This window comes from Nocardioides sp., assembly GCF_014360585.1.
Taxonomy (GTDB): domain Bacteria; phylum Actinomycetota; class Actinomycetes; order Propionibacteriales; family Nocardioidaceae; genus Nocardioides.
Genome location: NZ_JACIXG010000007.1, coordinates 55,623 through 112,165 on the forward strand (window position 1 = coordinate 55,623; position 56,543 = coordinate 112,165).

Below are 56,543 nucleotides of genomic sequence, written 5' to 3' on the forward strand. Positions count from 1 at the left end.
AAGGTCCTCTGACCGGACCGCTGAACTGCTGGACCGGTGAGACGGCCGGGACGGGCTCACGCCTGTCCCGGCCGTCTGCTCACGGACGGTCGAACGGGTCCTCGGGCACCTCGAGCTCGAGCTGCTCCTCGTAGACCTGCTCCTCTGCCCGCCGGTCGGCGAGCCACGCCGTCAGCGCCACCACGACGAGCTGCGAGCGGGACTCCGCGGCCATCTCGTGGACCATGGCATCGAGCACGTCGACGTTGGTCGCCAGCAGGCGCAGGGGCATCGTGACGTACGGGTCCTCGAGCCGTTTCGGCTTCGGGACGTTGCGCATGAAGGTGCCGTCCGAGACGGGTCTGGTCTTCTCGCGCAGCGCGGCCTGGTGGGCGCGCAGGAGGACCGGGAGCCGGGGGCGGGTCGCGGCGACGGCGTCGAGCATCACGTCGACGAGCGAGCGCGGGACCTCCTGGCTGTAGGTCTTCCACTGCGCCGCCAGGGAGGCCGGCACGGAGAGGCTGATCGCCTGCACCGGCATGCCCTGGCGCCGCCCGGCACCCTCGCGCCGAGACTTGGTGCGGTGAGCAGGGGTGCCCTTGCGGGAGATCGGGTCGAGTTTGACGGGCGAGTCCACGGACGCCTCGCTGGCAGCTGTCGCCGGAGCGGTGGTCTCGTCGGTGGCGGATGGGGAAGATGAATCCGACACGGTGAGCTCCTGGGTTGGGGGTGTTCCTTCGGTCACAGATGATTCTGTCGGAGACCACCGACAGTTTCAGTGACGGATGGGACCTGAGTGGCTTCTGGGACCGTTCTGGCCGGATGTCGGTTGGATCTAGGAGCGCGCGTTATCGCACATCGGGGTTGCCGAATCGGCTCATGCACAGGGGCGCCGCCTATGGCGACGCCCTTGCTTGAACCCCTACTGATCAGGCCAGGAAGCTCGGCCAGGAGGAGCTGGCGAGGTAGCGGTCGACGATCGCGTCGATGTCCTGGTCGATGTCGATCGTCGTGCCCGGCTCGTCGGGGGCGAGCGGCTCGAGAGTCGTGAACTGCGATCGCAGCAGAGACGCCGGCATGAAATGGTCCGCGCGAGCGGCGAGACGCGCCTCGACGACTTCTGGGGTGCCGCTGAGGTGGAGGAGCCGGAGGCCGTCGGCGCGGCTGTGGAGCAGGTCGCGGTAGCTGCGCTTGAGCGCTGAGCAGCTCAGTACGGCGCCGGTGGGCTCGTGCTCGGCCAGCCAGTCGCCGAGCGTCTCCAGCCAGGGGCGGCGGTCGTCATCGTCGAGCGGGCGGCCGGAGGCCATCTTCGCGATGTTCGCCGGCGGGTGGAAGTCGTCGGCGTCGGCGAAGGCGACCTGGAGGCGCTGGGCGATGGCAGCGCCGACGGTGGACTTGCCGCAGCCGGAGACGCCCATGACGACGAGGAGGGGGTGCTGTGTCACGCGTCACAGCGTGCACGAAAAGGCATCCGTTTGGCAAGAGCGGTCGTCGAAAGGACCCTGATTGTGGCAATCCAGGGGTGTGGGACGATGCCGACGTGACGACTTCCAGCGGGGGCGCCGTACGTCGGCTGCATCAGAGCGTCCGGGACGCACTCGGACGCGACATCGTCTCTGGAGAGCTCCCGACGGGGGCGGTCCTCACCCTGGAGGGGATCCAGGCGACGTACGACGTCTCGCGCCCGATCGCCCGGGAGGCCGTGCGCGTGCTCCAGGCCATGGGCATGGTCACGACCCGGCGACGTGTCGGCATCACGGTCCTGCCGCGACAGGAGTGGAACGTCTTCGACCCGCTCGTCATCCGGTGGCGCCTCGACGGCGAGGGCCGGCGTGAGCAGCTGCTCTCGCTCTCCGAGCTGCGCCGGGGGTTCGAGCCGATCGCCGCCCGCCTCGCCGCGGAGCGCGCGGAGCCGGAGCATCACGGCGCCCTCGCCCAGGCGGTGGCGGACATGGTCGTGCACGCCGCCGCCGGCGACCTGGAGGCCTACCTGGACGCCGACACCACCTTCCACCGGGTGCTCCTCAACGCCTGCGGCAACGAGATGCTCGCCGCGTTCGGCGACCTCGTCGCCGAGCTCCTCGCCGGCCGTACGCACCACCACCTGATGCCGGCCAAGCCGAACCCGACCGCCATCGAGCTGCACGAGAAGGTGGCGATCTGCATCCGCAACGGCGACCCCGCAGGGGCCGAGGAAGCCATGCGCGCCATCATCGACGAGGCCGCCGCCGCCCTCGCCTCCGCGGACGACCCGCCGTAGGGGTACCGATTGGAGGCCGCCCGGCGCCGTGCGGTAATGTTCGGAGCGCTTCGAACGGAGAGATCCGCTCGCAGTTTCGGGCTGTGGCGCAGCTTGGTAGCGCACTTGACTGGGGGTCAAGGGGCCGCAGGTTCAAATCCTGTCAGCCCGACAGATTCGCCCCTGACCTGCATCGCAGGTCAGGGGCTTTTTTGTGCCTGTCCGCGAGGTTCACCACGTTGCCCGTCGGCGTCGCCGTGGGCCCATTTTGGGCCCACCAGATCGAAAATGCGTCTCCAGCGGCGGTCAAAGCTTGGTGGTCAGGGTGCAGGTAGCGCTGAGTCACTGCCGGATCTGTGTGTGACCCGAAACACGCTGCAACATGTGGAGCGGAACGACTCTGTCGGCCGTCCAGGTCAGGGCGGTGTGGCGTAGGGCGTGCGGGTCTAGGCCAGCGAGGCCGAGCTTGTAGGACCACTGAAGCGCCCCAGGTTCTCTGCCGCTTCTATACGGGTTGCGGCTCTCGGTTGAGGGCCGCGTAGTGGGCGGTTTCGAACTCTACTGGGGTCATCATGCCAAGTGAGCCGTGCAGTCGTCGCTGGTTGTACCAGTCGACCCAGGCGCTGGTGGCGTACTCGACGTCGGCGATGGTCTTGTAGGGGCCGTCGTGGAAGACGGTCGTGCGGATGCACTCGGACTTGTACAGGCCGTTGATCGTCTCCATCAGCGCGTTGTCGTAGGCGTCCCCAACCGACCCGATCGAGGGTCTGATGTCTTCCAGTGCGAGGTGCTCGGTCAGCCGCAGGCTGGTGTATTGCGAGCCCGCATCGGAGTGGTGGATCAGGTCGGGGCCGACCACGGGGTGGCCCTCGTGGTCACGGACCCAGATCGCCATCCGCAGCGGCCGCATGACCAGCTCGACATCCTTCGATGTTGCGGCGTGCCAGGCGATGATCCGCTGGGCGTAGACGTCGAGGATGAAGGCGACATAGACCCAGCCGGCCCACGTTCGGACGTAGGTGAAGTCGGTGACCCAAACACGGTTCGGGGCCGACGCGGTGAAGTCGCGATCGAGCAGGTCACCGGCGCGTTTGCCGTCCTTGGCCGGGATCGTGGTCCGGACCTTCATGTCGCGGCGGATCCCAGACAAGCCCAGCAGCCGCATCGCCCGGTCCACGCTTCCCGCGCTGGCATCGGGCAGCCGCGTGCGCCGGACCAGGGCGGTCATCTTCCGACGCCCGTAGAGCCCTTCTGGGGCCAGTTTCCGGGCACCAGTTGGGGCGCTGGTGCGTGGGTCTTGGGTCCAGGCCAGATCCCGGACCACATCGACCACCAGCGCGTCAGTCATGGTGCGGGCCGCGACCGGACGGGAGGCCTGTTTCCAGGCCCGGTAGGTGCGCGCGGCGACCTGCAGGCCCTGCTCGCGCAGGACCCGACAGACCGACTCGACCGCGTGCCCCTGGGCGCGTTGCTCGTCGATGAAGGCGACGATCACCGGTTGCGGGAGTCGAGTTCCCCCACGAAGAAAGTCGTGGCCGCCTTCAAGATCGCCACGTCCTCACGCAGCCGACGGTTCTCAGCCCGCAGCCGCTTGATCTCCTCGTTCTCCTCGCTGGTGGTCCCCGGCCGATCCCCAGCGTCGACCTCGGCCTGGGCCACCCAGCGCCGCAGCGACTCCTTGCCCACCCCGACCTGCTTCGCGACAGCGACCAGCGCAGCAGACAGGGTCGGGTACTCCCCACGGTGCTCCATCACCAAGCGCACCGCCCGAGCCCTCAGCTCGGGATCGATCTTCTTCGGCATGAACTGCATCCTTCCAACTCAGAAAGATGCGGCATCAAACCTGGGGCGCTTCACCACGGCATCCCAGTTGGTTGCCCGGCGCGATGATGCTGCGGTGATGACCCCGCCACGCGGTCACAATATGAGTCGGGCCCAGGAGCGCGGCCGTCGGCCAGTCGCGTAAAGGCATCCACGGTTATGCTGACAGCCCCCTCGGCGCCATTGGCCACTCGCTGCCATCCACCGCCCAACTGCCGCGGGAGGGTTACAGTCGCGCGAGAATCTCCGCCTTCTTTGCGGCGAACTCGTCGTCGGTCACAACGCCAGCATCTCGCAGCTTGCCGAGCCGCTGCAGTTGCTCTATCGGATCTGCGTCTGTAGTGGGTCTTTCTGATTCAGGTGCGGCCGCCGGTTGAAGGGGGTAGCCAGCGCCCTGGTACCGCATGGTGTTCTGTTCCTGCTGAAGGCGCAGGCGCTCGTGATGTGCGGCCTCGTTGATCACGCGCTGAGCCTCGCGGCCTTCGCGGATGTCCTCCATGGGCACGTGCTCCATCACATGGCCTCGGTTCACGTGAACGAAGACACTGAACACCCCTCGGGCCTTTTGCGTCATCGTCTGTTTTACGTCCACGTCCATGACCTGGTGCAGCGGCACTTGCTGTGCGTCAGTCCGTAGGACGCCGCGTTCGAAGTAGAGGTGTCGAGCGTCCATCCAGTACCGGCCGGCGCCGATCCCGGTGATCGGCATGCCGACGGCAGACCACACGGTGTCGTGCGGGAACTCCGCGCCAGATGTATTGAACCGGCCCGCGGCCCGCGACGCGGCCTCCTTCATCGCGCCCGGCTTCGCAGGCTCGGGTTGGCGGAACGCAGTCCACTTGTCGCCGTCCCAGTATCCAGTCCGGCCGTCTCCCGTCGGATACCAGCCCGGCTGGGCGTTATTACCAATCATGCTGCGCACTGTAGTGCTGGAAATCGGCCTCGTTTGCAGGAAATCGAGCCCTGGCCGTCATTGCGCGTGGAAGGCGTTCGGCGACTACTCCAAATTAGGTAGGTCCTGCAAACCGTGCGCTGTGGCGGGCGACTCATCAGAGGCCCTTGCGCCTTAGCAGCGGCAGCGTAGCGTCGGCCTGATCGCGCGTAGGTGACCGGCAACCAACAGCGGACCTCGCGTCGATACCTCGTGCCTGGATCTCGCGGGATTGAGAGCGTCCTGGCCAACGCTGAGGCTCGATCTGGTTGGCGAACAGATGATTGATGACTCCACGTTCCCAACTCCTCATCGCGGCGCGCACGTGCATCCGAAGGTGACGTCGGCGAGGCGCTCAACGTTGACCTTCGTGCACCGCTGGCATCGGACATGATGAGGGTCGTCAGGCAGGGAAGGCGCGGTGAGGGGGCCGAGGTAGTCGTAGCCGTGCTTTTCAGCGAGTCGTTGTGCCTCGTCGTAGGGCACAGGTTCGCGCCTGGCGTAGGGGCCCTGCGTCGCGCGAACCTGGACTGCCCATGTGCGCCAGTAGCAGGCTCGGCAGGTTTGTTCGTCCAGGGGATTCTTCTCCAGGGTGTAGTTGAATCGGTAGTGGGCCTGGACTGCGCAGTTTTGGCACTCTGTCATTTGGTAGTCGTTGGGGTGTGTGAACGACTCGAGGGCCAGCAGACCACCAGCACGCTGGATCTCGGCGATGTGCTCGGTGCACCAGGTTGGCTTGGTACGGGTCTTGAATGCTGCGGGCTGATTGCAGCCCGTGGTCGAGCACAGTTGGTCTGTCGGTGCTGGAGTCCGCCGTAGCGGTCGCGGTGGCTTCGGAGACGCTGGGAGTTCAGGTGCAGGCCGGAGGCTGAGCGGCATAGTCCGCTGATTCGAACCCGCTGCAGCTGCCCCTGTCGCAGGTTTGGTGGCCGCCGCCAGAGTGTCCGCAAGGAGGATCTCGGCGCCCTTGAGGCGGTTGCCGGTCAGGCAGTTCAGAAAGTCGTCCTCGGTCATCACCTCGATCTCCTGACCCTTGTCCTGGAGTTGGAACGCTTTCCGCGCCTTGCCTGTGAGGATAGAGCCCGGTCTGAGAACCGCGGGATTGATGTCACCGACGACGAGGACGTTGGTGCGTTTGGTGCTGGTCAGTTCGGCAATCGCGCCGACCTTGGAGCATTCGTCCCAGGCGACTTGGCGCGTCATCGACATGAGCTTGCCCGTGAAGACGATCACGCGGCCATACAGATAGCCGTCGGGATCAGCATCCGGATTGAGCTCGGCCTTGCAAAGTTTCCCACTGCTGCCGGTAGTGACAACGCTGCCAATGTAGATGCCAGCGCTCATATGCCCGATCTGGACGCCGATGGAGTCGGCGAGAGCCTCCAGGTTCTCTGCATCACGCGACGCGGCCAGGCCGTCGATGACGCCGACGACAGCTTTGGCGTCGGCGAGGGCATCGTGATGGTTGTGGAGTGGCGCCCCAAAGTGCTGCGCGACGTACGGGAGTCGGTACGACGGGAGCGGGATCGCACGACGGCTGAGCACGAGAGTGTCGAGGAACCGGAGTTCGGGCCAAGCGATGTTGTCAACGGCGCATGCGTAGCGGATGACGCCAATGTCGAAGCCGGCATTGTGAGCGACGACCACGTCGTTGCCAATGAAGTCCATCATCCCCGGCAGGAGGTCCTGCCAACGCGGGGCGTCCTGAACCATGTCGGGTGTGATGCCGTGAATGGTGACGTTCCAGGAGTCGAACCAGTCAGCCTTAGCCGGCGGCCGCATGAGCCAGTGCCGCTGATCGACTATGTGGCCGTCGCGAACGCGGACGAGTCCCACTGAGCATGGCGAACCGCGAAAGGAGTTGGCAGTCTCAAAGTCGATGGCGGTGTAGTCGAACACCGTTACACCATCGGTTGCTCGGCTAGGCCGGCGGCGAAGCGCTCGGGAAAGACCGGCGAGGTTTGATCGCTCATGTCTTCAGGCATGATCCACGGGGACTTTCCGGTTCTAGGTTGAACCGTGCGGCGACGGCGCTCGAGATCGGTCTGAAGCCAGTTCGACCAGGCGGCGGCGGCATAGGACGCCAGCGCGAATGCTCGTCCTGGGGGCGTGTTGTTGGCGGCCTCCAGATCAGCGAGGACAGGCCTCGGAGAGAACTCTGGGTCGACCAAGGTGCGGGATCTTGTCTTCTTGCGGTGGGCTGCCAGCGCGCTACGAATACGGTCCTGCCACTCGTCTACGTCATCGAGCATCCGGTCGATGTCTCCAACCGTCAGTGCTCCCGTGATCGGCAAGCCTTCCAGCGTAGAGCCGTCGGTGGTCAACACGACGCAGCAGCGAGTTAGCGACCGGACCTTCTCGACTGTATCTGGATCGTTTACAGCATCGATGACGACAGCGTTGCTGTGGTGAACGCGCCCCGAATTGTTCGTGACCCACACCGCGATCTGGTTGGATCCCGGTTGACGGTCGATGGTGGCGATTCCGCATAACCTGACGGTCACCACCAGGCCGCTCCAACATGACCCTGAATCTCTGCACGGAGATGTGACATAAACGCGATGCTTCAGCAGGTCGAGGGAGAGCACATCGCATCAGTTGGGCCGTCCCTCAAATTGGGGAGGTCGCAAGTGCGACGGTGAGGACGAGGCTACTTCGAGACGCTCTGTCAGCAACTACTTCGATCCCAGGTTGTACGCAACAGCTGCGACCGCTGCGACCGCTACTACCGTGGGTTCCGCAGGTGCCCACGAGCGCCCAGAGTTGAGGCAGGGTGAGCGATGTCAACAACTCTTTGATAGAGCGTTTGGCAGTAAAAGAGCAACGTGACAATCTCGCCCCACGAGCACCTCATCGGCTGGCCTCGGCCGCGTGGCGGAGCGTGGGCAGCGGCCGCTGCCAACGACGGCCTTCGCATTGCCGGCCCCTACACGCTGGGCATCGCCGGGTTCGGCTTCCTGCTCGAAATGTTCACGTCCAAGTCGCTCACCGGCGAGCGCTCGACCCTGCTCGGGGTCGCTGCCTTCGCGATCTGGGCCTTCTCCTACGCCTTCATCAGCCTCGCCATCACCGGCCGGACGATCGGGAAGGAGCTGGCCGGACTGCGCGTCGTACGGGCCGACGGCGCTGCACCGGGTGTGCGCACCATGCTCGTCAGGACGCTGGTGTTTCCGTTCAGCGTGGCCTTCTTCGGGAACGGCCTGCTCCTGATCGTGGTTCAGCGTGAACATCGTTCCGTCCACGACCTGATCGCCAAGACCTGTGTTGTCTATGACTGGGGCGACCGGAGCGATGAGATGCCGGGGCCGCTCTCGAACTTCCTCAACCGCGCCCAATCGGACTCCCCGCAGCGCTGACGACGCCCGCAGGATCAGGAGCCGTTGTCGTCGCCGAGGCGGACCTCGGACCAGTCGAGACCGTCGAGATTCACGACGATCGCCTCCTGGGTGGTGCGGGCGATGACGACGACGGCCTCGGCGTCGGGGTCGGGGTTCTCCTCGCGGTGGGGGACCCACGGGGGCACGAAGACGTAGTCGCCGGGGCCGGTCTCCACGCGGGTCTCGCGGGGCTCGTCGCCTTCGGTGTCGAGGAAGACGAAGACCGGGTTGCCGGAGACGACGTAGATCGCGGTCTCGGAGGCGCCGTGGTGGTGGTTGGCCGAGACGGTCGAGGCGGGGACATGGGTCTGGCCCATCCACAGGTTCTTCGCGCCGACGGTCTTGCCGCTGACCGCCTCGAGCCGTCGCATCCCCGAGGTCTGTCCGGTCTGGTCGACCAGACCGGAGGGAGCGACGTGGCTGAGATGGCGGTGGAAGGCGTCGATCTCGGCGGGGACGAGGACGCCGCTCGGAGTGCGGATGTAGTCCCCGTCGGAGGACCCGGCAGGTACGTGACTGGCGGACATCAGGCTCCTTTGGCCAGGGTGAGGACGGGGTAGTTGCCCGGCAGAGCGAGCCGCGGGCCTCACAGTCGAGATCGTAGCTCTAGCCTGAAGAGGCGCTTCGTCGCTCGGGTCTGGGCGACGTACAGATCGCGCAGGCCGGCGTCGCCATCGGCTCGGATGCCTGCAGGATCGACGATGATCACGGTGTCGAACTCCAGGCCGCGCGCCTCGGGTGCGGCGACGATCGTCGCGCCGGCACCGTGGACCTCGGCCTCCAGAGCCAGCGAGCGCTCGGTGGCTGCGATGACACCGATCAGCTCACCCGGGTGCTCGTGGCGGACGTCCGCGATGAGCGTGCTCAGAGTGGACGGGAGGCCCTCGGCGGTCACGTCGAGGATGCGTGGCTCTTCACCGTGCCGGATGGATCTGGAGAGCTGCTGATCCGGGGCGATCTCGGCCAGCAGCGGTTCGGTCGCAAGCAGGATCTCGGTCGTCGTGCGGTAGTTCACCGTGAGTCTGTGGTGAGCGAACCGGTCGCCGACGAACGGCTCCAAGGCCGCATCCCACGTCCGGACGGTGGTCGATGGCCCCGCCTGGGCGAGATCTCCGACGACCGTCATCGACCGGTTCGGGCAGCGGCGCATCAGCGCGCGCCATTGCATCTCGGAGAGCTGCTGGGCCTCGTCCACCACGATGTGGCCGTAGCTCGCCTCCGGGGCTCCGTCGACGAGTGCGCGGGCCTCGTCCAGCAGAGCGAGGTCTGCGTCGCTCCACCCGTCGCCATGGTCGACGCCGAGGTCGTTCAGCAGCTCGCGGACGAGATCGTCGGCGACGAGCCGAGGCCAGGCCCGGGTGATCGCTCGATCGATGGACGGGTCATCGATGAGTTCGTCGCGGACGGTGTCCCAGTCGATGTCCAGATCATCCGTGGAGGGATCGTTCCCTGTGAAGCGGTCGAGATCGATGCCCAGGTGCGCCTCCAGCTCCTCCTCGAAGTCGGACATCTCCTTCGCGGTACGCCGTTCCAGCTCGTTGACCAGCTCGTCGACGACGTACTCGGTGAAGAGCCCGCGAGCGCGGTTGTGCCCGATGTCGTCCTGCAGGGCCTGGCATCGAGCGGAGTCGACCACGGCCGGGTCGAGCCTCACCGTGTCATGCGTCGTCTTCAGCTCCAGCGGGACGCCGTGGGGCTGGTGCTGCCGCACCAACCGAGCGAGGTCGTCGGCGAGCGCCGCGCGCCCCTTGGCCCGCGCGAGGTGATCTGGCTCGGTCCGCGTCGCCTCCACGCCCACCAGATCGGACATGGTCGCCAGCCGTACGTCGTTCTCGCCGAGCGACGGCAGCACCTCGGAGATGTAGGTGAGGAACCGCCGGTTCGGCCCGAAGACGAGCACCCCCTGGTCGGCGATCGATGGGAAGGCGTACAGCACATAGGCCGCGCGATGCAGGGCGACGATGGTCTTGCCGGTGCCGGGACCGCCGTCGACCACCATGACCCCGCGATGCGAAGACCGTACGATCTCGTCCTGCTCGGCCTGAAGGGTCGCCGCGGCCTCGTGCATCCGCCCGGTCCGCGCCGTGCTCAAGGCCGAGACGAGTGGGCTGTCCCCGACGAGGTCGACGGCTGTCGGCGACGTACCGTCGAGGATCTCGTCGTTCACGTCGACGACCTCACGGCCGTCGAGGCGTAGATGCCGACGCCTGCGTACGCCCATCGGTGCGGCCATCGTCGCCGCGTAGAACGGTCGCGCGGCCTCGGCCCGCCAGTCGATCAGCAGCGGGCTCTCGTCCTCGGTGCGCAGCCCGATCCGGCCGATGTGCAGAGACTCGCCCTCATCGGAGCGGTCGATCCGCCCGAAGCACAGCGAGTGCTCCGCTGCCTGCAGCTGTCGAATGCTCTCGGTCAGCTGGGCGACCTCGAGGTCCCTGGCATAGCGCTCGCTCGGCCCATCGACAGGCGCCGAGATCGCCCGCTCCTGTGCTGCCCGTCTTGCGCTCAGGTCGTTGTGTAGAAGCGCGTACATCGCGTCGACCGACCGCTGCTCCACGCCGACCTGACGGGCCCTGTCCTGCTCGCCCACGTGCCCCCGCCTTCCGTTTTCGGAGGTCAACTATGAGCGGCAGCCGGGGTAAAGACAACGTTGATCTATCTTAGGATCCGTGGCCTTGCCCTCGGCGCTCGCACCCGCCGGAGGCCGCGCCTGCCGGGACCCCGTAGGCGAACATCGCCGTTCTCATGTGGCGAACTCGTCGACCGCGGTCAACACCCGGCGGTCAAAGACACGGCGCTGGGCGGCGAGCTCCTCTCCAGTTGGCGCTTCACCGACGATGAGGTTCCCCAGGTCGTCGACCGACTGAGGCTGGTCCTCCGCATCCGGAAGCACCGCGACGGCAGACTTCGCGAACCCGCAGTAGTAGGCGATGCCCTCGCTCAGCTGAGCCTCCAGAAGGTCGACCATGGGCGCGACGATCGGGTCCTCGGCTGTAGCACCGGCGAGCCCGAGCCACAGAACGCGCTTCCCCGCCAACCGCGGAGCGCTGCGACCGTAGGCGAACCCGTAGTTCCACACGCGGTCGATCCACCCTTTGAGGAGCGCCGGCGTGCTCTGCCAGTAGATCGGGAAGACCACGACTAGCAGGTCGGCGGCGAGGACTCGTTCCATGTGCCGCTGCACTTGCATCGAGTACGCCTTGTCCCGGTTGGTCCAGTCGGGCTCGTCCTCGACCGTCATCCTGGGGTCGAACCCCTCGGCGCGAAGGTCGAGGACATCAATCTCATGCTCCGCCGCACGGAGTCGTTCGGCGACCAGGTCGGCGACGTGCGCGGTTCGTGAGTCGGGTCGGTGATGCGAGAGGACGACGAGCGTTCGTGTGGATGTCATGAGATGAGTACAGCGCGATGTGCGTAGACGATCCATGGGTTGAAGGCTCTGATCGATAGGAGTTCGTCTACGCTTTGGACGTGGATCCACTGAGCTCGCTCCTGGCAGGCATCCGTACTGAAGGCTCCGTCGTGACCTCGGCCGTGCTGAGCACGCCGTGGTCCATCCACTTCGTGGACGAGGCAGTACTGACGATGGTCACGGTGCTGCGTGGCGGCGGGGTGCTTCACCTCCCCGACGGAGACAGCCGGAGGGTGAGGCCGGGGGAGACCGCACTCGTACGCGGTCCTGCTCCGTTCTTGCTCGCCGACCGTGCCGACGTCGTCGATGACCCCGCGACGACCTACGAGGTCGCCTGCTTCCTGTGCGAGGACGAGGACCACTACGTGGCGCCATCACCCCACGCGGACGCGACGACCCTCGTGGTCGGTGTGTATCGAACGGTGGGTCATCGATCGAACAGGGTGCTCGACACACTTCCGACAGTGCTGATCATCCAGGAGGAGCCCGGCGTCTGCGACTGGATGGAATCGGTGGCCTGTGACGCTGCGAACCTTCGACCTGGATCGCAGGCGCTCATGGACCGGATGCTCGATTGGGCCCTGGTGTGCACGCTGCGTACCTGGTTCGAACGAGTTGGCGCCGAGGCACCGGCGTGGTACCGCGGGCTGGCAGACCCCGTAGTCGGACCAGCTCTCGATGCGGTCCATCGCCGACCGACCGAGCGATGGACGGTGGCTCGGATGGCGGCCGAGGCCGGCGTGTCTCGAGCGCTGTTCGCCCGCCGATTCCGCGACGTCGTCGGCCGTCCTCCGTTGACGTACCTCACCGAGCATCGCCTCGACGAGGCGTCCGACCTTCTGATGAGTACGGACCTGGGTGTCGCGCAGATCGCCAAGGCGGTCGGGTACGCCGACTCGTTCGGGTTCAGCGCGGCATTCAAGCGGGTCCGTGGCAGCAGCCCGACCGCGTTCAGACGCTCATTGTCATCCACTTCCCGCGCCTGAACGATCGCTAGCTGTGATGCCTACTCGCGCCGCAGGACGACCCAGGTGAATGGCTGTATTACGCCCCATGGGGTCACGTGCTCGTCGGTCTCCGCATGCTCCAGCGTGAAGGCCCCCGCGAAGAGGCGGACGAGCGAGTCGGCGTCATGACGGGCGGTCGGCAGGCCCGAGCATGACTCGGGGCCTGTGGGGGCGAAGGTGCCCATCACCAGCCCGCCTCCGGTCTGGACGGCTGTCGTCGCTTGGTTCACGTAGCGAGCCTGGTCGGCTGGGTCGGTGAGGAAGTGAAAGACCGCTCGATCGTGCCAGACCGCGTAGCTGTCGACTGGCGTCCAAGTCAGCACATCGGCGACGACGTACGTCGCCTTCTGGCCCAGCCGTTGGCGGACCTGTTCGAGTGCGTTGGAGGAGACGTCCAGCACGGTCACGTCATAGCCTGCCGGCAGCAGCGCGTCCGCCAGGCCGGAGGCGCCCGCGCCGACATCGATCACCCGCCCTGAGGTCGCAGCCATCGTGATGAGTCGCCGAGAAGTCGCTGGAACCGGCTCGTACCAACTCACATCGTCGACGTCCTTGGCCGCGTAGACGGTGTTCCAGTGGGCGTCAGGCTCTGAGGCGCTCATGCCTGCGCATTCTGCCGTTGTTGGCCTGCCGGTGGCGCGGATCAGCTGGAACTCGGAGGAGGTTGCGCTGCCGCCTGGCTGATGCCATGGATCGCGGCACGGATCCGTTCGGCCGCAGTGTCGGGGTCGGGCTGTCCGCTGTCGAGCCACGCGATCACCGCGTCGGTCGTCAAGGTCGGGATCAGCTGGGCGGCCCAGTCCAGCCAGGGGCCATCGGGGATCTGCTTCGCGAGGTTGGAGCGTGCGACCGTCACCGCGGCGGCGGAGAGGCTGTCGGTCAGATCCTGGAACTCGCGCTCGCGGGTGGCGAAACGAAAGAGCAGCCGAAAGGCATCAGGGTCCTCGGCGGCAGCGCCCAAGAGCGCCGGAATCGCATCGTCCTCGAAGTCGTCGGTGCCCACTCGCTCGGCGAGGCGACTGCATGCCTGATCCAGGATCGTCCGATACAGCTCGGCCTTGGAGTCGAAGTGCCGGTAGAGCACGACACGCGTGACCCCGGCTTCCTCGGCGATCTCGTCCAGCCCGGTGTCGGCGAACCCGTGCCTGGCGAATGCGCGTGTCGCGGCCGTCAAGATCTGGGCCCGTCGTTCCGCACGGGGCAACCGGGTCCTGGCTGCAGGTTGGGGCATCCCACTTCCTCTCTTGTATACCTCGAAGTTTACATCTACGGTTGTATACATGCGAGTAAACATACGTCGAGATGCCCATCTTTACCGCACCAGCGGCACCGCGGTCCTCGCGGGTGATGACGATGCGTGAGACCGATGCGCGAATCGAGGCCCGCGGGCTGACCAAGCACTACGGAGGGATCGCGGCGGTCGACGACGTGAGCTTCACCGTCGAGCCCGGATCGGTGACCGGATTCCTCGGACCCAACGGCGCCGGCAAGACCACCACCCTGCGGATGATCCTCGGCCTGGTTCGACCAGACCGCGGCCGAGCAACCATCGGCGGGACCGCGTACGCCGATCTGGCGGCCCCTCTCGAGATCGTCGGTGCGGCCCTGGACTCCACCGGATTCCATCCCGGGCGAGCCGGTCTCGACCACCTTCGGATCTACGCCGCGGCGGCTGCTCTGCCCTCCTCGCGCGCCACCACAGTGCTGGACGCGGTCGGGCTCGGCGACGTCGGCAGTCGAAAGGTCGGCGGCTACTCGCTCGGCATGCGGCAACGCCTCGCCTTGGCCACGGCTCTCCTCGGCGATCCCTCCGTACTGGTCCTTGATGAGCCGGCGAATGGCCTCGACCCCGAAGGCATCCTCTGGTTGCGCCGGTTCCTCAAGGAGTACGCCGACACCGGACGCAGCGTGCTCGTCTCCAGCCATGTCCTGACCGAGATGCAGCAACTGGTCGACCGCGCCGTCATCCTCCATCGCGGCCGCCTGATCCGACAGGCAACACTCGTGGACCTCGCCGCCGAGCACGGTGATCTCGAGACCGCCTTCTTCAACCTCACCACCGACCAGGAGACCCGGCCATGAGGCCACTGATCACCTCCGAGATCCGCAAGCTGTTCTCCACCAAGCTCTGGCTCTGGCTGCTCCTGGCCTCGATGGCGCTGACCGCACTCTATGCGGCCCTGCTGATCGGGTTCAGCGACGATCCAGACACCCTGACCGCGCCCCTGGACAGCGCCGCCGGCCAACAGACCCTCTTCGCTGTTGCATCGGGTGGTGCCAACACCCTCGTCGCGGTCCTGGCAGCGATCGGAATCACCGGAGAGTTCCGCCATCGAACCGCGACCTCGACCTTCCTCGCGACGCCTCGCCGCTGGAAGGTGGTCGCTGCCAAGCTGGCGGTCTACACCGCGACGGGTGCCGCATACGCGGTCGTATGCCTATTGGTCGTCGCCTCGATCGCCGGCCCGTGGCTGAACCTCAAGGGCATCGACCTGACACTCCTTGGCAACGGACTGCCGGCCACGTATGCAGGTGTCGTCGCCGACGTGACGATCTTTGCGGTGCTGGGCGTCGGCCTCGGAGCCCTCGTACGCAATCAGGTCGGCGCCGTCGTCGGTCTTCTCGTCTACCGATTCGTGGCCGAACCCATCGTCACCGCAGTCCCGGCGCTGACCGACTGGACCGCCTACCTCCCCGGATCCGCATCCGCCGCGCTCACCCAGGTCTCGCTCAGCACCCAGGATTACCTCGCCCCGTGGGCTGGGGGCCTTGTGCTCGCGGGCTACGGGTTAGTTCTCGCCGTCCTCGGAGCCCGCGTCTCCATGAGCCGAGACATCACCTGACGCGGATCGCCGCATGGTCGCTTGCGTCTTCTCACCCGACTCGGGTGATCCAGCATGGTGATGGTCGGGATGAGATCGGTGGCATGCCCCGCCAGATGGTGAACGTCGACAACTTCGTCCGCGCCGAGACCGACCGCATGTTCGCTGCCCTTCAACAGCAGAACGGCGGCATCAATGTCCTGAACCATTTCCGGGAGCCGTCTCCGCTCGACCAGCAGCCCGTCATCCGGCAGAACCGGGACACCCTCTACTCCAGTGCGGTGGTGAACATCTCCGGCGTTGCTGCGCTGACGCTCCCGGACGGCCGCGGGCGTTACCTGTCGGTGATGATCGTCAACGAGGACCATCACATCAACCGCATCTTCCACGAGCCCGGCACCTACGAGCTCACCGTCGCCGAGTTCGACACCGACTACGTTCTGGTCGCGGCCCGGATCCTGGTGGATCCGTCCAGCAGCGCTGACGTGGCAGAGGCCAACGCACTTCAGGACCAGATCCAGCTCAAGGCCGGTTCCGCTGATGAGTTCGTCTTGCCCGACTACGACAAGGCGTCGCTCGACACCACCCATGAAGCCTTGTTGACGCTCTCGCGTGGCCTACCTCGCTACGACCGGGCTTTCGGCAGCAAGGATGAGGTCGATCCGGTCCGACACCTGATCGGCACCGCCTCGGGCTGGGGCGGACTGCCTGAGCACGAGGCCTTCTATCTCAACGTCGAACCCCGACTCCCGGTCGGAAGCTACGAGCTACGAGTACCCGACGTGCCGGTGGACGCGTTCTGGTCCATCTCGGTCTACAACGCAGCCGGCTATTTCGACCAGGTAGGGGACGCAGACGTGAGCCTCAACAGCGTCACGGCACATCGAGACGGCGACGGCTCCATCACTATCCGGTTCGGCGCCGAAGCAGGCCCCAACACCCTCGGCATCATGGACGGCTGGAACTACATGGTGCGTCTCTACCGGCCGCGAGCCGAGGTTCTCGACGGATCCTGGACGTTCCCGTCCCTCGGGTCGGATGGTTGATCGCGAGCGCCCCGCGCGGTGCTCTCGCGCGCTGCGGATCCTGGCCCGATTGGCTGGCGTGGACGAATCAGTCCGATTGGTCTAAAATCAGACCGTGCGTTCTGAAACGTCCGGTCCCCGCATCCCGGCGCAGCCTCGCGAGGGTTCGGGCTCTTTCATCGAGACGGCACGGCGTCGGCAGCTGATCGAGGCAGCTGTCGAGACGGTGAACGAGATCGGGTACCACCGTGCGTCCCTGGCGGAGATCGCTGGTCGGGCGCAGATCGCCAAGAGCGCGGTCGTGTACTACTTCGCCTCCAAGGACGGGCTGCTGCTCGAACTCGTGCAGACGGTGTTCGGCGCTCTCGGTGGGCGCCTCCTGGAGGCAATCGACGGGGTCGACGGACCTGCTGCGCGCCTGCGGGCCTATGCGGAGGCCTACCTCGCGTACGTCGATGCCGAGCGCCACGCGATCTCCGCGGCGGTGGAGATCGTCGTCTCGCACCGAACCTCCGACGGGACCCCGCTCTACCTCGTCGAGAACGACGAAGACACTGCCCTGTTGCGGAGCATCCTGCGCGCCGGCATGGAGGACGGCACGTTCACCTCGATGCCTCTAGACGTCGCGACCGGGCTTGCCGAGAGTGTGGTGGACCGCGCCATCACCCTCGTGCAGCGCAACCCCCATGTCGACCTCAGCGAGCTGCGCGCGCACGTGGTGCCCTTCCTGTTCCGAGGTCTGGGGGCCGAGGATGCGTGATCCGGTACGCGGTTCGGCTACGACGCCGGTGTGAATCTACGAGAAGGCGGCCGCTCACGCCGCCGCACAGCGCTATAGGAGAGCAACATGACGATCTCGCCCCCACGAGCACCTCGTCGACTGGCCTCGGCCGCGTGGCGGAGCGTGGTTGCTGCTCTGCCGCTTGGCGTGGGCCTGGCCGTTGTGTCGGTTCTGCTGCCTGCCACCCGCGGCCCTTCCGACCCGACGACGTTGGCGATCCGGATCGCCACAGGCGTCGTGATCAGCGCTCTCACACTTGCCGTGATCGCTGTACTGGTCGGCTATGTCGACCGCAAGCGGATGAGCGACGTGGGGCTCACGAGCATCCGAAAGGGATGGCGGCTCGCCGTATGGGGTGGCATCGTCTGGACCGTCCCGGCTGCGGCGATGTTCGGCGTGCTCGCCCTCCTCGGCGCCCCGCTCGCCGTCACTGTTTCGGCATCGGAAATGGTGCGTACGGTCATCCTTCTCCTCCTCGCGGTGCTGATCACTGAAGCTCTTCCCGAGGAAGCCGTCTTTCGCGGCTACATCACGAGCGCACTCGGAGCGGTGGCCAGCGGCTGGTGGGTCATCGTGATCCAAGCGCTGATGTTCACCCTGTTTGCAGGGCTCCTGCGACAGAACTGGAACCCGGCTGACCTATCCCTCTTTCTCACGATGGGGATCGTCTTCGGCTACCTGCGCATGATCACCGGCTCGGTGTGGATCTCCATCGGATTCCACACCGCCTTCCAGACCGGAGCCCAGCTCGTCCTGACTCACGACGCCATCGAATTCGCCGGTGGCACCGGTATGGCCATGCTCGCCCTCGGCATCATCCCCTTCTCCGTGGCCGCGTTCCTTGTCGGCAGCACCGGCATCCCGCGCATCATCCACCCGGTCACCGCAGCGGAGGCGGACTAGGCCTGCCGGGCGCTGCTCGTCGGCTCACGGCAGTCTCGCGCTGCACGTGCGACAGCTTCTCGGGGTTGCGTACGGAGTAGAGGCCGGTGACGAGACCTTCGTCGATCCGCACCGCCACCACCATGTCGAGGACGCCGTCGAGCCGCAGGAAGAGGCCGGGGGAGCCGTTGATCTGCGCTGGCTCGACGGACAGCTCGGCACCGACGGTGTCGAGGAGGAGAGCGAACAGGTTGGCCACCTTGTCGGCCCCGACGATGGGCCGTGGCATGGCTTGCTTGATTCCGCCCCCGTCGCTCAGGGCCACGACGCCGGGCGCGAGGATGTCGACCAGACCCTGTAGATCGCCTGTCTGGATCGCGCGCTGGAAGGCCTCGAACACCGCCAGGGTCTCGGCGCGGGCGACGGCCTCGCGCGGCCGTCGCGCGGCGACATGCGACCGCGCCCGGTGTGCGATCTGGCGGACAGCGGGCGACGTCTTGTCGACGGCCTCGGCGATCTCGTCGTAGCCGAGGTCGAACACCTCGCGGAGCACGAACACCGCCCGCTCGGTCGGACCCAACGTCTCCAGCACGAGCAGCATCGCCATCGACAGGCTGTCGGCGAGCTCGATGTCCTCGGCCACGTCCGGCGCGGTCAGCAGCGGTTCGGGCAGCCAAGGGCCCACGTAGGACTCCTTGCGGCGGCCGAGCGTACGCAGCCGGGTGAGTGCCTGGCGCGTGGTGATCTTGACGAGGTAGGCCCGCTGGTCTCGCACCGTGTCGAGATCGACGCCTGCCCACCGTAGCCAGGTCTCCTGGAGGACGTCTTCGGCGTCAGCGGCCATGCCGAGCATCTCGTAGGCAACCGTGAAGAGCAGATTGCGGTGGGTGAGGAATGCCTCGGTGGCGGGGTCCGGCTCGCCTCGATGGCTCATGGTGGCTCCTGACGTCTCGTATCTCGTGGCGACCACAAGACGCCAGGAATCGCCGCGTTGTGACATCGCGGCGGCAAGAAAGCGGACCCGAAACCATACTGCGCCGCTGGGCCATGGCGCGTGCCTCGGAAGTGAGGTGTCACAGGATCGAGGTCACCGGCATCTCTTGTTCGACCGGGTGCCCTGATGGGCCCGTCCGGTTTCGAGTACGTCATCGCTCACCGACTACAAGGAGATACTCCTCATGAACCTGGCTCTTTGGATCGTTGCCGGAGTGCTTGCCGCTGCCTACCTGTTCTCCGGCGGCGGCAAGCTGCTTCTCACCAAGGAGAAGATCATCTCCATGTCGGCGAGCGCCGGATGGGCAGAAGACTTCAGCGCGGGAAGCATCAAGACCATCGGAGCCCTCGAGGTCCTGGCTGCCGTGGGCCTGGTGCTGCCCGCCGCGCTCGACATCGCGCCGGTCCTCGTGCCGCTCGCAGCGCTTGGCCTGATGATGATCATGGCCGGCGCGGCGCTCACACGCATCCGGCGTCACGAGCTCAAGTACATGGCGGCGGACCTGGTCTATCTCGCCCTCGCCACCTTCGTGGCGTGGGGCCGGCTCATTGGCCCCGAGTCCTTCGTACGCTGACTGGCGGCGCGGTGCGTGGACGTCATCGCCCTGGCCCGTGTGGGCGGCCCGTTTCGCGACGATGCGAACCGTGAGCAGCCGTGGAGGGGGTGTCGGATCGGTGGCGAGGGTCGTCGCCAGGCGACCTCATGCCACCCGGCTCGCCGCCGGTCGGCGTGCTCGGCGCCTCGTGATGGTGCCGGTAGGTCCTGGCGAGGTCGCAGATCATGAACGCGACCAGTGCGCCGCCCCACACCGCGAGGCCGACCCAGGCGAAGACCTCGCCGATCGTGATGGCCTGTGCCTCGGCCGATGCCAGCAGTTGAGTGTGCTCGGGCCGGGACGCTTCGGTGCTGCTCGCCTCGGCGTCGGTGAGTGGTGGTGGGGACGACGCCCCGAGAACCGATCGATCCCACAGGGTCGTAGACATTTCTGCACCTCCATCGGATGGTCCGACGAAGGTCTTCCTCAGCGGGCGCTCCACGGGCCGGGCGGGAGGCCGTGATGACGACACGTGGCGATGGAGGTACTCCCCTTCAAGAACATGTTAACTCGGGCCGACTCAACTTCGACAGAGTTTCGATGCATCATTGGGTTCGCAGATGGTTACCGGCGATCCACTCGATGAAGCAGTCAGGGTGACTACTACCAGCCGCGTGGCCGGAAAGCGACACCACGATGAGTCGTCGGGTGCCGCGGCCCCGGCAACAGTCCGGGGTCGCGGTCTGGTAGCAGGCCGAGAACCGGGTTCCGCTCGGTCCCGAAGGCAGTGGGGTGGGGATCGACGGCGCCGGAGACGGCGACTGAGCACCGGTCGATCGGGCGCAAACCGACCTCACGGCGTCCGGTTCGGTGATATTTTCGAACGACCAGCGAAGTCCTACTGAAGGGCAGTCTCATGTCGGTTCAGTTCGAAGTGCGCATCGATGGAATGACCTGCAACCGCTGCGTCGAGACCGTGACGAGCGCTCTCGGTGACCTGGACGGCGTCCAGGGCGTCGAGGTCGATCTGAACCCGGGAGCCGTGTCGAGCGCCCGTGTCACCGCCGACGAACCGGTCGAACCGAGGGTGCTCAGGTCCACGCTCGCCAAGGCCGGCTTCACGATCGCCCGGTAGACCCGAGTAGCAGTCGGCCGTGCCCGACCTCGGCTCCCGCCGACTCTTCCCTGCACTCACCGCCGAACCTGAACTCTCCTACCTCGACGCTGCCTCCGGCACACCCTGCCCGGAACCGGTCATCGCTCGGCTCAGCGCCGAGCTGCGGGGGCCGGCAGCCAACCCCGGCCGGGGCGGGCACCCGTGGGCCCGGGACGCATTGCGCCGCGTCGAGGAGTCCCGCGCCGCCGTCGCCGGATTTCTCGGCGCGGCTTACCCGGACGAGGTGGCCTTCACCCGTGGCGCCACCGGCGCGATGGCGTTCATCGCGGACCGGTGGGGGCCGAGTGTGCTCGCGAACGGGGGAGAGATCCTCTACTGTCCCGGCGACCACCTCTCGACGGTCCGGCCCTGGCTCCGGCTCGCCGAACGGATGCGAGACCAGGGCGTCCGAGCGGTCCCGTACCGGCGTGACCGCCTGGGACGCATCGACCCCGACGACTTCGCTCGCGCCGCGAGCGACCGCACCGCGGTCGTCGTCGCCACCGACGTGCACAATCTCCACGGCACCTGGACCGACCTCGATGCGCTGGCGATCCCGCCGAGCGCGACGGTCTGCCTCGACTGCTCCCAAAGCGCCGGCCGGCGGCCCCTGCGCCTGGCCGATTCCAGGGCCGAGCTCGCCGTCGTCTCGGGCCACAAGATGTTCGGCCCTCCCGGCACGGGCACGGCCTACGTACGCCGGGGTCAGCATCATCGGATCGCTGTCGACCGGGCCGCCGCGCGGAGCGGACCGGCCCGGCACGTCTCCCAGCTCACCGACGCGGCCGAGGAAGGGAGCCTCGACGGGGTCGGTGCGGTGGGGCTCGCGAGCGCCGCCGCGTTCATCGACGCCATCGGCCTCGACCACCTCGGAGACCACCTCACCCGGCTGGTCACGCGGTTCGCGGACGGCGCCGCACAGCTCGTCGGCTTGACCCTGCTCGGGCCGCCCGTCGACAACGACCGAATGCACAGCGGCATCCTCGCCTTCGCGCTCGACGGTCACGTCGGCGCCGACGTCGCCTTCGTGCTCGAGCGCCGCGGTGTGTACGTACGGGCGGGCGACCACTGCCTGGAGGGACCCCGGGAGGACGCGGTCCGGGTGAGCTTCCACGTCTACAACGACGAGACCGATGTCGACCGACTCCTGCAGGGCCTCGCCGCCGCTGCCGAAAGGAACTGAAACGTGGAGAACGAAGGCATCCTGTACGACCGAGCCGCAGCCGCCCGCATCCTGGCCGAGGTCGCCGGACCCGACTTCCTGAGCGGCCCGGCTCCGGCAGTCCCAGCCGTCTCGGTCGACTATCGCGTCGAGGAGCTCCGGGCCGAGGCAGGGGGAGCGCTCACGACCGGACAGCGCCGTTACCTCGAGTCGTACATGCGGCCGTGCCGACCTGACCAGGTGGTCAGCGGAACGCACCGCGTCACCTGGCGTGACTCCCGTGGCATCGCGAACAGTGGCCACATCGGTCCCGGTCCGCTCGGACCGATCCTGCCGATCGCGGCCAGGGAGGCCGTGATCGCGGTCGCTGACACGATCGCCGCCGCCGATGCCGTCACCGCCCGCTCGAACGAGCTCGGCGACGACGACCTCGACGTGCTCGCCGACACCACCACCGACCAGGAGCCGGCCGAGATCTTCCGCGTCGGCGCCGAGGCCGCGGGCCGTGCGCTCGTCCAGCACGGCATGCTCGCCGGACAGGTCGGGATCGAGGATCCCGTCGAGTTCGCCGAGGCGATGCTGGCCTCCGGGATGTACGGCACGGTCGCCTCGACCTGGTTCTGGGAGCTCCAGGCCTCGACCTACCGCCGGGGCATGCTCCCGGCGCGTCTGGAGCGCGCCGGTGGACGCCTGCGCTACACCGCCGACACCGTGGCGCTGCTCGCCGAGATGAAGCGGCGCACGATCGCCGATGCCCACGAGGTGATGGACCGGGCGCGCGCGGAGGGGCTGGGGGTGCGTGCCGCCATCCAACGCCATCACGTCGAGCTGGACCAGATCTCGCGACAGTACGCCCTGCTGCCGGTGGGGGAGCGTCCGGTCTGCCTCGGCCAGCGGGCCCAGCAGGTCGACGGGCGGCGCGTGCAGCCGCTCGCCGCGGTCGCCGAGGCGCTCACCGGCGCCTTCGCGGCCGCGGTCGCGTCGGTACGGGTCGCGGAGGCGCCCGAGCTCGCCTCGCGTGACGTACGGTTCGCCGCGGGGGAGCAGGAGTTCGGGGTCCCGGACATGACCTGCCGGCACTGCCGGGTGACGATCACCGCCGTCTTCGACGCCCAGGCCGCCGAGCTGATCGAGGTAGACCTGCACGGAAAGGTGGTGCGGGCCAGGTTCACCGACGCCGGGCAGCGCGACCGGGTCTTCGCCGACCTGCGCGACTCCGGCTACACGGTGGCCGAGGGGTGAGCGCTCGCCATCCGCTCCCGGCGGCACGGCATCCGATCGCGGCCCGGCTGCTCGGCGACCCTGCCGCGGTCGCCGGGGTGATCGAACGGTTCGGCTCGCCGATCCACGTGGTCTTTCCGCAGGTCATGGCGGAGAACGCCGCAGCACTGACGGCCGTTCTGGACCGCCACGAGGTTCCGCACGAGATCTTCTATGCGCACAAGGTGAACGCCTCGACCCGGTTCCTCGCCCAGGCGTGCGCCGCCGGGCTCGGCGTGGACGTGGCCTCGGCGGCCGAGCTCGACCGGGCGCTGGCCGCGGGGTTCGCCCCGGACCGGATCGAGGCGACCGGGCCGAAGTCTCCGGCGCTCATCGAGCGGATCGCGGCCCTCGGGGTCACCGCCAACGCCGACGATCTCTGGGAGCTCGACCGGCTCGCGGCGGTCGCACCGCGTGGCAGCAGCGTCCCGGTCCTGCTGCGGCTCTCCGGCTTCGCCTCGCCGCTGGTGCCGCTGTCCCGGTTCGGCATCGACCTCGCCGACGTCGACGCCGCCCTCGAGACCGTACGCCGCGCCCGCGGGCTCGAGCTACGCGGTGTGGCGTTCCACCTCGACACGGCTGACCCGACCGCTCGGGTGGACGCGCTGACCGAGTCGATGACAGTCGTGGCCGCTGCGTACGGGAAAGGCCTGCGGCCCTCGGTGGTCGACATCGGCGGCGGGTTCCGCCAGCGCTTCGTCGATGACCCGGAGCCGTTCCAGAGGTACTCGCAGGCGCTGGCCACCGCGGCGCCGGAGGAGCTGGTGTGGCCCGGATACGACCTGGCGGCGCCGACCGCGCACAAGTACGGCAACCACCGCCCCGCCACCGACGTGCTCGAGCGGTTCCTGACCGCCGAGATCGAGCGACGACCGGTGGCCGAGGTGCTGCGCGAGTGCATGCTCACGCTGTGGCTCGAGCCGGGCAAGGCCCTGGTCGACCACGCCGGGATCACCCTGGCCTCGGTGCTCTACCGCAAGCGGGCGGCAGGTCGCGACCTGGTCGTGGTCGACCTGTCTCGCAACCAGGTCACCCCTGCCGACCAGGAGGTGCTGGTCGATCCTGTCCTCGTGAACGGGACGGGCGATCGACCGGGGGAGGGCGTGTTCCTGGCCGGGAGGCTGTGCCTGGAGTCGGACCTGATCAGTCGCCGGAAGGTCTTCCTCGAGTCCGAGCCGAGGAGCGGCGACGTACTCGCCTTCGTCAACACCGCCGCCTACCAGATGGACCTGTCAGCGTCCTCCGCCGGCGGGCATCCGCCACCGCCCAAGGTCGCGGCGTTCCTGGAGGGTGAACGATTCACGTTCGTCCCCGACGACATCCACGGGAGCTGAGCATGCGCTACGACAGCGTCCTCGACATGATCGGCGACACTCCGCTGCTGCGCCTCGATCCGGCCGTCCACGGCGTACCCGACGCCCAGATCCTCCTGAAGCTGGAGTCGGCAAACCCGTTCGGCTCGGTCAAGGACCGGGTCGCCTGGGCGTTGCTGCGCGACCACATCGGTGAGATCGCCGAGGAGGGGCGGGTCGTCCTGGAGGCGTCGAGCGGCAACACCGCGAAGGCGCTCCAGATCATCGCCTCGATGCACGGGGTCGGGTTCCGCGCCTTCACCAACCGGGTCCGGGTGCGTGAGGTACGCGAGATGCTGACGCTGCTGGGCACCGATGTGACCGAGATGCCCGGCCTCTCGGAGTGTCCGGACCCGACCGCGCCCAACGACGTGTTCGGGGTCATCGGCGACCTCATGGACGGTGAGCCCGGCCGCTACCACCACACCTCGCAGTACACCAACGAGGACAACCTGCGGGCCCACTACGAGCAGACCGGCCGCGAGATCTACCGCGACGTGGGCCCGGTCGACCTGCTCGTGGGCGGGCTCGGCACCACCGGCTCCACCCGAGGTGCCGCGACGTACCTGCGTGAACGCAATCCGCAGACCGCCGTGGTCGGTGTCGTCGCCGCGGAGGGCGACTTCATCCCCGGCATCCGCTCGGCGGCCGAGATGTGGGAGGTCGGTCTCTTCGAACCCGGCTTCTACGACGCGATCACCGTCGTCGACTCGGCCGACGCGATCGTGGCGAGCCTCGAGCTCGCCACCCGCCACGGTGTGCTCGCCGGCCCCACCACCGGGGCAGCGTACGCCGCGACGCGGGAACGGCTGCTGTCCGAATCCGTAGCCGGCTCGAGGCGCGATGGCCCGGTCACGGCGGTCGTCATCGCGTGCGACCGCATGGAGCCGTACCTCTCCTACTTCCGCCACCGCCGGCCCGACCTGTTCGGCGCGGCGAGCGACCCCGCGACCGCCGAGGCGGCGCCCATGGCGGCCCCCGAGGACGTCGAGGCATGGATCGCCGCAGGCGAGCATGTCGTCGTCGTGGACGTACGCACGGCGCTGGCGTTCCGGGCCGGCCACATCCCTGGGGCGATCAACCTCCGCGACGACCTGCTCGAGCAGATCCTGGAGGCGGGGATGCCGTTCTCCGAAGCGTCCCGTGTCGTGTTCGCCTGCCCGACGGGGGACCGGTCGGCGCGATTCGCCGCCCGGGCCGCCGCGACCGGTCGACAGGCCTACAACCTGGCCGGCGGCGTCCTCGGCTGGCGTGACAGCGGACGGCCGCTCGCCGGGGTGTGAGCCCTCGGCGTCCCGTGCCTGGCTCTCATGCGGGCAGGAGGAAGAGCATCGTGCCCATCCCGCCCGCCATCAGGCCGTGGCCGATGGCGGGCAGACGGTGTGTGCGCACCGCGGCGGCCTGCACCAGCCACCAGACCACCCCGGCCGCGCAGACCGCGACGAACAGCGAGTTGACGGTGATCGCCCAGCCGGGAGTGTCCGCGGCCGCTCCGATCGCCGCTGCGCTCCCATGGCCGGCATGACCCTCCAGGCCGCCGGGATGCACGTCTGCCATGAGCAGCGGCATCGCGGCGAGCATCCAGATCATCGCGGCATTCAGGGCCAGATGGCCCACCAGATCAGCGCGCCGAGCCCCGTCGCTCGCCCGCCGCAGGGCAGGCAGCAGAGCCAGGGCCAGGACCGTGAAGAGCGCGACCTGCGCCCAGACTGCGACATCCGAGACGATCACCCAGATCATCAGGATCATCGCGGCGCTCATCACGGCATGGTTGAGATGGAGAACGGTCTCGGCCCCCGACGGCGGGCACACCACGAGGATCCAGATCCCCGCGGTGCCGGTGAGCACGAAGGCCACGGTCAGCAGAAGGTCCCAGGGAGGATCGACCACACGAACAAAGGTACTACCGCGACGCCTCGGAGGAGGCCGGTCGTCGATATGGGTGCCGCGGGCTGGGAAACGCCACGCTCAGGCGTCGAGATCCTGCGCGACGAGCGCTGCGACGGCGTCGACCGCCGCCTGGTCCGCGCCGGCGACCTCGACCTTGTCGCCGTTGGCGGCACCGAGGGTCATGATCAGCAGGGAGGAGGCGGCGTCGACCGGCTCGCCGCCAGGAACGGCGAGAGTGATCTCGGCTCCGAGCTCTTCGACCTTCTCGGAGATGATCGCTGCGGGGCGGGCGTGCAGGCCAACGGCGGAGCCGACGGTGACGGTCTGGGTGGGCATGATGCTCCTTCGTTTGATGGGTTCGAGACGTACGGGTGGATCAGCCGGCCGCGCCGGCAGGAACCGGAGCGCGACCGATGGACTTGAGGGCGATCACGGCGGCGGCGCCGACGATCACGCCGGCAGCCAGCGCGATCAGGTAGCCGAGGATGTTGGTGACGGCGAAGAGGACGAAGATGCCGCCGTGAGGTGCGCGGACGCCGACCTCGAAGAGCTGGGACAGGCCGCCGGTCACCGCGCTGCCGAGCATGATCGCCGGGATGACGCGCATCGGGTCGCCCGCGGCGAACGGGATGGCTCCCTCGGTGATGAACGAGGCGCCGAGCAGCCAGCCGGCCTTGCCGTTCTCGTGCTCTGCGTTGGTGAACAGCTGCGGACGTACGACGGTGGCCAGCGCCAGCGCGATCGGCGGGACCATCCCGGCGAGCATGACCGCGGCCATGATCCGCAGCTCGGGGGAGTCGGCGGCGAGCGAGGCGGCACCGACCCCGGTGGCGGCGAAGCTGTAGGCGACCTTGTTGAGCGGGCCACCCATGTCGAAGGCCATCATCAGGCCGAGCACAGCGCCCAGTGCGACGGCGCTGGTGCCGTCGAGGGCGGCGAGGCCGTCGGTGAGCCGTTCCATCAGCCAGTTGATCGGCTTTCCGAGCACGACGATCATCACCAGACCGGCGAGGATCGAGGTCACCAGCGGGATCACCAGCACGGGCATCAGACCCCGCGCCCAGCTCGGGACCCGCCAGCGGCTGACCCAGTGGGCGATCACGCCGGCCAGCACGCCGCCGGCGATCGCCCCGAGGAAGCCGGTCGCGGGGGCCGCGACGCCGTCGGCGTTGACCACGCCGAACAGGTTGACGGCCAGCGCGCCCATGATGAAGCCCGGGGCGATGCCGGGGCGGTCGGCGATGGCGTACGCGATGTAGCCCGCCAATGCCGGGATGAACAGCATGAACGCGGTCTTGCCGATGACGAAGAGGAGCGCGCCCAGGTAGACGGCGAGGGCGCTGTCGAACAGGGCGTGCTCGAGGCCAAGAGCCTGTACGTCGGGGAGGTTGGTCACGGTGTTGTCGACCATGACCGCGCCGTAGACATCGGTGATGTCGTAGCCACCGAGCAGGAAGCTCAGCGCGATCAGCAGGCCGCCGGCGGCGACGAACGGGATCATGTAGGAGACGCCGGTCATCAGGATCCGCCGGGTGCGGCCGCCCCAGCTCTCCGAGGCGGTGTTGGCGGTCTCGGCGGAATCGCTCCGGCCGGACTCCACGCGCGCGGCGTTCGGGTCCGCGGCGGCAGCGAGCGCCTCGCCGATCATTGCGTCGGCGTCGTCGATCGGACGCTTCACCCCGGAGGAGACCAACGGCTTTCCGGCGAACCGGCTCCGGTCGCGGACGCCGACGTCGACGGCGAAGATGGCGGCGTCGGCCTCGGCGATCGTCTCGGGCGGCAGGGGTGTCGCCCCTGCCGAACCCTGGGTCTCGACCGCGATCTCGACCCCGGCCCGCGCGGCCGCGGCCTGGAGGGCCTCGGCCGCCATGTAGGTGTGCGCGATCCCGGTCGGGCAGGCGGTCACCGCGACCAGAGAGCGCTTCTCCGCCGCACCCGGTGCCGGCGCCGGGGTGGTGGCCGGCGCAGGCGCCGGCTCGTCGCTGACCGCGGCGAGGATGGTCTGGGCCGCCTGCGCGGGCGAGTCGGTCTCGCGCAGGGTCTGGCCGAACTCAGGGCGGGCAAGCGCACGGGCGAGCTTGGTCAGGATGGTCAGGTGGGTGGCGTCGCCGCCCGCGGGTGCCCCGATGAGGAAGGCCAGGTCGGCCGGGCCGTCCTTGGCGCCGAAGTCGACCGGAGGCGAGAGCCGGGCGAACGCCACCACGGGCTCGTCGACCCCGGACGTACGGCAGTGGGGGATCGCCAGGCCGCCAGGGAGCCCGGTCGCGGAGACCTCCTCACGGGCCATCGCGTCGGCGATGAGCACGTCCAGGTCGGTGGCACGGCCGGAGTCGGCCACGCGCTGCGCCAAGGCGCGGATGACATCGTGCTTGTCGGGGCCGAGGTCGGCGTCGAGGGCCGCGAGCTCGGGGGTGATGAGTGCGGACATCAGAGTCCTCCGGTGATGGGGTCGAGGTCGCGGACGGACACGAGGTCCGCTCGGACCTGGGGTGGGGTGGGGAGGGTGGTGCCGGGGAGACCGGCGGCTGCACTGCCGTACGCGACGGCGAGCCCGAGACGTTCAGGGGCGGAGAGTCCACGCAGGTCGGCGAGGAGATAGCCGAACAACGAGCTGTCCCCGGCGCCGACGGTGCTGACGACCTCGGTGGGCGGCGGGGTGGCGTGCCACGTACCTTCCGCGGAGACGAGGACGGCACCGTTTCCACCTAGCGTCGCGAGCACGGCCGCGACCCCGCGGTCGACCAGAGTCCGGGCTGCCGAGGCTGCGGCGGCCGGATCGTCGAGGGAGTCGGAACCGGTGATGGAGGCCAGCTCCTCTGCGTTGGGTTTGAGCAGGTCGGGTGCGCCGGCGGGGAGGTGGGCGGCGAGCGCCTCGAGGGGTGCCTCGCTGGTGTCGACGGCGATGCGAGCGCTGGTGGAGCGGAGCGCGCTCACGACCTCGGCGTACCAGCCGGCCGGTGTCCCTGGCGGCAGCGATCCGGCGAGGACGACCCAGCTGGCGTGCTCGGCCTCCTGGACGAGCCGGGCGGCGAGCGCGTCGAGCAGCGCCGGCGTCGCTGCGGTGCCGGGACCGTTGAGCTTGGTGGTGGTGCCGTCAGGCTCGGTCACGGTGGTGTTGATCCGTGGCCGGCCGGACGGCCCGACCGCGACCACGTCGAGACCGGTGGCGCGCAGCTCGGCGATCATCGGATCGAGGTCGGGGCAGGGGAGCACGGCGCGGGTGGGAACGCCGGCGGCGTACGCGGTTCCGGAGATGTTCACGCCCTTGCCGCCGGGCTGCGACGTGGTGGTGCGGGCCCGCAGCACCTCGCCGCGGCGCAGCGGGCTGGTGAGCATCACGGTGTGGTCGATGCTCGGGTTGGCGGTCAGGGTGACGATCATGCGATCAGCACCTCCAGGCCGCTCTCGCGGAGCTCGGTGGCGACGTCGTCGTCGATGTCGCTGTCCGTGACGAGGACATCGACCTTGCCCAGCGTGGCGAAGCGCAACGTGGTCTCGACGCCGATCTTGCTGGAGTCGGTGAGGCACACGACCCGGCGGGCGGCGTTGACCAGTGCGCGCTTGGTCGCGGCCTCCTCGTGGTCGGGGGTGGAGAGGCCGTGGGCCAGCGTCAGCCCGTTGGTGGCCACGAAGCTGACGTCGACCCGCAGGCGGCTCAGGGCGTCCACGGTCTCGGTGCCGACGGCTGCCTGGGTGGCCGACCGGACGCGACCGGGGAGCAGGTGAAGCTCGATCTGCGCGCTGCCGGCCAGCATGGCGGCGACGGGGACCGCGTGGGTCACCACGGTGAGCTGGTGGTCGCGCGGAAGGGCGTGGGCGAACCTGCTGGTCGTCGTGCCGGCGTCGATCGCGATGGTGCCGCCGGCGGTGGGGAGGAGCGTGAGGGCGGCCTGGGCGATGCGGTCCTTCTGTGCGGTGTAGGTCTGCTCGCGCTCGCCGAGCGCGGACTCGAGGACGGCCATGGTCTCCACCGGAACCGCGCCGCCGTGCACCCGGCGGACCAGTCCTCGGCGCTCCAACGTGGAGAGGTCTCGCCGCACGGTCTCGGTGGTGACCTCGAAGCGCTCGGCGATGTCGGCCACGGATATCCGCCCGCGCTCGGCGACGAGACGGGCCGTCGCGATCTGTCGCTCTTCGGCGTACATCGCGGCCTCCTTCGATCGATGTGGTTTCAAGTTGGTTTCGGGCTCCAGGGTGCCCGCATATGTTGTTCTATGCCCGAATGTGTTGACTAGTCAAGGGTTCAGGGCGGATATTTGTGGTTATGGTCACGTCTCACACTTCTGTCCTCGCTGGCACTCCGGTGGTCCCGGGGGTCGTGCTGGCACCCGTCCACGTGGTGCGGACCGAGGTCGATCCCGCCGCGCTGGAGGCCTTGGAGCGGCGCGGCTTCGACCAGCCCGAGGACGCCCTCGCGGCCTACGTGGCGGCTGCGACCGACGTCGCCGACGGGTACGCACGCCGGGCGGAGACCGCCTCCGGGGCAGCCGCCTCCGTCCTGAGCGCGAGCGCTGGTCTGGCACGGGACAAAGGGCTGAGGGTCGCCGTGGAGAAGCACCTGCGGGCGGGGGAGGGGCTGGTCGCCTCCGTCGGTGCCGCGGTGGAGCAGTTCGTCACCCTGTTCAGCGGCATGGGCGGTCTGATGGCCGAGCGCGTCACCGACCTACGCGACATCGAGCGACGAGTGCTCGCGCACCTCGCCGGGGAGCCCGAGCCCGGAGTGGACCTGCCGGAGAGCCCGTGCGTGCTGGTCGCCGCCGACCTGGCGCCCTCCGACACCGCCGCCCTCGACCCGGCCCGCGTGGTCGCGCTGGTCACCGAGCGAGGCGGACCCACCAGCCACACTGCGATCATCGCCCGCCAGCTCGGCATCCCGTGCTTGGTCGGCGTGGCCGGAGCAACCGCCATTGCCGCAGGCGCCCTCGTGCTCGTCGACGGCCAGACCGGCATCGTGGAGCTCGAGCCCGGCCCGGACGCCGCCGCGCGGGCCGATGCAGACCTCGCCCGGCGCCAGGCGGTCGCGGTCTGGACCGGCCCCGGACGCACCGCCGACGGCCACCCCATGGCGCTCCTCGCCAATGTCGCCGACGGCTCCTCGGCGCGCGATGCCGCCTCCGGCCAGGTCGAGGGCGTGGGTCTCTTCCGCACCGAGCTCTGCTTCCTCGACCAGCGCGAGGAGCCGACCGTGGACGAGCAGGCCGACGTCTACGCCGAGGTGCTCGCACCCTTCGCGGGCCGAGGTCACGTCGTCGTACGAACTCTGGACGCGGGTTCCGACAAGCCGATCGCCTTCGCGACCCACGAGGGCGAGGAGAACCCGGCCCTGGGCGTACGCGGCCTGCGGCTCGCCGCCGACAACCCCGGACTCCTGGAGCGCCAGGTGGATGCCATCGCGATCGCCGCGGAGCGCACCGGCGCGGACACCTGGGTGATGGCGCCGATGGTCGCCACCGTCCAGGAGGCCGCCGACTTCGCCGCTCTGGTCCGTGCCCGCGGCCTCAAACCGGGCGTCATGATCGAGGTGCCGGCAGCCGCCCTGATGGCCCATCGGATGCTGGAGGTCGTCGACTTCCTCTCCATCGGCACCAACGACCTGACCCAGTACGCCATGGCCGCCGACCGCCTCGCCACCGACCTGGCCCATCTCACCGATCCCTGGCAGCCGGCAGTGCTGCAGCTCATCGCGATCACCGCCGAGGCGGGGCGTACGGCCGGCAAACCCGTCGGGATCTGCGGCGAGGCCGCCGCCGACCCGCTGCTCGCGCCGGTGCTCGTGGGCCTCGGCATCACGTCGCTGTCGATGGCCTCCGCCGCCGTGGCCGCGGTCGGTGCCCGGCTTGGGTCAGCGACAGCCGGACTGTGCGGCACCGCCGCCGAGGCCGCCCTTGCCGCGAGCTCGCCGCAGCAGGGCCGTGAGGCGGTCGCGGCTCTCCTGGGGTGATGGGGCCGGGCACACTGGCCCCATGCCCTCGCACTACGTGTTTGCCGAGACCTGGGAGCTGCCGATGCCGGCGGAGGCGGTGCGGGACGTCCTGGTCGACGTGGAGCGCTATCCGCAGTGGTGGCCGCAGGTGCGGGCGGTGGCGAAGCTGGGGGAGGACGACGCGCTGCTGGTGTGCCGCTCGAGGCTGCCCTACGACCTGGAGATCGTGCTGCACGCGGTCAGCCGGGAGCTGCCGACGCTGGAGGTCGGGCTCGGCGGCGACCTGGACGGCTTCGCGCGGTGGACGCTGACACCGGCCCCGGGCGGGAGCCGGATGATGTTCGAGCAGGAGGTCGTCGTAGACGGCCTGCTCGGCGTGGCTTCGATGCTGCTGCGGCCGGTGCTGACCTGGAACCACCGGCAGATGATGCTCGGCTGCCGGCGCGGGTTGGTGGCCCGGGGGTAGACATCTGGGCCGTCTGCGTGGAGTACCCGGGCGCACAACGAACGGGCCTCGGCGCGTTTCATCTCCTGGTCGCCGTTGGGAAGCCGTACGGCGAAGTGTCCGCGGATCAGCATGACCATCGTGGTGCGCACCTCGCTGGCCGCATCGGTCCACTCTGCGCGCTCCTCGCCGGCCGTGTGCGTGCCCCACTTGATCTCGACGTCGCTTGAGTGCAGGGGGCTGGCGTCGGGCTCGATGAAGTGGCCGATCAGCCAGCCGCGCCGCTCGGCGCCGTCGTCGTACGCATTTCCTGTGGCCGTGGTCAACTGAGGAATCCCATCTCTATGTCGGTGAGCGCCACACGCTCGGGGTGTAACTCTTGCAGGCGACGGATGCCTAGGAGGAAGGCGAAGAGGCCTTCATCTGACCACGTTGGCGTCGACCCGGACAGCCGATGTCCCAGCTGGGAGACCTGGGCGACTTGGCATTGAAGTGACTGGCTATGTCAGTGAGTTCTGACCCGGATGTCGACGAGTTTCGGCACCAGCCCCTGAGCCTTGTCGCTATGTACAGGCTCAGGGGCTGTGGTAAGCGAGCGGGTGCATCTGCGCCATGACCAGCTCAAGTGGCGCATCAGGTGTAGCCGTGGTCCGCTCTGCCCTGACCGGGCTACTCGGGAACCGTCTTGACCGAGCTCGCCACCCCGATCGCAACCGCGAGAGTAGCGCCGAGGCCAGCCCCGAGTCCGGCCCCGATCCAGTTCAGGACGACATCACTTAGCATGAACCCGACCCGTCCCATCGCTGGAAAGAGCAGCTGAACCAGCTCCACCAGGAGAGGCAGCCCCACCGCGGTGCCAACAGCGACGCCTCGGCGGCCGGCGCACCACATCAGCACCGACACCGCTCCCAGGGTTGCCCCAGCTAGGACATTGAGTGAGTCGGAAGTGATCATCAAGAGGTTCCCAAGTGGCGGCAGCTGGATGTCGAGGCTGACCCCACGAGACCCGCCCGGAGTCGACCACAGGCCGACTTCGGTCGGCGTTGCGGTCACGCCCAGGTAGGCGCCGCACACCGCAATGAACAAGACCGCGGTCGCGCGCGGCACTTGCAACCACCTTGCCCACCATGGTGCTCCCAGGACGGCAAGCACCCCCGAGCCGATGATGGTCGGCAACGCGAGCGGTAGCGAGCGGAAAAATGGCTCGATGAACATCAAAGTCTCCGGCTCTGCAGTAGCGGCCGGCTCTTGGCCCGCCTCGATCCTGATTTCACGACGACGGACCCGCACGTAGTCACGCACCATCGCCTACGACACCTCGTTCGCGTCGTGCTCATGATGGAGGCGGTCGAAGATCCGCTTCGCGGTATGCCGCTGCTTGTAAGGGACGCTCAAGTCCTCACGCAGCCACCTGTCGATGACCGGTTTGTGCCGATCCAGCCTCGAGGCCCGCTCGGGCATCGGCTTGCGAGTCGAGGGCCACGCGGACCGCAACGCGGCCTGTACCGTCCGAAAGCCCCCGGTACTTCCGCTGGAGCACATGCTTCGACAGCCCCTGGCGTGCATCACAGGTGTTGTCGAAATTCATCGACATCCGGTGTCGAAAGAGACTGACGTAGCCAAAAGTGACAATGCCCGAATGGAAACACCGAGCTCCTGGCGCCGGTCCAGGTCAGAGCGCGGAGCCCTTCTGGTACTCGGCCCAGGACAGGTTCCAGTCGCCGAAGCCGTTGTCCCACTCCATCTTGCGGTCGGTGCCGACGGTGTCGACGATGTCGCCGACGCGGGCCAGGCCGTAGAGCCAGCCGGCGTTGGCCGTGGAGAGGCCGGTGCAGCCGTGGGAGACGTTGGCGCTGCCCTGGGAGCCGGTCGACCACGGCGCTGCGTGGATGAACTCGCCGGAGTTGGAGATCCGCATGGCGTACTCGACGTTGTCGAGGGAGTAGTAGTCGCTCGAGCTCTGGTCGGAGATGCCGATCGTCTCCGAGCGCATCTCCTTGACCCGGTGCTTCTCGGAGATGACCTTGATCCCCGAGCGGGTGGTGAAGCCGGGCTTGCCGGTGGTGATCGGGATCGTACGCAGCAGCTTGCCGTTGCTGAAGACCTTCATCTGGTGGGTGCGCGCGTTGACCTTGAAGACGTGCGCGTCGCCGACCTTGTAGGTGGCGGTGCGGCTGTGCTGGCCGTAGACGCCGGCTCCGGCGGAGGCGCCGTTGATGTCGAGGTCGACCTTGATGGTGGTGCCGGGCTTCCAGTAGTGCTGCGGGCGGTAGCGGGCCTCGGTGTCGGAGACCCAGTACCAGGAGCCGGCCTGGGTCGGGGTGGAGGTGACGTGCATGCGCTTCTCGAAGGAGGCGTGGTCCTTGACCGGGACGTCGAAGTAGACCGCGACCGGCATCCCGACGCCGACCTTGGTGCCGTCGACGGGGACGATGGTGGCGAAGGTCTGCTGCGCCAGGGAGAGCGCGCGGGTGGTGAAGCTGCTCGTGACCGTGCCGGTCTCACCGGTGGCGGTCACGGTGTAGCGCAGCGCCGGGTCGAGCAGGTCGTTGGCGGTCCACTTCGTCTTGTCCGTCGAGAGCGAGCCGGGCACGGTGCTTCCGTCGGGCCTGGCAACCTTCACGCTCGTGAACTCGCCCGAGGTCGCGGTGACGGTGACCGTGCTGTCGACCGGCACGTCCTTGGCTCCGTCGGCGGGGGCGATGTCGGCGGTCAGCGGCTTCGCGGACGGCGAGGCGGCAGACGACCCGCCCTTCCCCGAGTCCGGGGTCTCCGGGGCGCCGGCGCAGCCGGAGAGGGCGATCAGGGCCATCGTGGCCACGAAGACAGAGAAGGAACGAACCCGCATGGGACAACTATGCGTTAGGAGGGCAACCGAATACTTGCACACCCATGACGTCGGGGTGCGTGTCGTGGTGACCCTTGTACGCCGGGAACCGGGTCTCGACCCGCGGTCGCGGGTTCGCAAGCTCACCCGCGCGCTCGCTCGACCTCCTCGCGTTCGGTCCCGGCGCAAGCGCCGGGCCCGAGGCTCGGATGTCGGTGGTGCCGCGTACGGTATCTGCCGATGAGTGAGACTCGCGTCGAGGCGGCGTACGCCGGGGCACTGGCCGCCTTCAAGAACCCGATGCTCGACCTCCTCCACGGTCGGTTCGCACCGTTCGTGGTGGCGGTGCTCTCGGTGACCTTCACCTCCGATCGAGCGGCGGTCCCGGTGGTGGACGCGCACGCCGAGATCGGCGACATGCTGGACCGGCTCCGCGCCACGGGCTACGCCGAGGGTGAGAGCGGCGAGGTGATGCTCCCGGTCGGTACGGCGCGCGAGCTGTGCCGTCAGTGGGTGCGCGCCGGCTGGCTGCTGCGTCAGATCGAGGGCGAGGACGAGGTCTACCGCCTCTCCGCCCACGCGGTGGGTGCGCTGGAGATCGCCGGACGGGCGAGCGGGTCCCGGGCACGGGTCTCCGAGTCGCGGGTCCGGACTCTCCTGGAGGCGGTCGAGCGGCTCGCGCTGGACGCCGACCCCGACGTCTTGACCCGGGTCGCCCGGCTGACCGAGGAGATCGCCGAGCGGCGCGCCGAGATCGCCCGCCTGGACCGCACCGGTGTGGTCGACACGGTCGACGACGACACCCTGCTGGAGCAGGCCGAGAACATCCTGCACCTCACCCGCGAGCTTCCGGCCGACTTCGCGCGGGTGGTCGAGTCGATCCGGGCGATGCAGCGCGATGTGGTCACCGACCTGCGCCAGGACGTACGTCCGGCCGGCGAGGTCCTGCGCGAGTACCTTCAGCGCGGCAAGGACGTGATGGCCTCCACGCCCGAGGGAAAGGCGTTCGCGGGGGCGCTGCGGATGATCGGCGACCCGCGCCGCCTCGATGTCCTCGCCACCAACCTGCGTACGGTGCTGCGACACCGGTTCACCAGTGAGATGAGCCCGCCCGAGCGAGCCGAGCTGGCCGCGGTCGGCCGCCGGATCGAGACCGGCGTCGCAGAGGTCCTGGCGGCCCAGCAGACCGCCTCGCACGTGATCACCACCCAGGTGCGTACGCACGACCCGGCCCGCGACCGGCAGGTCGACGACCTGCTGCGCGACGTGATGGTCGGGCTCCAGGCGTGGATGCCCTCCTCACGGACCGCCGAGGCGGTCGAGCCCTTGCGTCGGCTCCCGGTCGCCGACCTGGGCCACCTGCGCCAGTCGGTCAGCGAGCTGCGTCCGCCCGAGCCGCCGGCACCGCTGGCCGACTGGGGTGACGTGGAGAGCGCGGCCGAGGACACCAGATCGTGGGGCGGTCCGGGCTACCGGGCGATCGAGGCCCACCTGGACCTCTACGTCGCGGCCCACGCGGGCGAGGAGGCGATCGACCTGGCCGAGGTCTTCGCGGCCGCGCCGGAGGAGATCCGGCGGCCAGTCGACCTGCTCGGGCTGCTGGAGATCGCTCACCGACGCGGGATGAGCGAGACGGGGGAGATCTCCACCATCGAGGCCGTCCGGGCAGACGGGGTACGCCGCAGGTTCGCCTTCGGCGGGGTGACGATGACGACAGCTGGCGAAGAGGATGACGACGATGAGTGAGACCGAGACCGAGGCCGGCACGTCCGTGGCCTACGGCAGCGAGCCGGAAGGCTTCATCGAGCCCGTCTCGATGGAGGACGACCCGACCGAGCTCTTCGTCGGCGACCACGGTGTCCTCGACGCCGACGTACGCCGGGTGCTGGTCCAGCTCCTGCGCCGCCGGTTCATCACGGCCGAGCGGAACCCGCGTCAGTGGCGTACGTTGCTCGACCACCAGGCGGTGATCGAGTCGCGTCTCCACGACCTGTTCGTCCGGCTCGTCGTCGACCACGACCGCGGGATCGCCTACAAGCGGCAGGTGCGCTCGGAGGAGCTGGACGTGCCGGTGCTCCTCAAGGACGACGCCTACTCGCGCGCCGAGACGCTCGTGCTCGTCCATCTGCGCACCGTCTTCCAGCGCGAGCGCGGCGCGGGCGAGAGCTCCGCGCGCGTCGACGCCGACGAGCTGGAGCAGACCGTGCTCACCTACTTCGACGTCGCCAGCGGCGACGCCTCCGCGCGCCGCGAGATCCGTCGGGCGGTCGACCGGCTCGCCCGGGAGGGGCTGATCGAGGAGGAGTCCGAGGACCGGTTCCGGATCACACCCCTGGTCGAGATCGTGCTGAGCGTCGAGAAGCTGGCCGAGCTCAAGGAATGGCTGAGGGAATCGGCTGGTCGAGCCGCGAGGCCGCCTGCGGCCGAGCGTGTCGAGACCAACACGGTTCCATCGGCGCTCGGCGGTGACCGTGTTGGTCTCGACACGCCTCCGCCTAGCGGCTCCGGCGGCTCGACCAGCGACGACGACAGCGACGACGCGGAGGAGATCGAAGAATGAGCATGATCGACACCCTCTTCGGCCTCATCCCGGCGCGCTCGACCGGGCGGCAATGGGTCGCGAGCGAGCTGCAGGTGGTCAACTGGGGCGGCTACGACGGCGCCCACCGGGTGCGGTTCTCGCCGACCGCGACGCTGCTCACCGGCGGCTCCGGATCGGGCAAGTCGACGCTGATGGACGCCTACATCGCGTTGATCATGCCGCACACGACGCCGTTCAACGGCGCCTCCAACGGCGGCGTGGTGGGCCGTCCGCGCGGGCAGGACCAGCGCAACATCCTCTCCTACGCGCGCGGCAAGATCGATGAGGCGAAGACCGCCGAGGGCACCAAGATCCGGGTGCTGCGCGGCGACGGCCGCGACACCTGGTCGGCGATCGCGATGACCTGGGCGGACCAGACCGGCTCCCGCTTCACCGCGGTCCGTGCCTGGTACGTCCCCGCGTCCGCCAAGAACCTCGACGACGTGACCAAGCTCCGGGCGGTGGCCGAGGCAGGCTTCGACGTACGCGATCTGGAGCCGCCCGCGGCCCACCGGTTCACGCGCGCATCGGTCTCCGAGATCGGGCTGACTCCGATCGACACCGACCGCGACTTCACGGCACGGATCCATTCGGCGCTCGGGATCGGCGCGGCCGGCGACGGTGAGAAGGCGGTCAACCTGCTGGGACGGATCCAGGCTGGGCAGCAGATCACCACGGTCGACGATCTCTACAAGAAGATGGTGCTCGAGGAGCCCGAGACCCTCGCCACCGCCGACGGTGTCGTGGCCCACTTCGACGAGCTCGCCGCGACCCGCGACCGGATGGTCACCGCGCAGCAGCAGGTGCGTGCGCTGACGCCGATCCGGGAGCATCGGGCAGACGTCGAAAACGCCGTGGCCACGCTGGAGGTCATCGACGGGATCGGCGACTTCGTGGACGAGACCACCCCGGCGGGCCTGTGGCGGGCCGGCAAGCGGGTCGACCTGCTCAGCGAGCTGGAGGCCGATCTCAGCGCCCGCAGGGGTGCGGCGGAGAAGGCGGTGACCGAGAAGCAGGCGATGGTCGAGGCCGCCGAGTCCGAGCGCGACGGCCTCGCGGTCACGGTCGCCGCCTCCGGAGGCCGGCGCCTCGAGGAGGCCACCCGTGAGATCCGGGCCGCCGAGACCCGCGCGGACAACGTACGCCGCGCCCGCGAGGCCCTGGACGAGGAGCTCGCCGTCCTCGGCGCCGTCGCGACCACGCCCACCGAGTTCGAGAGCCTCCAGGCCGCCGCGCAGGAGGCCCTGGTCGACGACGATGCCCGCACGACCGCCCTCAACGCGTACGCCGCGGCGCGGTCCGCCGAGACCGCCGCCGTGGACCTGGTCGGCCGGCTCGAGGACGAGCTCGCCGATGCCGAGAAGACGAAGAACAACATCCCCGAGCCGCTGCGTGCCGCTCGTGCGGTGCTGGCCGAGGCGGCCGGGCTGAGCCCGGCGGAGATGCCGTTCGTCGGCGAGCTGATCGAGGTGCGCACCGAGCACGAGGCCTGGCGCGAGGCCTTCAACCTGGCGCTGGGCGGGTTCGCCACCACGATGCTCGTCGATGCCGCTCACGTGGGCGCCTTCCGAGCCGCGATCGACTCGGTGCGGCAACGGACACGGATCCGCTACGAAGCCGTCCCGACCGGTTTGAAGGACGGTGCGCAGCCGCTGGACGAGGGCACCCTGCCAGGACGTCTGGACTACCGCCGCGGCGTGTTCACCGGCTGGCTCAAGCAGCGGCTGAGGGAACGGCACGGCTACGTCTGCGTGCAGACCCCCGCGCTGCTCGGCCAGCACCGGATGGCGCTCACGGTCACCGGGCAGGTCTCGCAGGGAACGCGCGGCGCGCACGGCGGCCACGGTGCCGGCAACGTGCTCGGCTTCACCAACACCCGTCGCGTCGCCGAGCTCACCGAGCGCCTCGAGAGTGCCCGCGAGGGCGCGGAGACCGCGAAGGGCGCGGTCGCGGAGACCGAACGGGCCATCAAGCAGCTCGACCTGCGGCGTACGTCCTTCAAGGCGGTCTCCGCGCTGACCTGGGACCAGGTCGACGTGACCGGCGCCGAGGCCGAGCGGGACCGGTGGGCCTCGGTGATCGCCGAGGTCACTGCCGAGAACCCGGAGATCGCCACGCTCCAGGAGCGCCTGAAGAGCGCTCGGGCCAAGGTCGACTCGCTGCGGGAGGGCATCGGCGCGGCCAAGAGCAGCTTCCAGGAGCTCGACGACCGCTGGAGCGACGTGGTCGAGCAGGTCGACCGGGCCAAGGACGCGCTGGAGGACGCCGCGGCCTCCGGCACCGACGTGGCCCCCGCCCAGGCCGACTATCTCGAGCAGCTTTTCAAGGCGTCCGGTGGAGAGGAGGCCGGCCGCCGCGAGGACGCGCTCGCCGAGCTCGATGCGGTCTTCGCCCGGGCGAGCGAGAGCCTCACCGCAGACCGGGCCGGCGCGCAGGAGACGATCGGGACCGCCCGCGGCCAGCTCCGGCAGACCTTCGAGGCCTTCCTCGAACGCTGGCCCAACCCGAACCTCCACACCGACCCGGAGGACTCCTACGCCGACTTCGACCGCCTCCTCGACGAGCTGGAGACCAGCGGCCTGCACGAGCTCGAGGTCGAGTGGCGCGACTCCCTGCTCAAGCTGTCGGGCAACGACCTGACGAACCTCGACTCGACCCTGTCACGCGCGGTGCGCGAGATCCGCGACCGGATCGACCCGATCAACCAGATCCTCGCCGGGCTCCCGTTCAACGACGACGCCCACCGGCTCCGCATCGACACCCAGGAGGGCCAGTCGGCGGTGCGCGGCAGGTTCCGCAAGGAGCTGCGCTCGGTGCGCGACCTCATCGAGAAGGCGTCGACCAACGACTCCCGCGAGCAGGCCTACACCCGGATGGCGCGGCTCATCGACCGGATGCGGCGTACGGCTCCCGACTTCGCAGACCTGATCGACGTACGCAACCACGTCCGCGTCAGCGCCGAGAAGGTCACCGCCGACACCGGTGAGCACGTGGCCCTCTACGACCACATCGGCGAGAAGTCCGGTGGCGAGTCGCAGGAGCTGGTCGCCTTCATCGTCGGAGCCGCGCTGCGCTACCAGCTCGGTGACGCCGGTGCCGAGCGGCCGCGCTACGCCCCGGTCTTCCTCGACGAGGCGCTGATCAAGGCCGACGCCCGCTTCACCGGCCGTGCGATCGGCGCCTGGCGGGGTCTGGGGTTCCAGCTCATCATCGGCGCCCCCAACGACAAGCACAGCGCCATCGAGCCGCATGTCGACGTCCAGTACACGGTGCTCAAGGACGCCGAGGGCCACTCGTTCCCGAAGCTCGAGGTGGGACTCGAGGAGGTACCGGCGAAATGATCCCAAGGTTGTTGAGCCCTGCCGAGGCGGGCTCCCGACTCGCTGCTCAGGTCAAGGACAAGTGGGCGGCGGCGCTCTGTGCGGAGACGCGTGGTGATCCGTTCCCGTTCCAGGTCCCGCTGAGTCCGAATGTGACCAGCGGCGCCATCGTCGAACGGCATCTGTTGGACTCCTGGGGCGACTGGCGGGCCGAGTGGCGACGGCTCGGGCTGCCGACGTCCGAAGGCGTCGGCTGCTGGGTGACGGAGTCGACACTCTCGGTGGCAAGAGGCGAGCCAGTTGACTTCCCCAAGACGCTCCATGCATCTGACCTGGAGTCAGCTGTAGCCGCAGTGTCCGTTCTGGGCGGCGAGCCGTCGAGGACCGACCTGGCCCGCGCCAGGAATATCGCCCAGCATCTTCATTCGCGCAAAGCCGGGCTCAGCTCGAGCGCACTCAAGAAAGCCATCGCTCTGTCTGAACCGGATCTGCGCGCCCTGCTCAGCGTGCTTGACTGGCTCGCGGACCATCCCGACGTGAGTGCATGGAGTGTTCGTCAGCTTCCGATCCCTCGCGTCCACACCAAGTGGCTGGACAAGCGCATGTCGCTGATCCGCGACCTCACCGGTCGTGATCTCAAGAGCGAATTGCGCAAGCGGCCTACGGCGGTCCACCTGACGTACGTAGACCCCGTCTACCTCGCTGGATCCGATCTGCCTCGCAAGCATGACTCGTGGACTGCCGGTGACAGCCACGAGATCCCATACGCACCGCACACCGTCCTGGTCGTCGAGAACCGAGATTGCCGAGTGTTCTTCCCCGAGGTCTCTGGCACGGTCGTCGTCGAGGGCGGCGGCGCGGCGGCTACCGCGCTGGTGGCGGAGATCCCATGGGTCCGTGACGCGGAACGCGTTGTCTACTGGGGAGACATGGATGCAGATGGCTACGCGATCCTGGACCAGTTCCGTGCTGCTCTACCCAAGGTTTCGTCGATCTTCATGGACCTTCTCACCATGAACCGCTACGAAGATCAGGGCGTGAGCGAAGACAAGGACGGCGTTCCGCTCAAGCCGTCCAGCCGTGAGCTCGGTGAGCTGACAGAGGACGAGCGCGCGGCCTACGAGATGGTCGCCACTGCGGGCCCTGCCCCGTTCCGCCGGATCGAGCAGGAGAAGCTGCCGATTCAGGAGGCGGCAGCGATCCTGCGCGCAATCTGACGCGGTTCACCCGCTGCCACAGTCAGCATCGGCTCACGGCTGCATCGACAGGAACAGGAACGATGCGAGCAGTACCAGGTGGACGAACCCCTGCAAGGCGTAGACGCGACCCTGGACGACGGTAAGTCCGGTGACGAAGACGGTGATGACCAGCAGCACGATCTGGGTCGGTTCGAGGCCCAGATCGAGGGGACCACTGAGCCAGATCATCGCGACGGCGAGGGTGGGAATGGTGAGACCGATCGAGGCCATCGCGGAGCCGTAGGCGAGATTGAGGCTGGTCTGCACCCGGTCCCGGGAGGCGTTCCGGACCGCGGCGATCGACTCGGGAGCGAGCACGAGGAGGGCGATCACGACGCCCACGACGGCATAGGGGAACCCGAGACTCTTGACAGTGTCCTCGATCGTGGGGGAGAGGACCTTCGCCAGGCCGACCACGGCGACGAGAGAGACCAGGAGGAGGGCCAGGCTGAGGCCAGCCTCGCCCGCCGAGGGCGGGTCGGCGTGGCCGTCCTCGTCGAGGTCGACCAGTCCGGTCATCCGGCCTTGCTCGTCGCTGGTGACCGGGAGGAAGAAGTCGCGGTGGCGGACAGTCTGGGTGAAGAGGAAGGCGACGTAGAGGGCCAGCGAGGCGATGGCGGCGAAGACGAGCTGCGAGGTCGAGTACTGCGGGCCCTGCGCCGACGTAGTGAAGCGCGGCAGCACCAGCGTGAGACCGGCCAGGGCGATGACCGTGGCGACCGCGGACCCGGTGCCGGCGGCGTTGAAGCTGACCAGTCCGTGCTTGAGAGCTCCGATCAGGAGCGAGAGCCCGACGATGCCGTTGAGGGTGATCATCACCGCGGCGAAGACGGTGTCGCGGGCATAGGTGCTGGTGTTGTCGCCACCGCTGATCATCAGCATCACGATCAGGCCGACCTCGATCACGGTCACCGCGATCGCGAGGATCAGCGACCCGAACGGCTCACCGACCTTGTGCGCGACCACCTCGGCGTGGTGAACGGCGCTCAGCACCGCGCCGACCAGCACCGCCGCCACCACGGCGAGGATCGACCAGTGGTCGTGGCGAAGCCACGCGAGCACCAGCACAACCACGGCGAGGATCGGCACGACCACTGACCACTGGAGACGGCCCCGGACCGCTGGCGCACTCATGGGGCGACCCTATCCGGTGACGGCCCGCCGACAAGGTGCCCGGTTCCCGCTCGTAGCCTGGGTCTGTGCCCTTCGACACTTCGAAATCCGCCCCCTCCCGCTACACGCATCCCGCCGCCTTCAAGACCCGTCCCGACCTGCTCGGCAGGTTCGGCATGGTCGGCTCGACGCACTGGCTGGCCAGCGGCACCGCGCAGGCGGTGCTCGAGCGCGGAGGCAACGCCTTCGACGCTGCGGTCGCGGGTGGGTTCGTGCTGCACGTCGTCGAACCCCACCTCAACGGGCCGGGTGGTGACCTCGTCGGGATCTTCGCACCCGCCGGTGGCGAGGCGACGGTGCTGATGGGGCAGGGGCCGGCGCCCGCAGCGGCGTCCGTCGAGCACATGCGGGCAGAGGGGCTCGAGCTGGTACCCGGCTCCGGGGCGCTGGCGGCCGCCGTCCCCGGTGCGGTCGACGCCTGGCTGATGCTGCTGCGCGACCACGGCACCTGGGAGCTGGGAGACGTGCTCGCCTACGCCATCGACTACGCCCGCGACGGCCACCCGATCCTGGGCCGGGCGGTCTCCACGATCGCCGCCGTCGCCGACCTGTTCCGTGACCACTGGCCCACCTCGGCCGCCCACTGGCTCGTCGACGGCGAGCCGCCCGAGCCCGACACCATGGTCCACAACGAGGCCTACGCCGCCGTGCTCGACCGGCTCGTGGCAGCCGGGGACACCGCCGGGACCCGGGCGGAGCGCATCGACGCCGCCCGCGCCGCCTGGGGCGGCGGGTTCGTCGCGGAGGCGATCGATCGGTTCGTACGCACCCCGCACCGCCACTCCTCCGGAACCGACCATTCCGGAGTGATCAGGTCGGCTGACATGGCGGGGTTCTCGGCTGCGTACGAGAAGCCGGTGACGACGGAGTTCCGCGGCCACACGATCGCGAAGGCGGGGCCGTGGACGCAGGGGCCGGTGCTGCTGCAGACGCTCAACCTGCTCGAGCCGCTGGACGACGCGCTGCTCGACCCGAGCCGCCCGGAGGGCGCGCACACGATCCTGGAGGCGACCAAGCTCGCCTTCGCCGACCGCGACGCCCACTACGGCGACGGTGCCGAGCCGGACGTGATCGAGACCCTGCTGTCCAAGGAGTACGCCGCCACCCGCCGCCCCCTGATCGCCGACGCCGCCTCGGCCGAGGTGAGGCCCGGCCTGGGCGCGAAGACCTTCCCGCCGCTGCGGGAGACCTACGACCCGGCCGCGGTCGCCTCCGGGGTGGGGGAGCCGACCGTCTCGCGGGACGGCGAGACCCGCGGCGACACCTGCCACATCGACGTCGCCGACCGCTGGGGCAACATGATCGCGGCGACCCCGTCGGGCGGCTGGCTGCAGTCCTCGCCCACGATCCCCGAGCTCGGCTTCTGCCTCGGCACCCGGCTGCAGATGACCTGGCTGGAGCCGGGTCTGCCCTCGACGCTTCGTGCGGGGCGCCGGCCGCGGACCACGCTCACTCCGACCCTGGTGCTCCGCGAGGGTCAGGCCGTCACTGCGGTCGGCTCTCCGGGCGGGGACCAGCAGGACCAGTGGCAGCTGCTCTACCTGCTGCGCACCATCGTCGGGGGCTACTCGCCCCAGGAGGCCATCGACGCTCCTGCGCTGCACTCGACGTCCTTCCCCGGCTCCTTCTGGCCGCGTACCTGGACTCCTGCTGGGGCGGTGCTCGAGGATCGGCTCGGGGCTGAGGTCGTCGCGGAACTGCGGCGGCGTGGGCATGTCGTCGAGCTGGGTGGGGACTGGTCGCTTGGGCGGCTTTCTGCGGTTACGCGGGATCCTTCTACCGGGGTTCTGTCGGGTGCTGCCAATGCTCGGGGGGCTCAGGGGTATGCGGTTGGGCGTTAGCGTGGTCGGGGGTCGGGCTTGTCAGACCTGCCGGTGGTCGAGCCGCCGGAACCGCTGCTTCCCGCTGGTCGAGCCGCCGGAGCCGCTGCTTCCCGCTGGTCGAGCCGCCGGAGCCGCTAGGCGGAGGCGTGTCGAGACCAACACGGTTCCCGTCGGGGAAACCTCGCTACGCGACTGTTTCTTCGCTTCTAGGGTTCGCCGCCGACCCTTTCTCGAGTGTTTCTCGATCAGCCGCCGCGTCAAGGACGGGCCTTCGGCCCGCCGGCTTCGCCGGCCGCTTCGCGGTCCTTGACTCGGCACCTGATCGAGAAAGAGTTCGCCTATATCGGGGCGGCGGCGAGGGTGTGGCGCGGGGTTCAGGTTGCTTGTTGCGGACTGCGTAAATTGGGTCTGACCAGCAAAAACAGGTAGTCACAGGCGACGCTTTCACATATAATGAGGCGTATGAGCGAGACCGTTGACCAGCTCCTTGCCGGGCCGCCTTTGGGTGCGTCCGAGGGTGAGTTGGTCGACTGGATCAGTCGTCTCGAAGAGATCAAGTGCACCGCTGAGGCCGTGCAGGCAGAAGCAGCCGTACGCCTCGAGGAGGCCACCCGGGCACGGCAGGCCGAGGCAGGGATTCCGGCCCGGAAACTTGGAGAGGGCGTCGCCTCCCAGATCGCGTTGGCGCGGCGAGTGTCGCCGGCCAAGGGCACCAAACTCTTGGGGCTGGCGAAGATCCTGGTCGCGGAGATGCCACACACCTTCGCCCTCATGAAGGCCGGGCTCTTCTCGCAGTGGCAGGCCACCATCCTCGCCCGCGAAACCGCCTGCCTCTCACTGGAGAACCGCCGCGTCATCGACTACCAGCTCTGCTCGTCCGGTTCGGGGGCTGAACCCCCTGCTGTGGTGACCATGGGGCTGCGGCAGCTCGAGAACGCCGCCAAGAAGCTCGCGATCACCCTCGACCAGGAATCTATGGTGGCTCGTGCAGCGAACGCGGAGAAAGACCGCCGGGTCAGCGTCCGGCCGGCACCGGACACGATGACCTGGCTGGGGGCGCTGCTGCCAGTCAAGGACGGGGTCGCCGTCTACGCCGCGCTGGACCAGGCAGCCAAGGCCGCGCAGGCGGCCGGAGACGAGCGGACGCGGGATCAGGTCATGGCCGACACTCTCGTGGACCGGGTCACCGGTCGAAGCGCCACCGGTGCGAAGCCTCGGATCGAGGTGAAGGTCGTGATGACTGCTGACTCGCTCACCAACGACAGTGACCAGCCTGCGGTGGTCGAGGGCTATGGTCCCGTGCCCGCCGCCTGGGCCCGTGAGGCATTGAGAGATGCTGAGGTCTTCATCCGCCGCTTGTACGCCGACCCGGCCGGGCAGCTGGTTGCGTTGGAGTCCCGGTCGCGTAAGGCTCCCCACGGGCTGGCCGAGTTCATCACCACCAGGGACGGCGGGATCTGTCGCACCAACGGCTGCGATGCGCCGATCCGCAATGTCGACCACGCCCAGCGCCACGCAGACGGCGGCGCCACCAGCGCCCAGAACCTGCAGGGGCTCTGCGAGCGCTGCAATCAGGCGAAGGAAGCTCTCGGTTGGCGGGCCAGACCGGGACCCGACGGCAGCATCATCACCATCACGCCGACCGGGCACACCTACGTCAGCCCGCCACCCGACACCTGGCGACCAGACCCACCACCCCTGTCCAAAGCCGAGTTCATGCTGCGCGACGTACTCCTCGACCACACGCTCGCGGCCTGACACCCGCGCCCAGAGCTTTCTTCGGATCGGTGCTTGACCTTGACCCTGCGTCAGGGCTGCACGCTTCTTTCGCGGCCTCGAATCGGAAGCTGAACGAGAACACCGATCGAAGGAGCACGACATGAACAACCTGCTGACCCGGATCATCGGCGACAAGAAAGACTGGAAGCGCATGGAAGCCCGTGCCGCCCAGCTCCCCGGGTCCGACCTGGCGGCCTTCTGCGACGCCCGACTGCCGGAGCAGCACGACGCCTACAGGGCGAAGCTTCGGGCCGACCTGAACGCGGTCGTCCGCAACCTGTCGTGAGGCTCGCAAAACGTAAGAGCCCCGCTGGAGTCTCGGGTCTCCAGCGGGGCAAGAACAATGTTGCCTCATCACCTAGGGGCTTGTCACCCCTTTCTGGCAATCTTTGCAGAATTTTGCATTGCAGGGTTTTGCGGCGCGTTCAGATGACTGTCCCGACGTCGTTGGCGACGATGTTGTCCATCGCGCGCTCGGCGATGGCGGCGATGGTCATCGACGGGTTGCATGCTCCGGTGGTGCCGGGGATGAGGGCACCGTCGAGGACGTAGAGGCCCTCTTGGCCCTGGACGCGGCCGTCGAGGTCGCAGACCGTGCCCATGTTGGCGCCGCCGAGCGGGTGCCAGGTGCTGTTGACGATGGCATTGGTGTCGATCAGGGCACCGATGCCGCCGCTGATCTTCGAGACCCGCTCGTGGATGGCGCGATAGCTTGCCGAGTCGCCACCGAAGGGGAAGCGCAGACTCACCGAGTCGGTCAACGAGCTGTAGCGGAAGCTTCCCCGGCCGGCGCTGACCCCGAAGCCGACCAGCATCGTGGCGCCCAGATCGAGGCCGAGGGGGAGCGGTGGCAACGACGCCTGGATGACGGTGTTGGCCGTGCTCGGGTCGGCCCAGTCCTGACTCTGGTAGACGACGGGCCCGCCCTGCGTACCGGTGAGGTTCTCGTCGAAGGGGCGCCACATGTAGATCCGGTCGCCGTTGGTGCCCCAGCCCTGTCCGAGCTGGTCGGGAAGGTCGGGGATTGTGTCGGTGGCCGCGGCGCGGACCAGGAGCTTGCTGGTGTTGAGCGAGCCCGCCGCCATCACGAGCGCGCGGGTCGTCAGGATCTTCTGCTCGATCACGTCGCCTGCGTCGTCGGTGCGGTCGACGTGGACCTCCCAGCGGCCGTCGGCGGCACGAGCCACCGAGGTCACGTTGTGGCGGGTGGCGACGTGCACCAGCCCGGTGGCCTCGGCCTGCTCGATGTAGGTGACGTCGACGGAGTGCTTGCCGCCGTTGTTGACGCCGAGGGCACAGTCGCCGTTGGTGTAGGACCGAGCCATCTCGCCGCGCAGCTCCGCGAGGGCATAGGACCAGTCGATCGGCATCGGGATCTTCTGCAGGTCATAGCCGGCGGCCTCGACACGCTTGCCGAAGGTGCGCGAGACCCGATAGCTGTCCGAGGCGATCAGCTCGTCGGGTGCGGTCGCGGCGCCGAGCATCCTGGCGACGCGCGGGTAGTGGACCCGGTCCATGAGCTCGTAGTCGAGCTCGTTGGGAAACCAGGTGTTGAAGACCTCCGCGGAAGGCTGCAGCGTCATGCCCTGGTAGACCAGCGAACCGCCGCCGACACCGGCCGCGCACATGGCGAGCATGTTCTGGCCGAGGACCGGCTCGAGCAGACCGACGTGCGGGCCGAAGTCCAGGGGAGTGCCGAGCAGCTTCTGCAGCGGCTTCAGCGCGGCAGGCGCGGTCGTGTGGAAGAGCACCCGCTTGTCGAGCGTACGCACGGTCGGGAAGGTCTGCGCGTCAGGTCCCGTCGGCCAGCGGCGACCGCGCTCGAGCACGGTGACCGGCACCCCGGCCTCGGCGAGCCGCAGCGCGGCGACCCCGCCGCCGAACCCGGAGCCGACGACCACTGCCCGGTGCTCCTCCCGAACCAGCCGTACGCGACGGGGCGACTCAGCCGCCCCCGGGCCGGCGATCAGTCCGGACGCCGCGCCGGCCGCGCCTGCGGCGCCGGCCAGGAACGTACGTCTCGTGGCGGCAGGCGCGGACGTGGACAACGAGGACTTGGTCAAGGGGGCTCCCTCGGTCGTGGATCGTCGGTTACTGCCGCGTAAGAGTTGACGAACGGCCCCAACGTGTCAAGGCTCACGCCGCTGTTCTGGACAACCATGTCCGGAACTCGGCGCGTGCCGACCGTGGCGGCCCGGCGACGCAGGCGGCGCAACCGCAGCGATGTAGGCTGTCGGCACTTCCAACAGCTAAGGACGATCTGAACCCCGATGGACGGACCGCAACCCGGCCAATATCCACGCTCGCTGCGGCAATCGAGGTCGGCCTGATGACCGAGTTGCTGTTCATTCTCCTGGCGCTGCTGCTGGTCGCCGCCTGTGGAGTGTTCGTGGCAGCCGAGTTCTCTCTGGTCACGGTCGACCACGCCCAGGTGGAGATGGCCGCCGAGCAGGGCGACAAGAGTGCCCAAGGCGTGCTCCGCGCGATGAAGGAGCTCTCCAGCAACCTCTCCGGCGCGCAGGTCGGCATCACCGTGACCAACCTCGGCATCGGCTGGATGTCGGAGCCGGCGATCGCCGAGCTGATCGATGACCCGTTGCTGACTGCAGGACTTCCCGAAGGTGCAGTGACGCCGGTCGCTCTGACGGTCGCACTGACGCTCTCCACGATCGTGACGATGCTCTTCGGTGAGCTGGTCCCCAAGAACCTCGCCCTGGCGCTACCGCTGCAGACCGCGCGCGTCACCCAGGGCCCGATGCGGGCCTTCACCAGGATCATGCGCGGGCCGATCAAGGTGCTCAACGGCACCGCGAACGCCATCGTGCGCCGCTTGGGCATGGAGCCGCAGGAGGAGCTGCGCTCCGCGCGCAGCTCGGCCGAGCTGTCCTCACTGATCCAGCGCAGTGCCCACCAGGGCACCCTCGACGCCGACACCGCCGAGCTCATGGAGCGCTCGGTCGAGTTCGGCACCCGCACGGCGGGGGAGATCATGACCCCGCGCGTACGCGTCAACAGCCTCGACCACAACGACCGCGCCGAGGCGCTGATCGAGCTCACCCGACGTACGGGAAACTCCCGCTTTCCGGTGCTCGACGACAACGAGGTCGTGGTCGGCACCGTGCACGTCAAGGCCGCCGTGGCGCTGCCGGTGCACGAACGCTCCACGGCCAAGGTCAAGCACCTCATGGTGCAGCCGGTCGTCGTCCCCGACTCGCTCCGCCTGGACCCGTTGATGGCCCTGCTGCGATCCGAGGGGTTCCAGCTGGCCGTGGTGCTCGACGAGTACGGCGACCAGGCCGGCATCGTCACCCTCGAGGACGTGATCGAGGAGATCGTCGGCGACATCGCCGACGAGCACGACCCGCTCAGCGCCCGGGCCCGGCTGCGCCGCGACGGCAGCTGGTCGCTCTCGGGGCTGCTCCGTCCCGACGAGGTCGAGGACATCACCGGTGTCTCCCTGCCCGAGGGCGAGGACTACGACACGATCGCCGGCCTGATGCTCAGCCTGCTGGGCCGCATCCCTGAACGCGGCGCGAACGAGGAGCTGGCGGTCCCCGGAACCCCACCCCCGGACTCCGATGACGACGACGTGTACGCGAGGTTCGTGAGGCTCACCGTGGAGGTCATGGACGGGCGCAGGATCGACCGGATCTCGATGAAGGTGATCGGCTGATGTCCACCACTATGGGGCTGCTGCTCGGCCTGGTGCTGCTGCTCGCCAACGGATTCTTCGTCGGCTCGGAGTTCGCCCTGGTCTCGGCCCGGCGCAGCCAGATCGAGCCCGCCGCCCAGGCCGGCTCGCAGATGGCCAAGATCACCCTGCGGGCGATGGAGAACATCAGCCTGATGATGGCCGGCGCCCAGCTGGGCATCACCGTCTGCTCAGTGCTGCTGCTGGCGATCACCGAACCGGCGCTCGCGCACCTGCTCGAGCCCGGCTTCGACCTGGTCGGCCTGCCCGAGGCGTTCCATCACCCGGTCGCGTTCGTGATCGCGATGCTCGTGGTCACCTACCTGCACGTGGTGGTCGGCGAGATGGTGCCGAAGAACATCGCGCTGGCCGGTCCCGACAAGGCCGCCCTGGTCCTCGGCCCGGCGATCTACGCGGTCGTCTACGTGCTGCGGCCGATCATCGTCGCCTTCAACTACGTCGCCAACATGTGCATCCGGGCGCTCGGCATCGAGCCCAAGGACGAGGTGAGCTCCGCGTTCACCCGCGCGGAGGTGGCCGCCATGGTCGAGGAGTCGCGCGGCGAGGGCCTCTTGGAAGAGGACGAGTACGGCCGCCTGGCCGGCGCGCTCGGCTTCACCGAGAAGACGGTGGACAAGGTGACCATCCCCATCGCCGACTGGACGATCGTGCCGCGCGGTGCCTCGGGTGCCGACATCGAGACGGTGTGCGCCGCCACCGGCTACAGCCGGTTCCCGGTGGCCGAGGAGAGCGGCGACCTGGTGGGCTACCTGCACATCAAGGATGTGCTCGAGCCTGATGACGTACGCCGCCGGCAGCCGGTCCAGAACAAGTGGATCCGTCCCTTCGCGACCGTCTCCCCGGACGACGCGCTGCACGAGACGCTCGAGACCCTGCAGCGCCGCGGCGCCCACCTGGCGCGGGTCGTCCGCGAGGACGGCACCACCATCGGGCTCGCGACGCTGGAGGATGTCATCGAGGAGCTGGTCGGGGAGATCCGCGACGCCGCACACGCCGATGAATCCACGGCTACCGAGTAAGCACTAGGGTTTGTCCGTGCCCAACCGTCGATTCGGTGATCCCCGCCTGCAACCTGGCCGGAGCTCGCGTCCGCGACCGCAGGGCTCTGCCGACCGCAACCGGCCCGTGCTCGGCAAGCTGCTCAGCATCCTCCGCCTCGTCTACGCGCCGGTGATGCTGTGGGCCGTGCTGATCGCGAAGGACGACACCATCGCGCTGGCGGCGTTCGGTCTCGCGGTCGTCACCGACCTGCTCGACAGCTGGCTTGCCCGCAAGGAGCTCGGCCGGCGCCGCTCGGGAGAGCTGCTCGACGTGGCCGCCAACACGGTCTTCGTCCTGGCCGCGACGTTCGCGCTCTGGCAGATCGACGTGATCCCGTGGCCGATCGCGCTGCTGGTTCCGCTGCGGCTGCTGGGTCTGCTGGCGATGGTCCCGGCGCTGCGCAGCCGCGGGGTGCGTACGCTGCCCGTCCATCTCCTCGGCAAGGTGGCCGCCTTCTGTCTGCTGGCCTCGTTCCCGTTGCTCTATCTCAGCCATGACATCCCCGAGAAGCTCGACCTCGGCCTGGAGCCGGGCCTGCCGATCCAGCTGGCGCAGGCGTTCGGCTGGGCGTTCGCGCTGTGGGGGATTCTGCTGCTTTGGTGGAGCCTGGTCCTCTACGCTCAGGAGGTGCGTCGCCTGATGGCCACCACGCCACCGTTGGAGAAGGGCGGGGCGTCTCGTGCCTGACCTGCCTGACCAGATCCCCGGCGAGGACTTGCGCGACTACGTCACCAAGCCGCTCTTGGACCGCATCACCGACCAGGCGGTCGACTCCGACTACAAGGCCGCTGCCGCACGGCGGGACCCCTCGGAGGAGGAGCCCACCCGACGCCGCCGGCCCGGGCTGTGGGCGATGGTCGTCGTCGGCCTCTTCGCGCTGCTGGCCACGACCGCCGCGGTGCAGACCTCCCGCAACGAGGACGTCCGCCAGACCAGCAGACAGGTCCTCATCGACCGCATCGAGCAGCGCCAGGAGCGGGTCGCCGGCCTGCACCGGGAGATCTCCGAGCTGAGCAAGGACACCCAGCGCCGGGAGGCCACGCTCAACGCACTCGGGCAGCGGGCGGAGGCGGCGTCCGCGGCAGCTGCCGCTACCGCGGAGAGGACCGGGTTCGCCCCGGTGACCGGCTCTGGGATCAGGATCACGATCGACAACGCCTCCGACGGCTCCGAGGGCGGCACCGTGCGCGACTACGATCTCGCCGTGATCGTCAACGGGCTGTGGCAGGCGGGTGCGACCGCGGTGGCCGTGGACGGCCAGCGGGTCACCCCGCGCAGCGGCGTGATCACCTCCGGCGCCACCCTCCGGATGAACGACGTCTCGCTATCGCCGCCATATGAGGTGTCAGCCATCGGTGACACGCGTACGCTTGCCGCACGATTCGCCGAGACGGTCTCCGGGGCGATGATCCACACGACGACTCAGGACTACGGAATGCCGTACGAGGTCGAGAACATCGAGCGGCTCACCCTTCCGGCGGCGCCGTCCGCCCTGCTGGAGCTGACCCACCTCGGGACCGAGTCCGAGGACAAGGGCTCCAAGGGCACCAAGGGCTCAGCGAAGCCGACCAACACCGACGAAGACTCTGAACAGAACAGCGAAGGGGACCGCGAAGAATGATCGCCGTCATCGGCCTAGTGATCGGCATCGTGCTGGGGCTGCTCTTCCAGCCCGAGGTGCCAGTCGGCCTGGCGCCTTACCTGCCGATCGCCGTCGTCGCCGCGCTCGACGCCGTCTTCGGTGCCCTGCGCGCGTTCATGGACGGCATCTTCGACGACAAGGTCTTCGTCGTCTCGTTCATCAGCAACGTCGTCATCGCCGCCGGCATCGTCTACCTCGGAGACCGCCTCGGTGTCGGTGGCCAGCTGTCCACGGGTGTCATCGTGGTCCTCGGCATCCGGATCTTCACCAACGTCGCAGCCATCCGGAGGCACATCTTCCATGCCTGACCGGAAGAGGCGGCCGGCGGTGAAGCGGACCGCGGCCAAGCGGACTCCTGCGAAGAAGACTGCGGCGAAGAAGCCTGCCGTGCCCGCGGAGGAAGCCGTCAACGAGGACGTCGCCGCGCCCGAGGACGAAGGTACGCCGCCGGCTGAGCCGGATCCGAGCGGTGAGCCGGCCGAGGCGACCGACGACGCCGAGGGCGCGTCCGAGGAGACGGCCGAGTCCGAAGCGGCGAAGGCGGAGCCCGACGAGCCCGCGGTCGAGTCCACGGACGAGTCCACGGACGAGACCGATGCCGTGGAGGAACCTGCAGCGGCGGAGCAGCCGGCGGTCGATTCAGCTCGAGACGAGGTCGAGCCTGACGAGACTGATGAGAGCGTCGAGACGGTCGAGACGGTCGACCCTGATGAAGCGGCGGAGGCGGAGGAACCCGCGGCTGAGAAGGCCGACGAGCCTGCTGACCCCGACACCCGCGAGGACGAGGACGTCCCGAACGATTCCGACGAGCCCGACGAGTCCGACGAGTCCGACGAGTCCGACGAGCCCGACGAGTCCGGCGAGGTGGCCGAGGTCGCTGAGCCCGAGGAGCCGGAGAAGACCGAGGAGCCCGCTGCCACTGAAGAGCCCGAGGAGGAGCCCACGCCGCTGGTCGGCCGGGCACGGCTCTTCGACGCGCTCACCCACTTCCGGCGCGGCCAGGTGGCGGTGGCGGTCCTGCTCTGCATCCTCGGTTACGCGGCCGTGGTGCAGGTCCAGACGAACACCGAGGACTCGACGTACGCCGGCCTGCGAGAGCAGGAGCTGATCGACATCCTCTCCGGCCTGGCCGGGACGACGCAGAAGGCCCAGGAGCAGATCGAGGAGCTCGAGGCGACCCGCGACGAGCTCGAGGACCAGACCCTGCAGCAGCAGACGGCGCTGCAGCGCGCCGAGGAGCAGGTCGACACCCTCCGGGTGATCGCCGGGACGGTGCCGGTCAGCGGGCCCGGCATCACGATCGAGATCGACCCCGGTTCCGACCCGCTGCGGCTGACCGCGCTCCTCGACCTGATCGAGGAGCTGCGTACGAGCGGTGCCGAGGCGATGGAGATCGAGGGGGCCGACGGCGAGGCCGTTCGGCTGGTCGCGTCGTCCTCGATCGAGGTCAACCAGCCGACGCCCGGTCTCGACGTCGGCGGCGAGATGATCAGCCCGCCCTACCGTCTCCAGGTGATCGGGCCTCCCGACACGCTGGCCGGTGCGATCGACTTCTACCAGGGCCCGCAGGACCAGCTCGAGGAGCAGGGTGCGGAGGTCGAGGTGGAGTCCGAGGAGAAGATCGACATCGAGTCGATTCACACCGTGTCCCGCTGAAGGTTTCGACAGTGCGGCGCAGTAGGGTTTCGTACACCGGCTCCGCGGGACGATCAACCGCTGCCAGACCAGTACGCCTGATGAGGAGATTCCCGTGTACCCCGAGGACCTGAAGTACACCAGCGAGCACGAGTGGCTGCGCAACCCCGGCGAGACCGAGGGGTCCGTACGGATCGGGATCACCAACTACGCCCAGGACGCTCTCGGCGACATCGTCTACGTCTCGATGCCCGCCGTCGGCGACACGATCAAGTCCGGCGAGAGCTGCGGCGAGCTCGAGTCGACCAAGTCCGTCAGCGACATCTACGCGCCGATCTCGGGCGAGGTCGTCGCGGTCAACGGCTCGCTCGACGCGACGCCCGAGCTGGTCAACGACGACCCCTACGGCGGTGGCTGGCTCTTCGAGATCAACCCGGCCGATCCTGCTGAGCTGGAGAGCCTCCTCGACGCCGCGGCGTACGAGGCATCACTCGACGCGTAAGTCAACCGAACACCTGGGCCGACCTGATAGGTTGCGGATACCATCCCTCAACGTTCACTTGAGGGTATGTGCCCGGCCCTCGATGAACCTGGAGCTCAAATGTCCGTGTGCCCCGCTTGCGGAAGCCAGAACCCCGACCAAGCGCGGTTCTGCTCGCAGTGTGGCGTAAGCCTGACCGGGACCGACCAGACCTCGACGATCCAGCTCGGAGCTGACGCCGACACCTCTGACCGGGTGCTCAGCCCGATCGAGGCGGCCACCGTCGAGGCGCTGCCGCGGG

General features: G+C 68.7%; 55 protein-coding genes, 1 tRNA gene and 1 pseudogene (2 of these 57 cut by a window edge). 34 read left to right on the forward strand and 23 right to left on the reverse strand.

The annotated features are described in order from the left end of the window. Positions 1–12 carry the end of a VOC family protein gene (locus H5T77_RS04175; RefSeq protein WP_292645453.1) on the forward strand. 483 nt of this gene lie to the left of the window's left edge, so only the last 12 of its 495 coding nucleotides appear in the window; its start codon lies off the left edge, out of view; the stop codon is at positions 10–12. Positions 13–79: 67 nt separating this feature from the next. Here H5T77_RS04175 and H5T77_RS04180 read toward each other — a convergent pair whose 3' ends face one another. Further along, on the reverse strand, positions 80–688 hold the full coding sequence (locus H5T77_RS04180) for a hypothetical protein (protein ID WP_292645455.1): 609 nt from the start codon (positions 686–688) through the stop codon (positions 80–82). Positions 689–908: 220 nt separating this feature from the next. Further along, positions 909–1,424, reverse strand: coding sequence for a gluconokinase (locus H5T77_RS04185; RefSeq protein WP_472850331.1), 516 nt, complete (start codon positions 1,422–1,424; stop codon positions 909–911). 95 nt (positions 1,425–1,519) lie between these two features. On the opposite strand from H5T77_RS04185, the gene H5T77_RS04190 reads away from it, so the two are divergent. Both H5T77_RS04190 and H5T77_RS04195 read left to right on the forward strand, forming a co-directional pair. Continuing rightward, positions 1,520–2,239 carry a FadR/GntR family transcriptional regulator gene (locus tag H5T77_RS04190; protein ID WP_292645458.1) on the forward strand — a complete coding sequence of 240 codons (720 nt, stop codon included), beginning with the start codon at positions 1,520–1,522 and terminating at the stop codon, positions 2,237–2,239. A gap of 77 nt (positions 2,240–2,316) precedes the next feature. Beyond that, a tRNA-Pro gene (locus H5T77_RS04195) sits at positions 2,317–2,390 on the forward strand. Between the two features lie 170 nt (positions 2,391–2,560). On the opposite strand, the pseudogene H5T77_RS25620 reads toward H5T77_RS04195, so the two are convergent. The 5 genes and pseudogenes from H5T77_RS25620 to H5T77_RS04215 all read right to left on the reverse strand — a co-directional run. Continuing rightward, positions 2,561–2,683, reverse strand: a pseudogene (locus tag H5T77_RS25620) (tyrosine-type recombinase/integrase); the annotation flags it as partial. 40 nt (positions 2,684–2,723) lie between these two features. After that, a protein-coding gene (locus tag H5T77_RS04200; RefSeq protein WP_292645460.1) for an IS3 family transposase occupies positions 2,724–4,021 on the reverse strand; the annotation gives its coding sequence in 2 pieces (ribosomal slippage) (positions 2,724–3,748 and positions 3,748–4,021; 1,299 coding nt in all). 244 nt (positions 4,022–4,265) lie between these two features. Further along, entirely contained in the window at positions 4,266–4,952 is a 687-nt protein-coding gene (locus H5T77_RS04205) for an SHOCT domain-containing protein (RefSeq protein WP_292645463.1), read from the reverse strand. A 327-nt stretch (positions 4,953–5,279) separates the two neighbouring features. Beyond that, complete coding sequence (locus tag H5T77_RS04210; protein ID WP_292645464.1) at positions 5,280–6,869, reverse strand: exonuclease domain-containing protein; 1,590 nt, start codon at positions 6,867–6,869, stop codon at positions 5,280–5,282. A 2-nt stretch (positions 6,870–6,871) separates the two neighbouring features. Then, a complete protein-coding gene (locus tag H5T77_RS04215; RefSeq protein ID WP_292645465.1) occupies positions 6,872–7,477 on the reverse strand; it encodes a hypothetical protein in 606 nt (201 codons plus the stop codon). A gap of 318 nt (positions 7,478–7,795) precedes the next feature. On the opposite strand from H5T77_RS04215, the gene H5T77_RS04220 reads away from it, so the two are divergent. Beyond that, entirely contained in the window at positions 7,796–8,326 is a 531-nt protein-coding gene (locus tag H5T77_RS04220) for an RDD family protein (protein WP_292645468.1), read from the forward strand. 14 nt (positions 8,327–8,340) lie between these two features. Here the strand turns inward: H5T77_RS04220 and H5T77_RS04225 are convergent, their stop codons facing one another. The 3 genes from H5T77_RS04225 to H5T77_RS04235 all read right to left on the reverse strand — a co-directional run bounded on the left by H5T77_RS04225 (position 8,341) and on the right by H5T77_RS04235 (position 11,735). Further along, complete coding sequence (locus H5T77_RS04225; protein ID WP_292645471.1) at positions 8,341–8,874, reverse strand: cupin domain-containing protein; 534 nt, start codon at positions 8,872–8,874, stop codon at positions 8,341–8,343. A 59-nt stretch (positions 8,875–8,933) separates the two neighbouring features. Further along, positions 8,934–10,934, reverse strand: a complete 2,001-nt coding sequence (locus H5T77_RS04230; protein WP_292645473.1) for a HelD family protein — start codon at positions 10,932–10,934, stop codon at positions 8,934–8,936. Positions 10,935–11,087: 153 nt separating this feature from the next. Next, a complete protein-coding gene (locus H5T77_RS04235) occupies positions 11,088–11,735 on the reverse strand; it encodes an NAD(P)H oxidoreductase (RefSeq protein ID WP_292645476.1) in 648 nt (215 codons plus the stop codon). A gap of 80 nt (positions 11,736–11,815) precedes the next feature. On the opposite strand from H5T77_RS04235, the gene H5T77_RS04240 reads away from it, so the two are divergent. After that, positions 11,816–12,742 (forward strand): AraC family transcriptional regulator, encoded by a 927-nt coding sequence (locus H5T77_RS04240; RefSeq protein ID WP_292645479.1) that lies wholly within the window; start codon positions 11,816–11,818, stop codon positions 12,740–12,742. 20 nt (positions 12,743–12,762) lie between these two features. On the opposite strand, the gene H5T77_RS04245 is transcribed toward H5T77_RS04240, so the two are convergent. Both H5T77_RS04245 and H5T77_RS04250 read right to left on the reverse strand, forming a co-directional pair. Continuing rightward, complete coding sequence (locus tag H5T77_RS04245; protein WP_292645482.1) at positions 12,763–13,365, reverse strand: class I SAM-dependent methyltransferase; 603 nt, start codon at positions 13,363–13,365, stop codon at positions 12,763–12,765. Positions 13,366–13,406: 41 nt separating this feature from the next. After that, a complete protein-coding gene (locus H5T77_RS04250) occupies positions 13,407–13,994 on the reverse strand; it encodes a TetR/AcrR family transcriptional regulator (RefSeq protein ID WP_292645484.1) in 588 nt (195 codons plus the stop codon). Positions 13,995–14,116: 122 nt separating this feature from the next. Here H5T77_RS04250 and H5T77_RS04255 point away from each other — a divergent pair, with 122 nt between their 5' ends. The 5 genes from H5T77_RS04255 to H5T77_RS04275 all read left to right on the forward strand — a co-directional run bounded on the left by H5T77_RS04255 (position 14,117) and on the right by H5T77_RS04275 (position 18,294). Next, positions 14,117–14,845, forward strand: coding sequence for an ABC transporter ATP-binding protein (locus tag H5T77_RS04255; protein WP_292645486.1), 729 nt, complete (start codon positions 14,117–14,119; stop codon positions 14,843–14,845). Then, positions 14,842–15,606 carry a hypothetical protein gene (locus H5T77_RS04260; protein ID WP_292645489.1) on the forward strand — a complete coding sequence of 255 codons (765 nt, stop codon included), beginning with the start codon at positions 14,842–14,844 and terminating at the stop codon, positions 15,604–15,606. Before H5T77_RS04255 ends, H5T77_RS04260 begins: the two co-directional genes overlap by 4 nt. 83 nt (positions 15,607–15,689) lie before the next feature. Further along, complete coding sequence (locus tag H5T77_RS04265; protein ID WP_292645492.1) at positions 15,690–16,631, forward strand: DUF1254 domain-containing protein; 942 nt, start codon at positions 15,690–15,692, stop codon at positions 16,629–16,631. 94 nt (positions 16,632–16,725) lie between these two features. Then, positions 16,726–17,370, forward strand: a complete 645-nt coding sequence (locus tag H5T77_RS04270; protein ID WP_292645494.1) for a TetR/AcrR family transcriptional regulator — start codon at positions 16,726–16,728, stop codon at positions 17,368–17,370. Positions 17,371–17,514: 144 nt separating this feature from the next. Beyond that, positions 17,515–18,294: a CPBP family intramembrane glutamic endopeptidase gene (locus tag H5T77_RS04275; protein WP_292645497.1), complete on the forward strand. Its 780-nt coding sequence runs from the start codon at positions 17,515–17,517 to the stop codon at positions 18,292–18,294. Here the strand turns inward: H5T77_RS04275 and H5T77_RS04280 are convergent. Further along, complete coding sequence (locus H5T77_RS04280) at positions 18,272–19,207, reverse strand: RNA polymerase sigma-70 factor (RefSeq protein ID WP_292645498.1); 936 nt, start codon at positions 19,205–19,207, stop codon at positions 18,272–18,274. The two genes, H5T77_RS04275 and H5T77_RS04280, sit on opposite strands and share 23 nt — an antisense overlap. Positions 19,208–19,451: 244 nt before the next feature. Between H5T77_RS04280 and H5T77_RS04285 the strand changes: the two genes are divergently transcribed. Further along, the gene (locus tag H5T77_RS04285; RefSeq protein ID WP_292645501.1) at positions 19,452–19,841 is read left to right on the forward strand and encodes a DoxX family protein; all 390 of its coding nucleotides are present in this window, start codon (positions 19,452–19,454) and stop codon (positions 19,839–19,841) included. Between the two features lie 22 nt (positions 19,842–19,863). Here the strand turns inward: H5T77_RS04285 and H5T77_RS04290 are convergent, their stop codons facing one another. Next, entirely contained in the window at positions 19,864–20,250 is a 387-nt protein-coding gene (locus tag H5T77_RS04290; protein ID WP_292645504.1) for a hypothetical protein, read from the reverse strand. A gap of 468 nt (positions 20,251–20,718) precedes the next feature. Between H5T77_RS04290 and H5T77_RS04295 the strand changes: the two genes are divergently transcribed. From H5T77_RS04295 to H5T77_RS04315, 5 genes are read left to right on the forward strand one after another with little or no spacing between them, the layout of a single operon-like run. Further along, positions 20,719–20,937, forward strand: coding sequence for a heavy-metal-associated domain-containing protein (locus H5T77_RS04295; RefSeq protein WP_292645507.1), 219 nt, complete (start codon positions 20,719–20,721; stop codon positions 20,935–20,937). A 19-nt stretch (positions 20,938–20,956) separates the two neighbouring features. Continuing rightward, entirely contained in the window at positions 20,957–22,141 is a 1,185-nt protein-coding gene (locus H5T77_RS04300; protein ID WP_292645510.1) for an aminotransferase class V-fold PLP-dependent enzyme, read from the forward strand. 3 nt (positions 22,142–22,144) lie between these two features. Beyond that, entirely contained in the window at positions 22,145–23,362 is a 1,218-nt protein-coding gene (locus H5T77_RS04305; protein ID WP_292645513.1) for a heavy-metal-associated domain-containing protein, read from the forward strand. Continuing rightward, positions 23,359–24,714, forward strand: a complete 1,356-nt coding sequence (locus H5T77_RS04310; RefSeq protein ID WP_292645516.1) for an alanine racemase — start codon at positions 23,359–23,361, stop codon at positions 24,712–24,714. Before H5T77_RS04305 ends, H5T77_RS04310 begins: the two co-directional genes overlap by 4 nt. 2 nt (positions 24,715–24,716) lie before the next feature. Then, a complete protein-coding gene (locus H5T77_RS04315; protein WP_292645518.1) occupies positions 24,717–26,015 on the forward strand; it encodes a pyridoxal-phosphate dependent enzyme in 1,299 nt (432 codons plus the stop codon). 25 nt (positions 26,016–26,040) lie between these two features. Here H5T77_RS04315 and H5T77_RS04320 read toward each other — a convergent pair whose 3' ends face one another. The 5 genes from H5T77_RS04320 to H5T77_RS04340 form a co-directional block, all read right to left on the reverse strand. Further along, positions 26,041–26,622, reverse strand: a complete 582-nt coding sequence (locus H5T77_RS04320; RefSeq protein WP_292645521.1) for a DUF5134 domain-containing protein — start codon at positions 26,620–26,622, stop codon at positions 26,041–26,043. Between the two features lie 78 nt (positions 26,623–26,700). Beyond that, positions 26,701–26,958, reverse strand: a complete 258-nt coding sequence (locus tag H5T77_RS04325) for an HPr family phosphocarrier protein (RefSeq protein ID WP_292645524.1) — start codon at positions 26,956–26,958, stop codon at positions 26,701–26,703. 40 nt (positions 26,959–26,998) lie between these two features. Beyond that, positions 26,999–29,053, reverse strand: a complete 2,055-nt coding sequence (locus tag H5T77_RS04330; RefSeq protein ID WP_292645604.1) for a PTS fructose transporter subunit IIABC — start codon at positions 29,051–29,053, stop codon at positions 26,999–27,001. Further along, positions 29,050–30,003, reverse strand: coding sequence for a 1-phosphofructokinase family hexose kinase (locus H5T77_RS04335; RefSeq protein ID WP_292645526.1), 954 nt, complete (start codon positions 30,001–30,003; stop codon positions 29,050–29,052). The genes H5T77_RS04330 and H5T77_RS04335 overlap by 4 nt, the downstream gene beginning before the upstream one ends. After that, positions 30,000–30,767, reverse strand: a complete 768-nt coding sequence (locus H5T77_RS04340) for a DeoR/GlpR family DNA-binding transcription regulator (RefSeq protein ID WP_292645529.1) — start codon at positions 30,765–30,767, stop codon at positions 30,000–30,002. Before H5T77_RS04340 ends, H5T77_RS04335 begins: the two co-directional genes overlap by 4 nt. Before the next feature lie 119 nt (positions 30,768–30,886). On the opposite strand from H5T77_RS04340, the gene H5T77_RS04345 reads away from it, so the two are divergent. From H5T77_RS04345 to H5T77_RS04355, 3 genes are all read left to right on the forward strand, one after another. Continuing rightward, positions 30,887–32,563 (forward strand): putative PEP-binding protein, encoded by a 1,677-nt coding sequence (locus tag H5T77_RS04345; protein WP_292645532.1) that lies wholly within the window; start codon positions 30,887–30,889, stop codon positions 32,561–32,563. Between the two features lie 22 nt (positions 32,564–32,585). After that, a complete protein-coding gene (locus tag H5T77_RS04350; RefSeq protein ID WP_292645535.1) occupies positions 32,586–33,011 on the forward strand; it encodes an SRPBCC family protein in 426 nt (141 codons plus the stop codon). Between the two features lie 111 nt (positions 33,012–33,122). Next, positions 33,123–33,320, forward strand: coding sequence for a hypothetical protein (locus H5T77_RS04355; protein WP_292645539.1), 198 nt, complete (start codon positions 33,123–33,125; stop codon positions 33,318–33,320). Between the two features lie 339 nt (positions 33,321–33,659). Here H5T77_RS04355 and H5T77_RS04360 read toward each other — a convergent pair whose 3' ends face one another. Next, positions 33,660–34,295 (reverse strand): VanZ family protein, encoded by a 636-nt coding sequence (locus H5T77_RS04360; RefSeq protein WP_292645542.1) that lies wholly within the window; start codon positions 34,293–34,295, stop codon positions 33,660–33,662. A 367-nt stretch (positions 34,296–34,662) separates the two neighbouring features. Next, the gene (locus H5T77_RS04365; protein ID WP_292645544.1) at positions 34,663–35,838 is read right to left on the reverse strand and encodes a L,D-transpeptidase; all 1,176 of its coding nucleotides are present in this window, start codon (positions 35,836–35,838) and stop codon (positions 34,663–34,665) included. 219 nt (positions 35,839–36,057) lie between these two features. On the opposite strand from H5T77_RS04365, the gene H5T77_RS04370 reads away from it, so the two are divergent. The 4 genes from H5T77_RS04370 to H5T77_RS04385 are packed head-to-tail and all read left to right on the forward strand — an operon-like array spanning position 36,058 to position 42,935. Next, complete coding sequence (locus tag H5T77_RS04370; RefSeq protein WP_292645547.1) at positions 36,058–37,563, forward strand: DUF3375 domain-containing protein; 1,506 nt, start codon at positions 36,058–36,060, stop codon at positions 37,561–37,563. Continuing rightward, positions 37,556–38,377, forward strand: coding sequence for a DUF4194 domain-containing protein (locus H5T77_RS04375; protein ID WP_292645550.1), 822 nt, complete (start codon positions 37,556–37,558; stop codon positions 38,375–38,377). Before H5T77_RS04370 ends, H5T77_RS04375 begins: the two co-directional genes overlap by 8 nt. Next, the gene (locus H5T77_RS04380) at positions 38,374–41,739 is read left to right on the forward strand and encodes an ATP-binding protein (RefSeq protein WP_292645553.1); all 3,366 of its coding nucleotides are present in this window, start codon (positions 38,374–38,376) and stop codon (positions 41,737–41,739) included. The genes H5T77_RS04375 and H5T77_RS04380 overlap by 4 nt, the downstream gene beginning before the upstream one ends. Positions 41,740–41,750: 11 nt before the next feature. Beyond that, positions 41,751–42,935 (forward strand): DUF3322 and DUF2220 domain-containing protein, encoded by a 1,185-nt coding sequence (locus H5T77_RS04385; protein WP_292645556.1) that lies wholly within the window; start codon positions 41,751–41,753, stop codon positions 42,933–42,935. Positions 42,936–42,968: 33 nt separating this feature from the next. Here the strand turns inward: H5T77_RS04385 and H5T77_RS04390 are convergent, their stop codons facing one another. Then, the gene (locus H5T77_RS04390) at positions 42,969–44,090 is read right to left on the reverse strand and encodes a calcium:cation antiporter (protein WP_292645558.1); all 1,122 of its coding nucleotides are present in this window, start codon (positions 44,088–44,090) and stop codon (positions 42,969–42,971) included. A 65-nt stretch (positions 44,091–44,155) separates the two neighbouring features. Between H5T77_RS04390 and H5T77_RS04395 the strand changes: the two genes are divergently transcribed. The 3 genes from H5T77_RS04395 to H5T77_RS04405 all read left to right on the forward strand — a co-directional run bounded on the left by H5T77_RS04395 (position 44,156) and on the right by H5T77_RS04405 (position 48,017). Continuing rightward, positions 44,156–45,970, forward strand: coding sequence for a gamma-glutamyltransferase family protein (locus H5T77_RS04395; protein WP_472850332.1), 1,815 nt, complete (start codon positions 44,156–44,158; stop codon positions 45,968–45,970). Between the two features lie 444 nt (positions 45,971–46,414). After that, on the forward strand, positions 46,415–47,710 hold the full coding sequence (locus H5T77_RS04400; RefSeq protein ID WP_292645560.1) for an HNH endonuclease: 1,296 nt from the start codon (positions 46,415–46,417) through the stop codon (positions 47,708–47,710). A gap of 121 nt (positions 47,711–47,831) precedes the next feature. Beyond that, on the forward strand, positions 47,832–48,017 hold the full coding sequence (locus H5T77_RS04405) for a hypothetical protein (RefSeq protein ID WP_292645563.1): 186 nt from the start codon (positions 47,832–47,834) through the stop codon (positions 48,015–48,017). A gap of 139 nt (positions 48,018–48,156) precedes the next feature. Here H5T77_RS04405 and H5T77_RS04410 read toward each other — a convergent pair whose 3' ends face one another. Continuing rightward, positions 48,157–49,794 carry a GMC oxidoreductase gene (locus tag H5T77_RS04410; RefSeq protein ID WP_292645566.1) on the reverse strand — a complete coding sequence of 546 codons (1,638 nt, stop codon included), beginning with the start codon at positions 49,792–49,794 and terminating at the stop codon, positions 48,157–48,159. Positions 49,795–50,060: 266 nt separating this feature from the next. Between H5T77_RS04410 and H5T77_RS04415 the strand changes: the two genes are divergently transcribed. From H5T77_RS04415 to H5T77_RS04450, 8 genes are all read left to right on the forward strand, one after another. After that, on the forward strand, positions 50,061–51,404 hold the full coding sequence (locus H5T77_RS04415; RefSeq protein WP_292645569.1) for a hemolysin family protein: 1,344 nt from the start codon (positions 50,061–50,063) through the stop codon (positions 51,402–51,404). Then, complete coding sequence (locus H5T77_RS04420) at positions 51,404–52,462, forward strand: hemolysin family protein (protein ID WP_292645572.1); 1,059 nt, start codon at positions 51,404–51,406, stop codon at positions 52,460–52,462. The genes H5T77_RS04415 and H5T77_RS04420 overlap by 1 nt, the downstream gene beginning before the upstream one ends. A gap of 16 nt (positions 52,463–52,478) precedes the next feature. Then, positions 52,479–53,171 carry a CDP-alcohol phosphatidyltransferase family protein gene (locus H5T77_RS04425; protein WP_292645574.1) on the forward strand — a complete coding sequence of 231 codons (693 nt, stop codon included), beginning with the start codon at positions 52,479–52,481 and terminating at the stop codon, positions 53,169–53,171. Continuing rightward, positions 53,164–54,105, forward strand: coding sequence for a DUF881 domain-containing protein (locus H5T77_RS04430; protein WP_292645576.1), 942 nt, complete (start codon positions 53,164–53,166; stop codon positions 54,103–54,105). The genes H5T77_RS04425 and H5T77_RS04430 overlap by 8 nt, the downstream gene beginning before the upstream one ends. Further along, positions 54,102–54,434, forward strand: a complete 333-nt coding sequence (locus H5T77_RS04435) for a small basic family protein (protein ID WP_179657782.1) — start codon at positions 54,102–54,104, stop codon at positions 54,432–54,434. The genes H5T77_RS04430 and H5T77_RS04435 overlap by 4 nt, the downstream gene beginning before the upstream one ends. Next, positions 54,427–55,782: a DUF881 domain-containing protein gene (locus tag H5T77_RS04440; protein ID WP_292645580.1), complete on the forward strand. Its 1,356-nt coding sequence runs from the start codon at positions 54,427–54,429 to the stop codon at positions 55,780–55,782. Before H5T77_RS04435 ends, H5T77_RS04440 begins: the two co-directional genes overlap by 8 nt. 94 nt (positions 55,783–55,876) lie before the next feature. Next, complete coding sequence (gcvH, locus tag H5T77_RS04445; protein ID WP_366816608.1) at positions 55,877–56,263, forward strand: glycine cleavage system protein GcvH; 387 nt, start codon at positions 55,877–55,879, stop codon at positions 56,261–56,263. A 99-nt stretch (positions 56,264–56,362) separates the two neighbouring features. Next, on the forward strand, positions 56,363–56,543 hold the 5' portion of the coding sequence (locus H5T77_RS04450) for an FHA domain-containing protein (protein WP_292645582.1). Its footprint extends 302 nt past the window's final position; 181 of the gene's 483 nt are visible here — the first part of the coding sequence; the start codon lies at positions 56,363–56,365; its stop codon lies off the right edge, out of view.

What these genes read in the sequence shown, in the direction of transcription:
- H5T77_RS04205 (WP_292645463.1), bottom strand. Translation starts at nt 4,952, where the DNA reads ATGATTGGTAATAACGCCCAGCCGGGCTGGTATCCGACGGGAGACGGC.
- H5T77_RS04225 (WP_292645471.1), bottom strand. Translation starts at nt 8,874, where the DNA reads ATGTCCGCCAGTCACGTACCTGCCGGGTCCTCCGACGGGGACTACATC.
- H5T77_RS04235 (WP_292645476.1), bottom strand. Translation starts at nt 11,735, where the DNA reads ATGACATCCACACGAACGCTCGTCGTCCTCTCGCATCACCGACCCGAC.
- H5T77_RS04245 (WP_292645482.1), bottom strand. Translation starts at nt 13,365, where the DNA reads ATGAGCGCCTCAGAGCCTGACGCCCACTGGAACACCGTCTACGCGGCC.
- H5T77_RS04250 (WP_292645484.1), bottom strand. Translation starts at nt 13,994, where the DNA reads ATGCCCCAACCTGCAGCCAGGACCCGGTTGCCCCGTGCGGAACGACGG.
- H5T77_RS04255 (WP_292645486.1), top strand. Translation starts at nt 14,117, where the DNA reads ATGCGTGAGACCGATGCGCGAATCGAGGCCCGCGGGCTGACCAAGCAC.
- H5T77_RS04260 (WP_292645489.1), top strand. Translation starts at nt 14,842, where the DNA reads ATGAGGCCACTGATCACCTCCGAGATCCGCAAGCTGTTCTCCACCAAG.
- H5T77_RS04265 (WP_292645492.1), top strand. Translation starts at nt 15,690, where the DNA reads ATGCCCCGCCAGATGGTGAACGTCGACAACTTCGTCCGCGCCGAGACC.
- H5T77_RS04280 (WP_292645498.1), bottom strand. Translation starts at nt 19,207, where the DNA reads ATGAGCCATCGAGGCGAGCCGGACCCCGCCACCGAGGCATTCCTCACC.
- H5T77_RS04285 (WP_292645501.1), top strand. Translation starts at nt 19,452, where the DNA reads ATGAACCTGGCTCTTTGGATCGTTGCCGGAGTGCTTGCCGCTGCCTAC.
- H5T77_RS04290 (WP_292645504.1), bottom strand. Translation starts at nt 20,250, where the DNA reads ATGTCTACGACCCTGTGGGATCGATCGGTTCTCGGGGCGTCGTCCCCA.
- H5T77_RS04295 (WP_292645507.1), top strand. Translation starts at nt 20,719, where the DNA reads ATGTCGGTTCAGTTCGAAGTGCGCATCGATGGAATGACCTGCAACCGC.
- H5T77_RS04315 (WP_292645518.1), top strand. Translation starts at nt 24,717, where the DNA reads ATGCGCTACGACAGCGTCCTCGACATGATCGGCGACACTCCGCTGCTG.
- H5T77_RS04325 (WP_292645524.1), bottom strand. Translation starts at nt 26,958, where the DNA reads ATGCCCACCCAGACCGTCACCGTCGGCTCCGCCGTTGGCCTGCACGCC.
- H5T77_RS04335 (WP_292645526.1), bottom strand. Translation starts at nt 30,003, where the DNA reads ATGATCGTCACCCTGACCGCCAACCCGAGCATCGACCACACCGTGATG.
- H5T77_RS04340 (WP_292645529.1), bottom strand. Translation starts at nt 30,767, where the DNA reads ATGTACGCCGAAGAGCGACAGATCGCGACGGCCCGTCTCGTCGCCGAG.
- H5T77_RS04345 (WP_292645532.1), top strand. Translation starts at nt 30,887, where the DNA reads ATGGTCACGTCTCACACTTCTGTCCTCGCTGGCACTCCGGTGGTCCCG.
- H5T77_RS04350 (WP_292645535.1), top strand. Translation starts at nt 32,586, where the DNA reads ATGCCCTCGCACTACGTGTTTGCCGAGACCTGGGAGCTGCCGATGCCG.
- H5T77_RS04355 (WP_292645539.1), top strand. Translation starts at nt 33,123, where the DNA reads ATGACCATCGTGGTGCGCACCTCGCTGGCCGCATCGGTCCACTCTGCG.
- H5T77_RS04360 (WP_292645542.1), bottom strand. Translation starts at nt 34,295, where the DNA reads ATGGTGCGTGACTACGTGCGGGTCCGTCGTCGTGAAATCAGGATCGAG.
- H5T77_RS04365 (WP_292645544.1), bottom strand. Translation starts at nt 35,838, where the DNA reads ATGCGGGTTCGTTCCTTCTCTGTCTTCGTGGCCACGATGGCCCTGATC.
- H5T77_RS04370 (WP_292645547.1), top strand. Translation starts at nt 36,058, where the DNA reads ATGAGTGAGACTCGCGTCGAGGCGGCGTACGCCGGGGCACTGGCCGCC.
- H5T77_RS04375 (WP_292645550.1), top strand. Translation starts at nt 37,556, where the DNA reads ATGAGTGAGACCGAGACCGAGGCCGGCACGTCCGTGGCCTACGGCAGC.
- H5T77_RS04380 (WP_292645553.1), top strand. Translation starts at nt 38,374, where the DNA reads ATGAGCATGATCGACACCCTCTTCGGCCTCATCCCGGCGCGCTCGACC.
- H5T77_RS04390 (WP_292645558.1), bottom strand. Translation starts at nt 44,090, where the DNA reads ATGAGTGCGCCAGCGGTCCGGGGCCGTCTCCAGTGGTCAGTGGTCGTG.
- H5T77_RS04400 (WP_292645560.1), top strand. Translation starts at nt 46,415, where the DNA reads ATGAGCGAGACCGTTGACCAGCTCCTTGCCGGGCCGCCTTTGGGTGCG.
- H5T77_RS04405 (WP_292645563.1), top strand. Translation starts at nt 47,832, where the DNA reads ATGAACAACCTGCTGACCCGGATCATCGGCGACAAGAAAGACTGGAAG.
- H5T77_RS04415 (WP_292645569.1), top strand. Translation starts at nt 50,061, where the DNA reads ATGACCGAGTTGCTGTTCATTCTCCTGGCGCTGCTGCTGGTCGCCGCC.
- H5T77_RS04420 (WP_292645572.1), top strand. Translation starts at nt 51,404, where the DNA reads ATGTCCACCACTATGGGGCTGCTGCTCGGCCTGGTGCTGCTGCTCGCC.
- H5T77_RS04435 (WP_179657782.1), top strand. Translation starts at nt 54,102, where the DNA reads ATGATCGCCGTCATCGGCCTAGTGATCGGCATCGTGCTGGGGCTGCTC.
- H5T77_RS04440 (WP_292645580.1), top strand. Translation starts at nt 54,427, where the DNA reads ATGCCTGACCGGAAGAGGCGGCCGGCGGTGAAGCGGACCGCGGCCAAG.